The following is a 56,905-nucleotide window of genomic DNA, read 5'->3' as shown; positions in this document are numbered from 1 at the left end:
TGTTCGTGGTGGGCTACGGCGTTGCCATCATCCATGGCAGGATGGCGCTGGAGCGCGGCTACGTGGTCGCGGCGACGCGGATCTTTCGCCGCGTCTGGCGGCTCTACGCTGCCTATGTCGTGCTGTTCGTGATCTATATCGACACCATCGCCTATGTCGCCTCGCAATCGATGGCGCCGGAGATCATCCACGAGTACAACATCTCGGGGATTCTCGAGCACCCGCTGCGCATCCTGATCCGTGGTCTCGTGCTCCAGGAAGAGCCGCTGAACCTCGACCTGCTGCAGTTGATGATCCCGCTGATGACGTTCTTTCCGCTCGTGCTGTGGGGCCTGCTGCGATGGCCGAACCTGACGCTGGCGGCATCAATCGCGCTGTACGTCGCCGCTCGCTGGTTCGACTGGAACTTTCGGGTCTATCCGGACCAGGAATGGACCTTCAATCCGCTGTGCTGGCAGATGCTGATGGTGCTGGGCGGCTGGTTTGCCGTCACAGGCGCATCGGGGCGCATGCTGCGCGGCATGATCTGGCTGCGGATCCTCGCAGGCGCGTACCTCGTCCTCGCGATGGCGGTTACCCTGATGCGCCATTCGCCGGCGCTGTCAGCCTACCTGCCCGATTTGCTGCTCAACAACATCGCGCCGACCGACAAGGAAAATCTCGCACCCTATCGCGTGCTCCACTTCCTCGCCCTCGCGCTCGTCGCCACCCATCTCATTCCGGCCGATCATCCTGGCCTGCAACTGAAGCCGCTTCAGGCGGTCATCAGATGCGGTGAGGAATGGCTTGCCGTGTTCTGCGTCGGCGTGTTCCTGTCCTTCGCCGGCCATCTGATCCTGATCACCGGCCCCAATCTGATCGTGATGCAGATCGTCGTGAGCCTTGCGGGCTTCGCCGCGATGACCGCACTCGCCTATTACATCACCTGGTCGAAGCGGCAGGACCTGCCCGCGGCCCTGCGGCAACAGGCCTAAAGCATGATCCGGAAAAGTGCGAAGCGGTTTTCCGGAAAGATCATGCGTAAACAACAAGCTAAAGCGCGATGACGATTCATCCAAATCTCATCGCGCTTTAGAAGAAGAATCGTGCGATTCTGCTAGGCCGAAGGCGGCGGCTGCGCTATGCCGGAACTCTGCGTGAGGAGACCGGGCGTGGCGATGGGGAAAGGCGGGGGTGACGAGGCTGACAGCGCGCCCCGGCGCGGCCGGCCAAGGTCGATCGAGACCAGCAACGCCATTCTCGAAAGTGCCTATGCGCTGATGGCCTCCACCGGCCTTGCCGCCACCACCATCGACGCGGTCGCGCGGCACTCCGGGGTCTCCAAGATGACGATCTACAAATGGTGGCCGTCCCGCGAGGCGCTTTTGATCGACGCCTTTCTTCACCACGCCGCGCAGATGCTGCCCCTGCCCCCGGCAAGCTCCGGCAGCCCCGCGGCGCGCGCGCGCCGCCATGCGGCCGCTTATGCCGAGGCACTCCAGGGCGAGTTCGGCAGGGTCCAGCTCGCTGTCATCTCCGAATGCATCTCCAAGACCGGCTCGGCGGAGCTGTTCTACGCGCGCTATCTGCAATTCCGCCGCGACCTGCTGGTCGAGATGATCGCCGCGGGCCAGAAGGATGGCAGCATTCTGGCCGAAGGGCTTCCTGAGGATCTCTACGACGCGATCTATGGCAGCCTGTTCTATCGCTACGTCTTCGGCATCGCGCCGGTCACGCCGGCTTACGCACGTAACCTCGTCAACCTCGTGTTGCGGCCGAAGGGTTAGCTGCGCACAGGCCTGACCGGCGCCGAGATCTTGTCGGTGCGGTCGCGCTCGGTCATGTCGACCACCGTCTCCATCGGCGCGGTCAATTCGTAGACGTAGGAGACGTCTGTGAAGAAGCGCTTGGCGGTGCCCCCTAACGCCTCGGGTGCGACGCGGTCGAGCAGGATCAGGCCGAAATCGGAATCGGGCCGGCGCGTCGCCTCGCTGGTGTTGAACTCCTCCCAGCGGAAACGGAACACCTCGTCGCCCTCCTCGCCTGTCACCGTCCAGGTGGCGGTGATGTGAGGATGCTTTCCAACCAGCGACAGACCCTCGTCGGAATGCGAGGCAAGCTCGAAGAACAGCAGCGAGAGGCTTTGCGCCGCGCGTGCGCTGACCGCGATATCAGGACCGGTGACGGCGATGCGGTCGGCATGCGGGATGGCGCGCGCCTCGAACAGGCCCTTCAGCTTGACACCCTGCCACTGGCTCTCGCTGAGCAGCGAGACCACGTTGGACATGGCGTGGATGCGTCCGATCAAGAGCTCGCGCGCGATGTCGATGTCCGAGCCATGGCGCAAGGTGCGCGTCACGATCGACTGGATCACCGCGAGGATGTTCTTGACGCGATGGTTGAGCTCGTCGATGACGGCGGTCAGCCGGCGCTCGAAGCCGATTCTGACCTGGATCTCCCGGCTGAGCCGCAGATTGTTGTAGGCGACATAACCGAACAGGCCGCACACCATTGCCGTGATCGCAAAGCCGATCGCCGCCACGATGATCGCGGTCTGCTCGGCGCGGCGCATCGAGTTGGTCTTCGCGTAATAGCCGAGCTGCCAATCACGGCCGCCGAAGCTCACCGTGCGCGTCGCCGAGGGCGCCGGTCCGTCCGCCACCATGCGTGTCGAGACCACACCCTGATCGTTGGCGATCAGTTCGCCGCCTTCCTTGCGCGGATCCCTAAGCGCGACCGCGAACAACGACATGTCATCATTGGTCAGCATCAGCGAGGCGAGCTCGTAGGAAAACGTGACGAACCCGGCCGGCTCCATCGCTCCCTCGGGAATGACGGGCGCAGCCACGATGATGCCGATCGCGCCGTTCCCGCCGACCAACGGCACCGGATCGGAGGCAACCGACTTCTTCTCGGCGCGCGCGCGCGTCAGCATCGCGCTGCGAACCGGATCCTGATCGTAGCTGCGGCCGGGCAGCGTCTTGGTCTCGTTGCTGCGTGGCTCGAGGTCCATCAGCACGTCGATCGGCTGAGTGATTTCGGCCGTATTGATCGGCTTGTCGTCATAGGAGCGAAGCTGCGGATTTGGGAAGCCGGCGCCGGCAATGGCGGTCTGCGCGGCCGCAAGCTCGTTCGGCTTCAGCCGGGCGATCCAGCCGGCCACCACGAAATCGGTCTTGAAGGCGTAGATCGCCGAGCGCAGCGGCTCCAGCATGTTCGGCTTGATCACGGATGGCGCGCGGAACAGGCCTGAGGCGACACGCGCGAGCAGCTCCCGCTCGGTGAGGCGGTCCTGAACCAGACTCGCATGAACGTCGATCGCGCGCGCGAGCGCGATCCGATCCAGCGCCAGCTCCTGGTCGTGGACGCGGTAGGCCGCAAGCCCGGAGAGCAAGGCTCCCAGCAGAGCGATGAAGCCGATGATGAAGCCCAGCCTGACCACGCGACTACTCAGGCGAAAGCAGGAGGTCGGCAATAAACATGGAGCATATGAACGCCGCCCGAACGGCCATCTGCCGAAACAGGGTGAACCCCAGTGCCGGAGATAATGGAGGAGGAGGCATCGGTACGCAACTTGGGTCGCCTGAGAAGCTTAATCCGCCCGGCCGATGGTCTGGACGGGATAAATTCGCCCCCGCGCGCCGGAGGTAGTTAATCGCCGTGTCCGAAATTTGTTCCGCGGTTACGGCGTTGCCCCGGGCGTTAACGGCGAAAAACGCCTGCGCCAAGTGGTCGCGTCCGGTCAGCCCTGTCGTTTCAGGCCGCCTTTGGTCTCGATGAAGCCGACGATCCGGTCGAGGCCCTCGCTTTTCTTGAGGTTGGTCATCACGAAAGGACGCTCGCCGCGCATGCGCCTGGCGTCCGTCTCCATCTTCTCCAGGGAGGCGCCGACATGGGGCGCGAGGTCGGTCTTGTTGATGACCAGGAGGTCGGACCGGGTGATGCCGGGGCCGCCCTTGGACGGGATCTTGTCGCCGGCGGCGACGTCGATGACGTAGATCGTGAGGTCGGCCAGCTCCGGAGAAAAAGTGGCAGCGAGGTTGTCGCCGCCGGACTCGATCAGAACGAGATCGAGCCCCGGAAATTTCGCGCGCATGTCCGCGACCGCAGCGAGATTCATCGAGGCATCCTCGCGGATCGCAGTGTGGGGACAGCCGCCGGTCTCGACGCCGGCGATACGGTCCGGCGTCAGCGATCCCGAACGCACCAGGAACTCCGCATCCCATTTGGTGTAGATGTCGTTGGTGATCGCGGCAATGTCATAGCGCTCGCGCATGGTCTTGCAGAGCAGGTCCATCAGCGCGGTCTTGCCCGATCCGACCGGGCCGCCGACGCCGACACGCAAGGGGCCGTGAGATTTCGACATGTAACTCGCTCTCTCTTAATGGGTTAAAGGCCGCACAGGTCACGACCGAAACAGCCGCGTATATTGCGTCTCGTGCCGCAAGCTGGCGAGATCGGCGCGGAAGGTGGCACTGCCGAGATCGTCCAATGTCGCATTCAGCGCACGATTGGCGGTCGCGGCGACGGCGGCTTCCAGCCTCACCAGAACGCGCTGGCTATCGGTCTGGCCGAGCGGAATGAGCCGGCTGGCCGCGGAAATCCAGTTCGAGACCAGCGCATGCAGGAAGGCGTGCAGCGTCGGTGCCAGCGGAACGGCGTGCCTCGCCGCAACAACACCGACGGCGACCGGATAGACCAGCGGCGTGCTGCATGCCGCGATCGTGGCATCCAGCCCGTCGGCATCCCACGCGGCACGGGCGATATCGATGAAGGCGCGGCCCTGCGAGGTCGTCTCCAGCTGCCGCTCGCGCGACGGCACGAAGGCGGCGGCGAGCTCGGCGATCTCGTTCAAAGCCGTCGTCTCGTCCGCTTCCGTGCTGCGATAGGCGTGGACCAGAAACGTCGCGTCACAAAAGCCGGAGCCGTCGCCGAGCATCGCATCGAGCCAATCCGCCAGCGTCGTCACGTCGGTGATGTCGCCCGCCTCGATCGCCCATTCGAGGCCGCTGGAATAGGAAAAACCACCGACCGGGAAGGCCGGCGACAGCCAGGTCATCAGCCGGTACAGCGCCGCCGCCTCACCCTCGGCGAGGTCACCGACGCCGACCGGCTCATTTGTGGTCATGAGCATGGGTGTGGCCGTGGTGATGGTCGGGATGGTCGCAATGCTCGTCGTGGTGATGGTGGTGCTCGTGGCTATGGTCATGCGCGGCACGATCATGATGGTGGTGACCATGGCCGTGATGATCATGGTGATCGTGATGGCCGTGACCGTGGTGCGCATGATCGTCGTGCCCATGGCCGGCATCGGCGTAGGCGCCGCCTTCGGGATCGAACGGCGCCTCGATCTCGATCACGCGCGCACCGAGGCCCTTCACCATGGCCTCGATGACATGGTCGCGACGAACGCGCAGGGCCTTGGCCATGATCTGCGTCGGCAAATGACGGTTGCCGAGATGCCAGCCGACGCGGATGAGGTGATGCGGATCGCGGCCGCGGATCTCCAGCAGCGGCTCCGGCGCCGCCACCACCTCGATCAGTCTTCCGTCCTCCAGCACCAGCGCATCTCCGCCGCGCAGCGCGACGGCGTGCTCCAGATCGAGCAGGAATTCGAGCCCCCGCGTGCCCGTCATCGCCATGCGGCGGCGGTGCCGATCGTCGAAATCGAGCACGACCGTGTCCGCCGGCGCTTCCGTGAAGCGGTGCTGTCCCTTGACCTGCGTCGCCCGGATCATGCGTCTTACCTCGTTACCGTGTCTCGACCTTCTCGGGCGTGATCACCTCGATCTTCGGCGGCGCCGTGAAGCACTTCACCGCGACGCGACCGAAGGTCTTCATGTGCTCCATGGTCCGATGCGGCACGAGCGCCTCGGCATTCTCCCACTGCTCGACGAATACCATCTTGCTGGGATCGGTGACGCTCTCATGCAGATCATAGGCGATGTTGCCGGGCTCTTTCCGCGTTTCCTTGATGCAGGCGGTGGCGGCTGCAATGAATTCGGCGCGCGTCTCGGGCTTGATGGTCAGGGTGGCGACGACGTAGATCACGAGAAATCCTCCCGGCTTTTCTTCTAGAGGTTACGATACCGGGCGGGACATTAGACCAGGCGGGACCGAACGCAAAACGGCAAAAGCCGTCCCCGGACACGCACTCCGAATATACTCGCGGGACATGCGTCGAGGCGCTATTTCAGTACATGAAATATCGCTGCGCCATCGGCAGCACCTCGGCGGGCGCGCAGGTCAACAGCTCGCCATCGGCACGGACCTCGTAGGTCTCCGGATCGACCTCGATATCGGGCGTGGCGTCGTTGTGGATCATGCTCTTCTTGGAGATCTTGCCGCGGGTGTTCTGGACCGCATAGAGCTTCTTCTCGATCCCGAGCTTTCGCGCCAGGCCGCCGGTGACAGCCGCCTTCGAGGTGAAGACGACGGAGGACGCGGTCCTCGCCTTACCGAAGGCGCCGAACATCGGCTGATAGTGCACCGGTTGCGGCGTCGGGATCGAGGCGTTGGGATCCCCCATGGGCGCAGCCACGATGGTGCCGCCCTTGACGATGCAGTCCGGCTTGACGCCGAAGAAGGCCGGCGACCACAGCACGAGATCGGCGAGCTTGCCCTTCTCGACCGAGCCGATCAGCTTCGACACGCCATGCGCGATCGCGGGGTTGATCGTGTACTTGGCGATGTAGCGCTTGACGCGGAAATTGTCGTTGTCCTTGCCCTTGTCCTGCGGCAGCGAGCCACGCTGCTTCTTCATCTTGTCCGCGGTCTGCCAGGTCCGGATGATGACCTCGCCGAGGCGGCCCATGGCCTGGGAATCCGAGGACATCATCGAGAGCGCGCCGAGGTCGTGCAGGATGTCTTCGGCGGCGATGGTCTCCTTGCGGATACGGCTTTCGGCGAAGGCCAGATCTTCCGCGATCGAGGGATCGAGATGGTGGCACACCATCAGCATGTCCAGATGCTCGTCGATGGTGTTGCGCGTGAACGGCCGCGTCGGGTTGGTCGAGGACGGCAGCACGTTCTTCAAGCCGGCCACCTTGATGATATCGGGGGCGTGGCCGCCGCCGGCGCCCTCGGTATGGAAGGCGTGGATGGTGCGGCCCTTGAACGCCTTGATCGTGTCCTCGACGAAGCCGGATTCGTTCAGCGTGTCGGTGTGGATCATCACCTGGATATCGTGATCGTCGGCCACCGACAGGCAATTGTCGATCGCGGCCGGCGTCGTACCCCAATCCTCGTGCAGCTTCAGCGCGCAGGCACCGGCCTTGATCATCTCGACCAGCGCCGCGGGCCGCGAGGCATTGCCCTTGCCGGAGATGCCGAGATTGACCGGGAAGGCATCGAACGACTGGATCATCCGCGCGATGTGCCAGGGGCCGGGCGTGCAGGTGGTGGCGAAGGTGCCGTGCGACGGGCCGGTGCCGCCGCCCAGCATCGAGGTGACGCCACTCATCAGCGCGTGCTCGATCTGCTGCGGGCAGATGAAATGGATGTGGCTGTCGAAGCCGCCGGCCGTGAGGATCTTTCCTTCGCCCGCGATCACATCCGTGCCCGGACCAATGATGATGGTGACGCCGGGCTGGATGTCGGGATTGCCGGCCTTGCCGATTGCCGAGATCATGCCGTCCTTGATGGCGACGTCGGCTTTCACGATGCCCCAGTGATCGACGATCAGCGTATTGGTGATGACGGTGTCGGCCGCGCCCTGCTTGTTGGTGACCTGCGACTGCCCCATGCCGTCGCGGATCACCTTGCCGCCGCCGAACTTCACCTCCTCGCCGTAGGTGGTGAAATCCTTCTCGACCTCGATGATGAGGTCGGTGTCGGCGAGGCGCACCTTGTCGCCGGTGGTCGGGCCGAACATGTCGGCATAGACGGATCTCTTCATCTTGACGGACATCACAAGCCCCGTTTGCGTTTGAATGTCTGGTGGGTCACAGCAGCGCCCTCGCTGCTTTCACGGCATCGTCGAACTTCGTGTCGAGCCACGCATTGCCGCCACGGCAGCCGGCGACGACCTGCGTGGCCCACGCGACGTAATCGGCGAGATCGTCGCGTTCCTCGGCACTCGGGTCGGTTTGAATGCGCGCCTCTGTGTTGCTGATCTTGTCCGCGATCTTGATCAGCTTGGCGCCAGGGGACTTGTTCGGCGCTTCGAGCACCTGAAGGCGCCGCCGCTCGGCCTTCGGCAAACTCATGTCGTCGGTGCATTCAACGACGAGTGAAGCGACACGCTCCGAAAATATCTGCGCGAGCTCCTCGCGCGTGGTGTCGGTGTCCTCGATCGTATCATGCAGCCAGCCGGCTGCGACCAACTCGGCGTCGGCGCCCTCGGTCGCGGTGGCGAGCAGGTTCGCGACCTCGGCGAGATGGTTGATGTAAGGATCGTTGCCGCGCCCTTTTCGCGCCATGCCGTTATGGCGGCGTGCGGCAAGCTCGGCAGCTTCCGAGACGAGACAAACGGGTGACAGCATGGCAAGGACCTCCATTTCGGTCTCAACCGTGCCGCGCCGCGCTCGTTCCTGTGGAGGTCACAGCTTCCCCATGACGTCGCCGCGGAAGCCGTAGATCGTCTTCTTCCCCGCCATGGCGACGAGTTGCACTTCGCGGGTCTGGCCGGGCTCGAAGCGGACGGCGGTGCCGGCGGCGATGTCGAGGCGCATGCCGCGGGACTTCTTGCGATCGAATTTCAGGGCCGGGTTGGTCTCGAAGAAGTGGTAGTGCGAGCCGACCTGGATCGGCCGGTCGCCAGTGTTGGCGACCGTCAGCGTCACGGTCTTGCGGCCGGCATTGAGCTCGATCTCGCCGTCCTGGATGAAGAGTTCGCCCGGAATCATTCTATCCTCCTCGTCATTCCGGGGCTCGCGAAGCGAGAACACGGATTCTCGAAACCAAAACCTCTGGATTCCGGTTAGCCCTGCGGGGGCCCCGGAATGGTGAATTCTAGTTACCTGATCGGCTCGTGCACGGTGACGAGCTTGGTGCCGTCCGGAAAGGTCGCCTCGACCTGGATGTCATGGATCATCTCGGGGATGCCCGGCATCACCTGGTCGCGGGTCAGGACCTGCGCGCCGGATTGCATCAGTTCGGCGACGGTGCGGCCGTCGCGGGCGCCTTCGAGGATGAAATCGGAGATGATCGCAACCGCTTCGGGATGGTTGAGCTTGACGCCGCGGTCCAGCCTGCGGCGCGCCACGATCGCCGCCATCGAGATCAGAAGCTTGTCCTTTTCGCGGGGAGACAGGTTCATGCGAAATCTCTTCCGTTCAACACGTCAATTCAGCCAATCATCAGTTCAGCCAGAGCCGTGGCAGGGCCGCGCCGGTGCGCGCCAGCGCGGCCATCATGTCGGCGCGCAAGCGCGCCGCATCTTGGGCACAGAAGCGCGCCATTGCAAAGCCATTCCATGCCGAGATTCCGACCTCGCCGGAGCAAGACCCCGACGCTTCCCGAATGCGTTCGACCAAGGCCTCGTCACCGGGCACGATCAGGGCCGTGCCAATCGCCGCGCCGCCTCTGGCGACCGCGGATCGCGCGAGCTTTGCGCCGATATCGCCATCGAGCCGGACGGTTTCTGCGAGCACCAGCTTGCCGGCGCGGCGCATCCGCCAGCGGTCCACAAATTCGCCCTGCTCCATCCGCTCGCCCATGGCGGTACGGCCGAATACGACAATCTCGCAAAGCAGAAGCGAGGCAGTCTCGTCGAGCGCGATGTCGAAGCGGCGTTGCACGCGGGCGCGGTCGAACAGAATCGTCTCCTGCGGTAGCCAGGACAAATGCGCGCCTGCGCCGGCCTTGAGCGAGATATTGAGCTGCGCCGCGGGCCCCGGCGCGCGATAGACCTTCTCCGCCGCCGCCGTCGTCAGCGTCAATCGCGCGCGATCCGCCGCCGATATCTCGATGTCGAAGCGATCACCGCCGGCGACTCCGCCGGCGGTGTTGACGAACACGCCGGACAGGCCCTGATCTTCCGGGGAGGGAAAGCGGACACGGAGCGAACCGGATTCATGCAAGGTGCCGCGTCGCGTCACGCCGTCACGTGCGTGCACGTCGAACCGCACCGCGCCGCGGGCGCGATTCGCCTCGAAAACCCCTGACGTGGTTGAAACGTCGCTGCGCATCTGCCTCCCCAGCCGGTCGCGACAGATTGGCTTACAGCGCCATCTGGCGGCTGATCTCGCTCGCGTCGAGATTGGAGCGGTCGCAGGTGAACTTCACCGCGCCGCGATCCATCACGGCAAAACTGTCGCCGAGTTCGCAGGCAAAGTCGAGATATTGTTCGACCAGCACAATGGCGATGTTGCCGAGGTTGCGCAGGTACGAGATGGCGCGGCCGATGTCCTTGATGATCGAGGGTTGGATGCCTTCGGTCGGCTCGTCGAGCAAAAGCAGCTTCGGCCGCATCACCAGCGCGCGGCCGATCGCGAGCTGCTGCTGCTGGCCGCCGGAAAGGTCGCCGCCGCGCCGGCCGAGCATGGATTGCAGCACCGGAAACAGCGAAAACACGTCGTCCGGGATGTGCTTGTCCTCGCGCTTGAGCGGGCCGAAGCCGGTCTTGAGGTTCTCCTCGACCGTCAGCAGCGGAAAGATCTCGCGGCCCTGCGGCACGAAGCCGATACCCTTGCGCGCCCGCTCGTAGGGCTTCAGGCCCGTGATATCATTGCCGTCGAGCACGATCGCGCCCGAGGAGATCGGATATTGCCCGACCATGGCGCGGAGCAGCGAAGTCTTGCCGACGCCGTTGCGCCCGAGCACGCAAGTCACCTTGCCCGGCTCGGCCGAAATCGAGACACCGCGCAGCGCCTGCGCCGCGCCGTAGAACAGGTTGATGTCCTTGACCTCAAGCATGGCTCAGCGTCCCAGATAGACTTCGATGACCCGCTCGTTGGCCGAGACCTGGTCGATGGTACCTTCCGCGAGCACCGTGCCTTCGTGCAGGCAGGTGACCTTGACCCCGAGCTCGCGCACGAAGGTCATGTCGTGCTCGACGACCATCACGGTGTGGGTCTTGTTGATCTCCTTCAGCAGCTCGGCGGTGAGATGCGTCTCGACGTCGGTCATCCCCGCGACGGGTTCATCGACCAGCAGGAGTTTTGGGTCCTGCGCCAGCAGCATGCCGATCTCGAGCCACTGCTTCTGGCCGTGGCTGAGGCTGCCGGCCAGGCGGTTGCGGGCGTCGGTGAGGCGGATCGTCTCCAGCACCTTGTCGATCCGCTCGGATTCCGCCTTGCTGCCGCGCCAGAACAGCGTGCCGCGGACGGAGTGATCGACATTGAGCGCCAGCAGCAGATTGTCCTGCACTGTCTGACTCTCGAACACGGTCGGCTTCTGGAATTTGCGGCCGATGCCGAGCTCGGCGATGCGGGTCTCGTCGAGGCGCGTCAGGTCGGTGACGCCGTCGAACAGCACGGTGCCCTCGTCGGGTTTGGTCTTGCCGGTGATGATGTCCATCATCGTGGTCTTGCCGGCGCCGTTCGGGCCGATGATGGCGCGCATCTCGCCGGGCTCGAGCGTCAGCGACAGATTGTTGATGGCATGGAAGCCGTCGAAGGAGACGTGCACGCCGTCCAGGTAAAGCATTGCGGAGGTCGCGCGGGTATCCATGACGTTCATTGCGCCTACTCCGCCATCTTGGGTTCGACGCCATTTTCGGCCGCGGCGCTCGCAATGGCTGCAGCGGTGCTTTTTTCCCTGGTCGAGGCCCACCAGGCGTTGAAGGTGCCGACGATGCCTTTCGGCAGCAGCAGCGTCACCAGGATGAACAGCGCGCCCAGCATGAACAGCCAGTATGGCGCGAGCACGCCCGAGGTGAAGAATGTCTTGGCGTAGTTGACGACGACGGCGCCGAGCGCGGCGCCGACCAGCGTGCCGCGGCCGCCGACCGCGACCCAGATCACCGCCTCGATCGAATTCCCCGGCGCGAACTCCGAGGGGTTGATGATGCCGACCTGCGGCACGTAGAGCGCACCGGCGACGCCGGCCATGCAGGCCGATACCGTGAACACGAACAGCTTGTAGGATTCGACGCGGTAGCCGAGGAAGCGCGTGCGCGATTCCGCGTCGCGCACCGCGATCAGCACCTTGCCGAGCTTGGACGAGACGATGGCGCGGCAGATCAGGAAGCCGATGATCAGCGCCAGGCAGCTCAGCGCAAACAGCGCGGCACGCGTGCCCTCCGCCTGCACGTTGAAGCCCAAAATGTCCTTGAAGTCGGTCAGGCCGTTGTTGCCGCCGAAGCCGAAATCGTTGCGGAAGAAGGCGAGCAGCAGCGCATAGGTCATCGCCTGCGTGATGATCGAGAGATACACCCCGGTGACGCGGGAGCGGAAGGCGAGCCAGCCGAAGCAGAAGGCGAGCAGGCCGGGCACGACCAGCACCATCAGCGCTGCGAACCAGAACATGTCGAAGCCATACCAGTACCAGGGCAGCTTCTGCCAGTTCAGGAACACCATGAAGTCGGGTAAGATCGGGTTGCCGTAAACGCCGCGGGTGCCGATCTGCCGCATCAGGTACATGCCCATGGCGTAACCACCGAGCGCGAAAAAGGCGCCGTGGCCGAGCGAGAGGATGCCGCAATAGCCCCAGATCAAGTCGATCGCGAGCGCCAGGATCGCGTAGCAGACATATTTGCCCCAGAGCGCGACGAGATAGGTCGGCACCTGCAGGAACGAGCCCGCGGGCAGCAGCAGGTTGGAGAGCGGGATGAGGATGCCGCAGGCCGCGACGATCGCGAGGAAGATCGTCGCGCCGCGGTCCAGCGATCGCGTCAGCATGTGAGGGGTCATGCTTCCACCGCACGGCCCTTGAGCGCGAACAGGCCGCGCGGCCGCTTTTGAATGAACAGGATGATGAGAACCAGGATCGCGATCTTGCCGAGCACCGCGCCGGCGACCGGCTCAAGGAATTTGTTGGCGATGCCGAGCGTGAAGGCGCCCACGAGGGTTCCCCATAGATTACCGACGCCGCCGAACACCACGACCATAAAGCTGTCGATGATGTAGCTCTGGCCGAGATTGGGGCTGACATTGTCGATCTGCGACAGCGCCACGCCGGCGATGCCGGCAATGCCCGAGCCGAGGCCGAAGGTGAGCGCGTCGACGCGCGAGGTGGCGATGCCCATCGAAGCCGCCATGCGGCGGTTCTGCGTCACCGCGCGCATTTCGAGGCCGAGCGCGGTGTAGCGCAGCATCGCGAGCAGGATCGCGAACACGGCGAGCGTGAAGAGAAGGATCCAGAGCCGGTTATAGGTAATGGTGATCTGGCCGAGCTCGAACGCACCGCTCATCCAGGAGGGATTGCCGACCTCGCGGTTGGTCGGACCGAACATGGTGCGCACCGCCTGCTGCAGCACCAGCGACAGGCCCCAGGTCGCGAGCAGCGTCTCCAGCGGCCGGCCGTAGAGGAAGCGGATGATGCTGCGCTCGATCAGCACGCCGATCGCGCCCGCGACGAGGAAGGCGAGCGGCACGGCGATCAGCAGCGAATAGTCGAACAGGCCTGGATAACGGCTGCGGATCACCTCCTGCACCACGAAGGTGGTGTAGGCCCCTAGCATCACCATTTCGCCGTGGGCCATGTTGATGACGCCCATCACGCCGAAGGTGATGGCGAGCCCGATCGCGGCGAGCAGCAGCACCGAGCCGAGCGAGAGCCCGTACCAGGCATTCTGCACCATGGACCAGACCGCGAGCGAGTTCTGGATCGAACCGATCGCGCTCGTGGCGGCCTTGGTGACCGACGCCGGCTGGTCGCCCATGCCGGTAAGCAGCGCCAGCGCCTCCTGGTCGCCGCGCGCCTTGAGGGTTGCCACCGCCTCGAGCTTCTCGACCTCGGTCGCATCGGACTTGAACAGCAGGATCGCCGCGCGGGCCTCACCGAGCGCGGCCTTGACGGATCGGTTGGTTTCCTTGGCGAGCGCGGCATCGACCGCCTCGAGCGCGGTCTCTTCATGCGACTTGAAGACGGATTGCGCAGCCTGCAGGCGCGTCCCGACGTCCGGCGACTGCAGCGTCAGGCTACCGAGCGCGGCATCGACGCTGCGGCGCAGGCGGTTGTTGAGGCGAACCGCGCTCGCGCTGTCGGGAACGCTGGCAACGGTCTCGCCGGTCGCGGCATCGATCGACTTGCCGTCGGTGCCGGTGACGTAAACCTTCTTGCTGTCAGGATCCGCCATGAGGCGGCCGTCCTGGAGCGCGCTGATGATCGGAAAGGCCAGCTTGTTGCCGCTGCCCGCGACCACACCGATCGCCTCTTCCGTGTCGGAAAAATCGTCATTGGCGAATTTGGCGACTGCATCCTCGAACGGACCGGCGAAGGCCGGCAGCGCGAACGCGATCAGCAACAACGAGAGTGCAAGCGAGCAGAGACGGGCAGACAGATGGGCTGGCACTGTGAATGACCCCGGCAGAAATGAGTGGAGAAGGCGGCCGGATCGCCGCCCTCTCCGGTCGTGCAATGGGCGTCAGGTCGGGATCAGGAACCCGAGCCGAGGCACTTGTTGGTCTTGGTGTTGAAGTTGCCGCACTTCTTGCCGACCCAGTCGCCGATCAGGTCCTTGGAGCCCTCGAGCTCCTTCGACCAGGCGTCGCCCGCGACGAGGCCGGGGGTCTTCCAGACCACGTCGAACTGGCCGTTGGCCTTGATCTCACCGATGAACACCGGCTTGGTGATGTGGTGGTTCGGCAGCATCTTCGACACGCCACCGGTCAGGTTCGGCGCCTCGATGCCGGGAAGCGCATCGATCACCTTGTCCGGATCGGTCGACTTCACCTTCTCGACCGCCTTCACCCACATGTTGAAGCCGATCACGTGCGCTTCCATCGGATCGTTGGTCACGCGCTTCGGATTCTTGGTGTAGGCCTGCCAGTCCTTGATGAACTTCTCGTTCGATCCGTCCTTGGTCTTGATCGACTCGAAGTAGTTCCAGGCAGCGAGGTGGCCGACCAGCGGCTTGGTGTCGATGCCGGCGAGCTCTTCCTCACCCACCGAGAACGCGACGACCGGGATATCCTTCGCCTTGATACCCTGGTTGCCGAGCTCCTTGTAGAAGGGAACGTTGGCGTCGCCGTTGATGGTCGAGACCACCGCGGTCTTCTTGCCGGCCGAGCCGAACTTCTTGATGTCGGCCACGATCGTCTGCCAATCGGAATGACCGAACGGCGTGTAGTTGATCATGATGTCTTCCTGGGCGACACCCTTGGACTTCAGATAGGCTTCCAGGATCTTGTTGGTGGTGCGCGGATAGACGTAGTCGGTGCCCGCGAGCACCCAGCGCTTCACCTTCTCTTCCTTCATCAGGTAGTCGACGGCGGGGATCGCCTGCTGGTTCGGCGCGGCACCCGTGTAGAACACGTTGCGCTCGCTCTCCTCGCCCTCGTACTGCACGGGGTAGAACAGGATGTTGTTGAGCTCCTTGAACACCGGCAGCACCGACTTGCGCGACACCGAGGTCCAGCAGCCGAATACGACCGAGACCTTGTCCTTGGTGATCAGCTCGCGCGCCTTTTCGGCGAACAGCGGCCAGTTCGACGCGGGGTCGACGACGACGGCCTCCAGCTTCTTGCCGAGCACGCCGCCCTTCTTGTTCTGCTCGTCGATCAGGAAGAGGATGGTGTCCTTCAGCGTGGTTTCGCTGATCGCCATGGTGCCGGACAGGGAGTGGAGTACACCGACCTTGATGGTGCCGTCCGCGGCCTTCGCGCCAGTCAATGAAGCCAGACCAAGCACCAGTCCGGCCGTCGCGGCGAGCACGCCGCGGCGGCAAAATGACGCCGCGATATCGTGGGTGGATTTGCTAAACATGAGTGTCTCATCTCCCTGACGCAGACGTGAAAACGCTGCGAAACGGCCCCATGGCCGCCTGCGATTAACGGAATCGCAAGAACCATGCCATGGACTGAGCACCCATCAACTCATTGACTCTACTTATAAAATCGCCAGAAATCCAAGTTTCGCCGCAGTCATTCCGCCTAAACTACAGGCAATTTAAATGTATGCGAAAGCGGCATGCAGGCTATTTTCTGAGCAAATTACCAAATCTGGCTAAATTTCCGGCATCACTATTTCTGCGCCGCAACCGCTGTTTGAGACCGAGTTGCCTTGAAAGCGCCTCCTCGATGTTCCATATAAGCGGCGGAGACCTCTTGCGAATCAAGGGGTCGTAGCGAGCCGCGTGTTCTTAAGCCCCTCCGGGCCTCTGGCTTGCCCCATATCACCCAAGCCATCCGACACCCCAAACACGCAGGTGTCTTCTCGACACCCTTTTGCGCGCGCCGCGCTGAATGCGCCGGGCGTCCGCTTTTGACATGGAAAGAACCCCTCTTTTGACTTCCTTTCAGGACTTCGGCCTGGCCGATCCCATTTCCCGTGCCCTCCAAGAAGAAAACTACGTCACCCCGACCCCGATCCAGGCCCAGACCATCCCGCTGGCGCTGACCGGCCGCGACGTCGTGGGTATCGCCCAGACCGGCACCGGCAAGACCGCGTCTTTCGCGCTGCCGATCCTGCATCGCCTGCTCGAGAACCGCATCAAGCCGCAGCCCAAGACAGCACGCGTCCTGGTGCTGTCGCCGACCCGCGAGCTGTCTGGCCAGATCCTTGACAGCTTCAATGCCTATGGCCGCCATATCCGCCTGTCTTCGACGCTCGCCATCGGCGGCGTGCCGATGGGCCGCCAGGTCCGCGCCCTGATGCCGGGCGTAGAGGTACTGGTCGCCACCCCCGGCCGCCTGCTCGACCTCGTGCATAGCAACGGCTTGAGGCTTTCGAGCGTTGAATTCCTCGTACTCGACGAGGCCGACCGCATGCTCGACATGGGTTTCATCAACGACATCCGCAAAATCGTCGCCAAGCTGCCGATCAAGCGGCAGACGCTGTTCTTCTCGGCCACCATGCCCAAGGATATCGCCGAGCTCGCGGACTCCATGCTGCGGGACCCCGCCCGTGTCGCGGTGACCCCAGTGTCTTCGACCGCCGAGCGGATCAACCAGCGTATCCTGCAGGTGGACTTCTCGGCCAAGCCCGCCTTCCTGACCAAGCTGCTGCAAGACGAAACGATCAACCGCGCTCTGGTCTTCACCCGCACCAAGCACGGTGCCGACAAGGTGGTGAAGACGCTGGCCAAGGCCGGCATCGCTGCCAACGCCATCCATGGCAACAAATCGCAGAATCACCGCGAGCGCACGCTCGCCCAGTTCCGCTCGGGCGAGATCCGCACCCTGGTTGCCACCGACATCGCCGCCCGCGGCATCGACGTCGACGGCATCAGCCACGTCATCAATTTCGACCTGCCCAACGTGCCGGAAACTTACGTCCACCGCATCGGCCGCACCGCGCGTGCCGGCGCCGACGGCACCGCGATCTCCCTGGTCGCCGGCGGCGAGGAACTCAGCTATCTCCGCGACATCGAGCGGCTGATCCGCGTGGCCCTGCCGCAGGAGGACCATCGCACCGACGCCGGCCGCCGCGATGCCGGCCCCGCCCCGTCGCAGCAACGACAGGGCCGGCCAGGCGGCCGTCCCGGCCAGCGCCCAAAAGGCGCACGGCATGGCGACGGGCGGCGTGGCGACGAACGGCATGCCGATGGGCGCCACCATAGTGCCGGCAAGCAAGGCGACGGCAGGCACGGTGAAGGCCGGCACGCCGAGGCAAGGCATGCTGACGGACGGCCCGGCAGCGGCCCGAATGCGTCCAAGGGTTCTCGCCGCCGCCGGTCCGGTGGTAAGATGCACTCATCGCCTGTCGACCGTCCGGAACAGCGTTCCGCGCATAGCGCCGGGACGCCTGATGGGATACAAGGCGTTGCCTTTTTGCGCCGCGAGAGTCGGCCAAACAGCCAACCGAACCGCAAACCCTATTCGCACTAGCCGTCCACGACCTGGAGAAATTCATGGCTAAGGAAGAGCTGATCCAGTTCGAAGGACTGGTCACCGAAATCCTCCCCGACGCCCGCTACCGCGTGCAGCTCGACGCCGGACACGAGATCGTTGCCTATACCGCCGGCAAGATGAAGAAGAACCGCATCAAGACGCTCGCGGGCGACCGCGTGACAGTGGAGATGTCGCCGTATGACCTCGAGAAGGGCCGGCTGATTTTCCGCCACAAGGACGAACGCCCCAGCACGGCGGGCGGACCGCCCCGTCCCGGACAGCGTGGCGGCCAGTTCCGCCGCCGCTAGTCGGCTACGGCGCGGGGGCGCGAGATAAAACTCCGACCTGTTTGATGATCTGCCGTTGACATCACGGTGGATCAAAAAATCGTGCACGTCCGGATTGTTTCGGGCCCCTGTTTCCGATAAAATGAATTAATCGATTTTCGGCCGGACGACATTAGCATCCACCGGTACAGCCGGTTCAGACACGCTGACGACCCTTCCAGAAATTCGATCTAACCTGCCCGTGCGAGCGGGCTTCGACATTGTGTTATCTGAGAAGGGACTACCCCCGTGAGCATGGGAACCGTGAAGTGGTTTAACGCAACCAAGGGCTATGGCTTCATTCAGCCCGACGACGGCGGCCAAGACGTGTTCGTCCACATCAGCGCCGTGGAGCGCGCCGGTCTCGGCTCGCTGCGCGAAGGCCAGAAGATCTCCTATGAGATCGTGTCCGACCGCCGCTCCGGCAAGTCGGCGGCGGACAATCTCCGCGCTGCGAGCTGAGCCCGCCGGCCCTGAGCCCCGACCGGCTCGAGCGAGGCAGAGCAAACAAGGCAACTAAAAAAGGCCGTGCGTGACGCACGGCCTTTTTCATTCCAGGGTCGGCTCGCAAATTCAACACGTCGACGGTACGCCGTTGTAAGGCACGCAGGCGACCTGGCGCGGCCGCGTGTAGGAGAGATCGCCCAGCGTTATGCTCGACTTCAACACGTAGCCGACTGCCGGCGTGTAAGTGTAGTTGGCCTCGCTCAGGATGAGATAGCTCGACGGAATCAAGAGCGTCGGGGGAATCATCGTGGTGACCTTGTCCCCGGCCTTCCGAGCCGAGGTCACCAGCGTGGCTTGTGTCGCGCCGCTCGCAATGGTGCCGGCCTTGCTCCACTGGACCGTGGCGATGCTGTTGGCATCGATGTAGATCTGGGAGATCGTGCCCTTCACGAGGGTAGCGTCGTAAGGCATGACGATCGAGATGCTTGCCGTAAACGTGTTCTGCATGTCGGCATCGGCGAGCGTCGTCGACTGCGACGTCAAATCGGACAGTGTCCGTGCAATCAACGTGACTTTGCGGTCGATCGCCACGGCAGACGAAAACTCGACGGTGCCGAAGAACATCACCAGCATCAGCGGTACGATGACCGCGAATTCGGTCGCCGCAAGCGCGCGCTTGTCGGCGACGAAGTCGCGCACGAAGCAACGTGCATTCCTCCAGATATTCGCAATCGCCTGCATCGGTCCGCTCAGATCCATCTGCCTCAGAAGGGTTCGTTCTTGAACGCCACGGTCGCCACCATCAGCCGCTTGTTGCTGCATCCCATGTTGTAGCCGAGGCCGGTGACGAAGAGCGGCCATTGATAGAACAGCCGCACCACGACCACCTGACCGGAAGTTCCGGCATTGTACTGCATGCCGGAGGTGGGATTGAAGTTGCAGGAATTGCCATAGTTGGTGAGGCTTAGCGCGCCGAAGGAACTGGTGCTGACAACGTCGACGTAAAGCTTGCTGCAATCGAACAGCGCCGGAATCTGGCTGCAGACATAGGTCTTGAACGTCGTCTGATCGCAAGCAGAGACCGTGTTGGGGGTGGTCTGACAGGCCGCCACCGAGCCGCCCTGTGCCTGCGCCTGGCCGGTCAGAATCGCGCGCGCCGAGTCCTGCGCGACGGTCTCGAGCACCTGGCTCGAGAAGAACATCAGCGCCGTCTCGATGACGGCGAACAACAGCGCGAAGAACATCGGTGCGACCAGCGCAAACTCGACGGCTGCGGAGCCGCGGCGGTTGCCACGAAACCGGGCCAGCGCTTTCCGGAGCGTGAACCTCGTAGGTGCGGGCGATGGCATAAGGTCAAATTCCCCAGCAACGGGCGATCATCTGCCCGTTCAATAGCGGAAACTGATTGTCTAAATGTTTCAAGCGATCCGCGTCCGGCGGACCGCGCCGTTAGGAATGCGTTAACCTGACGCCAACCGAAGCGCGGAAACGCGCCGCGCGCGAATCCGCAAGCAGCCTGGCGGGGATCCCCCCGGCAGACCCGCCGGTCGGCTAGTTGGGTTTGGCGGCCGCACCGGCACCACCGCCGCTGCTGGCACTGCTGCTGAGCGAGCCGGCCTGGCTCATCGTGTTGTTGAAATAGGTGTCACTGTCGCCGAGCGTCACGCGACGCTGGCAAAGCGGTACGCAGCTGTAGGACTCGCGCTCAATCCCGCGATAGACGGTGACGAGCCGGTCGCTCGGGCCTTCAACCTGGATCTGGCGGTCGACCAGAATCTCGCCGCCCCGGTCGAGCGCGATGAAGTTGGTGGCCCCATAGCCCTTCCCGGTCACGACGATCATGCCGCCCGGCTGGAGCGTGACATCGGCGATCAGGGGATTGCCGACCACGATGGTCGCCACCTTGCCGGGCAGCCGCACCAGCTTGGCCTGATCGACATTGACGGCGATGATGTCGGCGGTAGGCTCGGCAAGGCCAGCGGCCGGCCATGCCAGCACCGCGGCGGCAACCAGAAGACAGACGCGCGCATGACGGCGCAGTAATTCTTTACGCATACTCTTACCCCGGGACGTCACAAACCGGCAGAAGCGATGAGATAACAGCGGAGCCGGTGCCCGACCCGGCCAACCTGCCTCCAATTCGTGAACGTTCCGCAAACTCGCCGACGATTGTTTGAACGGACTGGCGTTTGCGGGCCCCACTGGTCTCTCCTAATGGCGGAACGGATAGGCGAGCTGGCCTCCGATCTCCTTCGGCATGGTCGCTTCGTCCTTGCCGTAATCCTGCGGCAGCCTCCCCTCCGGCATGCGGAAGGTACCGAACAGCACGTCCCAGATCGGAAACGTCCCGGCGAAATTGGTGTCGCCACCCTCTTCGAGCGAAGTGTGGTGCCAACGGTGGAATACCGGCGTCGCCAGCACGTATTTGAACGGTCCGAAGGTCCAGTTCAGGTTGGCGTGCACGAAGGCCGAATGAAAGGTGGTGAACGGGCCGACCCAGATCATGATGTTCGGGGAGATACCGGCCATCAGCAGCACGACGTCGACGCTGATCGTCCCGAGCAAGAGATTGACGGGATGGAAACGGGCCGCGGAGATCCACCCGATCTCCTCCGACGAATGATGGACGGCGTGGTACTTCCAGAAGCCGCCGTCGTGGAAAAGCCGGTGCAGCCAGTACAGCATGAAATCGGATAGCACCAGGAACAGCAGGCCCTGCATCCATAGAGGCAGCTGCGACAGCGGACCGTGGCCATCGTCGTAGAAGGCGATGAGTTCGTCCGCGTCGTGGATGTTGAAGACGACGCCGGCACCGACGATCAGAAGCCCGATCCGCATGGTGCGGGCGAACACCGGAACGAAGAACCAGTAGCAGATGTCGGTGAGAATCTCCCGCTTGCGCCACCACGGCACGCCGGGATTGCAGGCCCAGAAATGCTCCAGCACTGTGAAGATCGCAGCAAGTACGAAGGTGACGGGGATCACCTTCACGATGGTCTCGCCGAGCATCAGGGCAACTTGCATGGGCAGGCTCGACATCGTCGCCTCTCTTGCGAATTCCGGTCCTGCTTAGGCCTACTCCGCGAAATTTAAGGGAGGGTGAAGCCGGCGCCGCGCTGCCGATGCATCCGGAACCGGAACGAATTGCAGCTACCGTCTTAAGGCGAAATTCACTCTGGGCAAAAGCATCGCGCCTGGCGTGGGTTTACCCGATCGAATTAACTCTACCGAAAGAGCTCGGCTCTCATGGTCATCGCGTCAAAGACAGCGCCGAGCGAGGCGATCCCACTAGACGGAGTGTTATTCATGAAGAACGTGATTGCGCGTTTCGCGAAGGATGAATCCGGCGCCACCGCCATCGAGTACGGCCTGATCGCCGCCGGCATCGCGCTGGCCATCATCACCGTCGTCAACCAGCTCGGCGGCACGCTGAACACCAAGTTCACCTCGATCCAGTCCAGCCTGAAGTAAGCAGCCGACGAACGACGGCAAAAGCCCCGGATCTCCGGGGCCTTTGTTTTTTGAAGACGGCGAGTTCCAGTGGCGTTGCGTAAGTACAGAACCGATGCTGCGGTGACGGCGAACGATGCGGGCGCGTCGCAGGCCGGCTCGCCCACTTATTGGGTCTGCCTTGCGCTGCTGCTCGCGACGATTGTACTCGGCGCGCGCATTGCCAGCCTGTTGTGAACTCGCTATCGGCGGGTTCTGCTGTTCAGACCATTGCTGCCGTTGTCGGTTTGTTTAGCACTGCCGGCTAGCATGCGGCGACGCCCGATCCGCGACTAAACCAGGCCTCAAGACGCAGCTCATGATCCTCGACCTTGCGCGCCTTCTGCTCTTCCCGGCCCTGATGGCATTCGCCGCCGCGAGTGATCTATTCACGATGACGATCTCGAACCGCGTCTCGCTGGCGCTGGTGGCGGGCTTCTTCGTGCTCGCCCTCGCCGGTGGCATGGCACCTTACGAGATGCTGAGCCATATCGGCGCCGGTGCGGTTCTGCTGGTCGTGGCCTTCACCTGCTTTGCGATGGGCTGGGTGGGCGGCGGCGATGCCAAAGTCGCGGCGTCCGTCGCGCTCTGGTTCGGCTTTGCACATCTTATGAACTTTCTGCTCTACGCTTCGCTGTTCGGCGGCGCGCTGACGCTGCTCCTGCTCCAGGTCCGGCAATGGCCGCTGCCCTACGGGCTCGCGGCTCAGGCCTGGCTCGCACGGCTGCACGACAAGGAGAGCGGCATTCCTTACGGTATCGCGCTCGCGCTGAGCGCGTTGATGGTCTACCCGGAGACCGAATGGGTGAAGGCGATCGACCTCACTCACCTCGCACTGCGCTGAACGCACCGGGTAAACCCGGCGTTAAGGCGATTTAGATACGCCTCATTAACCATGCTTTGACGAATAGCTGGTCAACTGCCGATCACGGCGGCGGTAGCGTCGCGGCGTATTGTTGGAAAGTTGAAGCGTATGAATAGGGCACGCATTGTCGTCCTGACGGTCGCCATCTGCGCCGGCGGCATCGCCGCGTACCTGGCGAGCGGCACCGACAATTCTGCGCCGCCTCCGCTTCCGGTCGCGCAGCTGCCGACCGTCGACGTCCTCGTCGCCAAGAACGACATCGGCCTCGGCCAGACCGTGAAGCCCGAAGACGTGCAATGGCAGACCTGGCCGGCCGCGACCGCCAGCACCACCTTCATCCGCCGCAACGAGCGCCCCGATGGTGCGACCCAGGTGGCCGGTTCGATCGCGCGGGCTCCGTTCATTCAGGGTGAGCCGATCCGCGACCAGAAACTGGTCAAGGCCGAAGGCTCCGGCTTCATGGCGGCAATCCTGCCCACCGGCATGCGGGCGATCTCGACCGAGATCTCGCCGGAGACCGGCGCAGGCGGGTTCATCCTGCCCAACGACCGTGTCGACGTCCTGCTCACGCGCCGGTCGAAGAACCCGGACCAGGGCAGCGGCGCCCCCGACGTCGTCACCTCCGAGATCATCCTGGCCAATATCCGCGTCCTCGCCATCGACCAGGCGCCCAAGGAGAAGGACGGCCAGAACGCGGTGATCGGCAAGACCGTCACCCTCGAGCTCACTCCCGCGCAGACCGCAACGCTGTCCGCGGCGCGGCAGAGCGGCACGCTGTCACTGGCGCTGCGCAGTATCGTCGACGTCAAGATGAGCGAAATCACGCTCGATGACTCCGCGCAGAAGCGAGAGGGTGTTTCGATCATTCGCTACGGCATTCCAAGTCAGACGGCTAAGGCACGATGAAGACAGTCGATATGAAATGCAGGGCAAATTCGGCGACGATGCGAACCTCGCTGGTCCGCGCCCTGTCGTTTTCGGCCGCCCTCGCGCTGGCGCTCAACCCGGCGGTCGCTGCCGACTACCGCCCCGTGGCTCCGGCCGCGATGGACGGCCAGATCAACGCGCGTTTCCTCTCGCTCGGCGTCGGCAAGTCCATCGTGATCGACCTGCCGCGCGACATCAAGGACGTGCTGGTCGCCGATCCCAAGATCGCCAATGCGGTGGTCCGCTCGGCGCAGCGCGCCTATATCATCGGCGCCGCGGTCGGTCAGACCAACATCGTCTTCTTCGATTCCGCCGGTCAGCAGATTGCGGCCTATGACATCGCGGTCAAGCGCGACCTCAACGGCGTACGGGCCGCGCTGAAGCAGGTCCTGCCCAATGCCGACATCCAGATCGATGGCCTCGGCGATGGTATCGTCCTGACCGGCACGGCTGCCAACCCGATGGAGGCGCAGCAGGCCAACGATCTCGCCGCGCGCCTGGCCGGCGGCCCCGAGAAGGTGGTGAACTCGATCGTGGTGCGCGGCCGCGACCAGATCATGCTCAAGGTGACGGTGGCGGAAGTCCAGCGCAGCATCATCAAGCAGCTCGGCATCGACCTGACCGCCAACCTCAACTACGGCACGTCGGTGGTGAGCTTTTCCAACTCCAATCCGTTCACGGCTCTCGGCAAGAACCTCGTGGACAGCAATAACCTGACCACGAAGTTCGGCGCCGCGCCGTCGGTGCAGGCCACCCTGCGCGCGATGGAAACCGCGGGCGTGATCCGCACGCTGGCCGAGCCGAACCTGACCGCGATCTCCGGCGAGTCGGCGACGTTCATCGCCGGCGGTGAATTCCCGGTCCCGGCAGGCTATGCCTGCGACCCCACCACGCATGTCTGTACCACCCAGATCAGCTTCAAGAAGTTCGGCATCTCCCTGAACTTCACTCCCGTGGTGCTGAGCGAAGGCAAGATCAGCCTGCGGGTGATGACCGAGGTCTCGGAACTGTCGAACGAGAATGCGATCACGCTGTCGCAGGCGGTGACCTCGAATTCGGTGAACTCGCTGACGGTGCCCTCGATCAGGACCCGCCGCGCCGAGACCTCGCTGGAAATTCCCTCCGGCGGCGCGATGGCGATGGCCGGCCTGATCCAGCAGCAGACCAAGCAGGCGATCAGCGGATTGCCGGGACTGATGCAGCTCCCGATCCTGGGCACGCTGTTCCGCAGCCGCGACTTCGTCAACAACGCGACCGAGCTGGTCGTGATCGTGACCCCTTATGTCGTTCGCGCGGTGGCACCAAAGGATCTGTCGCGGCCGGACGACGGCTTCGCACCGCCTGCGGATCCGCAGGCCCAGCTGATCGGCAATATCAACCGGCTCTACGGCGTGCCCGGACGGACCGAACCGGCCAAAAGCTACCGCGGCACCTACGGCTTCATCACCGACTGAGGCGGAACGGGGACTTCACGATGATCACAAGACCACCCCAGCTTCGCAAACGCGCCATCCGCCTCGGTGGCGCGCTCGTCGGCATGGCGCTCGTGCTCGGCGGCTGCCAGCACGACGAGGTCCTCACGGCCTCGATTCCCGACGATTACAAGCAGCGCCACCCGATCGCGGTCGAGGAGCAGAACCGCTCGATCGTCGTCTTCGTCGGCCATGCCCGCGGTGGATTGACCGCCGCCCAGCGCGCCGACGTAATGGGCGTCGCATCGGCATGGTTGCACGAAGGCACCGGCGCCATTCGCATCGACGTGCCCTCCAATACGCCCAATGCTCGTCCGGTTGCCGATACGATGCGTGAGATCCAGGCGATGCTGGCGGCGGCGGGCGTTCCGGCACGCGGCGTCAGCGTCCACCCGTATCAACCGGAAGACAAGCGTTTCCTGCCGCCGATCCGGCTGACCTATTCCAAGATCGCGGCGGTCGCCGGCCCCTGCGGCCTGTGGCCGGAGGACATCGGCCCCTCGATGAAGAACAAGCGCTGGTTCGAGAACAAGGATTACTACAATTACGGCTGCGCCTATCAGCGCAACCTCGCGGCCATGGTCGACAATCCGTCGGACCTCGAGCAGCCGCGGCCCGAAACTCCGTCGTATACGGCGCGGCGCATCACCAGCCTGGAGAAGTATCGCAAGGGAACCACGACGGCGACCACCTATCCCGACGCCGACAAGGCCAAACTGAGCGACACCGGCAAATGATCAGCTACGCGCGCCAGACACAAGAAGAGCAGCCGGCAGCAGCTCCTCCGCCGGTCGAGGAGCATATCGCGCCCGCGCCGCGCGTCTCGGTCCAGGCCTTTTGCGAGACCGTGGAGACTGCCGCCGCGGTCCAGTCGGCCGGCGAGGATCGCCGTCTCGGCAAGGCCCATCTGAAAATCCAGATGGGCGGCATGGCGGCCGCGATCGAGGCCTACCGCTCGGCCCCGACGCCGAACGTGATCGTGCTCGAGAGCGACGGCCGCAGCGATCTGTTGGGCGGCCTCGACCAGCTCGCCACCGTCTGCGACGCCGGCACCCGCGTGGTCGTGATCGGCCGCATCAACGACGTCACGCTCTATCGCGAGCTGGTGCGCCGCGGCGTCAGCGATTACGTGCTCGCGCCGGTCGGCGCGATCGATGTCGTGCGCTCGATCTGCAACCTGTTCTCGGCGCCGGAAGCCAAGGCGGTCGGTCGCATCATCGCCGTGGTCGGCGCCAAGGGCGGCGTCGGAGCCTCCACCATCTCCCACAATGTCGCCTGGGCAATCGCACGCGACCTCGCGATGGACGCCGTCGTCGCCGACCTCGACCTCGCCTTCGGCACCGCCGGGCTCGACTACAATCAGGATCCGCCGCAGGGCATTGCCGATGCCGTGTTCTCGCCCGACCGCGTCGATACGGCTTTCATCGACCGCCTGCTGTCGAAATGCACCGACCATCTCAGCCTGCTGGCGGCGCCTGCGACGCTCGACCGGGTCTACGATTTCGGCACCGACGCTTTCGACGCCGTGTTCGACACGCTGCGCTCCACCATGCCCTGCATCGTGCTCGACGTTCCGCATCAATGGTCGGGCTGGACCAAGCGCGCTCTGATCGGAGCGGACGATATCCTGATCGTGGCCGCGCCCGACCTCGCCAATTTGCGCAATACCAAGAACCTGTTCGATCTGTTGAAGGCCGCGCGCCCCAACGACCGGCCGCCGCTCTACTGCCTGAACCAGGTCGGCGTGCCGAAACGGCCCGAAATCGCCGCCGCGGAGTTCGCCAAGGCGATCGAGAGCCAGCCGGTCGTCTCGATTCCCTTCGAGCCGCAGATCTTCGGCTCGGCGGCCAACAACGGCCAGATGATCGCGGAGATATCCGCGAACCACAAGTCGATCGAGATGTTCCTGCAGATCGCCCAGCGTCTGACCGGCCGCAGCGAGACCAAGAAACAAAAGTCGTCCCTGCTTTCACCTCTGATTGAGAAGTTGCGGGGAAGATAAGCCGCCGCATGGAGTTGTTAAGTGTTCGGTAAGCGTAGCGGAACAGACACCGACTTTCGGGCGCCCAAGCCCGGCGCCGTGTCGCTCGAGCCTGCCCAGGCTCAGGCGCCGACGGTGTCGCGCGCTCCGCCTCCGCCGGCCGTCGCCTCGCCGCCGCTTGCCCCTGCCAAGGCCCCGCCGCCTCCGGCCATGGAGAGCCGGCGCTCGGACAATTATTACGAGGTCAAGGCGACCATCTTCGGCGCACTGATCGAGGCCATCGACCTCGCCCAGCTCGCCAAACTCGATTCGGAGTCCGCGCGCGAGGAAATCCGCGACATCGTCAACGAGATCATCGCGATCAAGAACATCGTGATGTCGATCGCCGAGCAGGAGGAGCTGCTCGACGACATCTGCAACGACGTTCTCGGCTACGGCCCGCTCGAACCGCTGTTGTCGCGCGACGACATCGCCGACATCATGGTCAATGGCGCCAACACCGTCTACATCGAGGTCGGCGGCAAGATCCAACGCACTGGCATCCGCTTCCGCGACAACCAACAGCTTCTCAACATCTGCCAGCGCATCGTCAGCCAGGTGGGCCGGCGCGTCGACGAATCCTCGCCGATCTGCGACGCGCGCCTCGCCGACGGCTCTCGCGTCAACGCCATCGTGCCGCCGCTGTCGATCGACGGCCCCGCGCTCACCATCCGCAAATTCAAGAAGGACAAGCTGACGCTGGATCAGCTCGTCAAGTTCGGCGCGATCACGCCCGAAGGCGCCGAGATCCTTCAGATCATCGGCCGCGTTCGCTGCAACGTGCTGATTTCCGGTGGTACCGGCTCGGGCAAGACCACCCTGCTCAACTGCCTCACCAATTACATCGAGCACGACGAGCGCGTCATCACCTGCGAGGACGCCGCCGAGCTCCAGCTTCAACAGCCCCATGTGGTGCGGCTGGAAACCCGCCCGCCCAATATCGAAGGCGAGGGCCAGGTCACAATGCGCGAGTTGGTGCGCAACTGCCTGCGTATGCGGCCCGAACGCATCATCGTCGGCGAGGTTCGCGGACCCGAAGCCTTCGACCTGCTCCAGGCCATGAACACCGGCCATGACGGTTCGATGGGCACGCTGCACGCCAACAACCCGCGCGAGGCGCTGTCGCGCTGCGAATCCATGATCACGATGGGCGGCTTCTCGTTGCCCTCGCGCACCATCCGCGAGATGATCTGCGCCTCGATCGACGTCATCATCCAGGCCGCGCGCCTGCGCGACGGTTCCCGACGCATCACCCACATCACCGAGGTGATGGGCATGGAAGGTGACACCATCATCACCCAAGACATCTTCCTCTACGACATGGTCGGCGAGGACGCCAACGGCAAGATCATCGGCCGCCACCGCTCGACCGGCATCGGCCGTCCGAAGTTCTGGGAACGCGCCCGCTATTACGGCGAGGAGAAGCGCCTTGCCGCGGCGCTCGACGCGGCGGAAGTCGCGCCGAAGACGTGAGCAGGTCAGCACCGCCATGAATATGCAGGTCCTCGCCCTCGCCTTCCTCGCCACCGCAGCGGTCGGTGGCATCGCCTGGGTATTCCTCTATCCGCTGCTGTCCGGAGAACGAAAGGCGGAAAGCCGGCGCGCCTCGGTCGCGCGCGCCGAAGCTCCCACGGCCCGCCAGGCCGAGAAGACCCAACGCTCGCGCCGTGAGCAGGTCGAGACCACGCTCAAGGACCTCGAGGCGCGGCGCGCGCAGGAGAAGAGCGCTCCGCTCAGCGTCCGCCTGTCGCAGGCGGGGCTTGACTGGACCCCGCAGAAATTCTGGACCGTATCCGCCGTCGTGGCGGGTGTATTTTTCGCGGTCGCTCTGTTCGCCGGCGGTGGCCTGATCGGCGCTGCCGGTCTCGCCTTTGCCGGTGGTTTCGGCCTGCCGCGCTGGGCTCTGGGCTTCCTGAAGAAGCGTCGTGAAACCAAGTTCCTGGCTGCACTGCCCGACGCGGTCGACGTGATCGTCCGCGGCATCAAGGCGGGCCTGCCCCTGTTCGAGTCGATCAAGGTCGTGGCCGCGGACTCGCCCGAGCCGCTCCGCAGCGAATTCCTGGCCATCATCGAGACGCAGGCGATCGGGATGCCGCTCGGCGAGGCCTGCGCGCGGCTCTATGAGCGCATGCCGCTTCCGGAGGCCAACTTCTTCGGCATTGTGGTGTCGATCCAGCAGAAGTCGGGCGGCAACCTCTCCGAAGCGCTCGGCAATCTTTCCAAGGTGCTTCGCGACCGCAAGAAGATGAAGGAAAAGATCCAGGCGATGTCGATGGAGGCCAAGGCCTCGGCCGGCATCATCGGCTCGCTGCCGCCGATCGTGATGTTCCTCGTCTACCTCACGACGCCGCAATACATCTCGCTGCTTTGGACTCATCCCACCGGACAGCTGATGCTGGTCGGCTGCGTCGTCTGGATGTCGATCGGCATCATGGTGATGAAGAAGATGATCAATTTCGATTTCTGACGGTGCCGTATGGTCGAATTCCTCGTCTCGAAACTGCACGACGTCCGCTTCATGACCATGCTGCTCGCGGCCATCGCCGCGAGCGCCACCGTCTATACCCTGGTGATGCCGTTGTTCGCCGGCGAGGGCCTCTCCAAGCGGATGAAAGCGGTGGCGAGCGAACGCGAACGCATCCGGCAGCGCGAGCGTGAGCGTCTTCACAAGAACGAAAAGGTCTCGCTTCGCCAGACGCCGAAGCAACTCGTCTCCAAGGTGGTCGAGGACTTCAATCTGACCAAATGGCTCGCGCAGGAGGCTGCGCGAGACAAGCTCATCATGGCAGGTTACCGCGGCCAGGCGCCTTACATCACCTTCCTGTTCGCCCGCATGGTCGCCCCGATCGTGCTCTTGATCGGCTCGGCCCTCTACGTCTTCGTGATCGCGCATATGGAGCAGGCGATGCCGATCAAGATCGGCATCTGCGTCGGCGCGGCCTATCTCGGCCTCCAGTCGCCGATGCTGTTCCTCAGGAATGCAATCTCCAAGCGCCAGCTCTCGATCAAGCGTGCGTTTCCCGACGCGCTCGACCTGCTCCTGATCTGCATCGAATCCGGCATGTCGGTCGAAATGGCGTTCCGCAAGGTTGCGAACGAAATCGTGGGCCAGTCGATCGCGCTGTCGGAGGAGTTCACCCTGACCACGGCCGAATTGTCCTATTTGCAGGATCGCAAGGTCGCTTATGAGAACCTGGCACGTCGCACCGGGCTCGAGGGCGTCAAGTCGGTGTGTCTGGCGCTTCAGCAGGCGGAGCGTTACGGCACCCCGCTCGGCCAGTCGCTGCGCGTCATGGCGCAGGAGAACCGCGACATGCGCATGAACGAGGCAGAGAAGAAGGCCGCCGCTCTGCCGCCGAAGCTGACGGTGCCGATGATCCTGTTCTTCCTGCCGGTGCTGTTCGTGGTCATTCTCGGACCGACCGGCATCAAGATCACAGAGATGCACTGAGCCCGAGCGAACCGCGCCGTTCACCAATCAAGCCGAGATCAGACGGTCGGATCCGATCAGTCGGGCTGGCTCAGCGAGGCAACCGGCGTCCGCTTCGGTGCGCCGCGCGGGGCGTCGCTGCGGCTCAGCATGTCCTTGAGATAGGCGACATTGGCCGCGGCCTGGTCCGGTGGCAGGTCCGCTTTCACGATGGTCTCCGCTTCCGCGAAGCGGCCCTGGAGACCGACGACCAAAGCGAGGTTCTGCCGCACCCGGGCGCTCGCACGCGGCGAGGCGTAGGCCTGCCGCAGCGCCTCTTCGGCCTTCGGCAGGTCTCTCGACAACATGTAGGACAGGCCGAGATTGGAGAGCACGCCGGGATCACCCGGTGCGATCTTCAGCGCGCTCGCGTAATAGGATCGCGCCTCTTCGTGACGGCCCATCTGGTCCAGCGCAGTGCCCTGTACCGAAAGCAGGCGCCAGTCGGGATTGTCGGGCGAATGCGCCTTCGACAGAACGTCGTAAGCCTGCTGGAAATTGCCGTTGTCGGCGAGTGCGCGGCCGTACAGGGCAAGCAGCGCCTTGTTGCCGGGATTGGCGATGGTCGCCTGCTCAAGCACGGCGGCGGCCTGGGCGCGCTGACCGTTGGCACGCAGGGCCTGTCCGTAGGCGAGCGCGGCGTCGGCATCCTTGGGATTGGCGCGGTAGCGCTCGCCATAGACTTCGACCGCACGCGCTGGATCGGTGGGCGCACGATCGGTGGGAACCGCCTCCGCCCGAGGCCCGACCGAGCCGGTCACCTCGGAGAGTTTCGACATGGCCGTGCAGCCGCCGAGTCCCATCGTCACCATCGCGACCAGCGACGTGGAGGCAAGTAGCCGGGTAAGACTGATCCGTTGACGCATGACGCCTTGACTCTCGAGCCGCTTGATCGAGCCGAACGCGTCAGCAATAGAATGTTAACCCTAACGGCCGGTTAACGCCGTCTCGGGCCTACTCCTCTCACGGCGGCGATTGTTACGACGGCACCTCACCGCCGAGATCCAGATCGAGGCCGAGCGTCTTCACCTGTTCGTCCAAGTCCCGCAGCAGTTGCAGTCTCTGCCGCGCCTGCCACTGAACGTCGACGCCCTCGCAGGGCAACCGCGGCACTTGGCGCAGGAAGTCGTCACAGTTGATCAGACCCCTCCCGCAGAGTTCACCGAGCTGAGCGCTATCGATGCCGAGCACCTCGGCGGATTGCTCGACCAATCGGCCGAGCAGCATTCTCACCGCCGCAAGCGTGTCGATGTCAGATCTGGGCGCGGACCTCGCGATCTTGCCTTCGAGCTCAGTCCAGGCATGCGACGAGACGACGTAGGCGTAGAGCGCATCCGCCCAGTTCGGGTCGGCTTCATCATAAAAGCTGCGGCGCATGAACAGCCGGCGGGTGATCGCCCCGCTTCACTGAGGCGGATGAGGCGACCTCGATCGCCGCCTGGACGGCCGGATCACGGGAAAAGTTCCGCGCTGCCGGCAGTCTGATGACGCCGTCAGGCAGGTTCGAATCGAGCAGCGTGAAGGCGGCATCGTTGCGCAGCCTTGAATAGCGGGTGATCGCGAAACGATGTTCCGTGCGCCAGCCACGGGACGCGGGGCCGAAATGGATGAGGTTGAAGCCGGCGGCGTCGCCGGCTTGGCCGGTCGAGGATGGACATGAGAGCACGTAGATCGTGCGCCAGAACGCCTCCCTGCTCTCGCTCGATGTCGCGCGCGGATCGGGGACGGAATAGCGGGTCAGTCCCTCGACGTGGCGATGACCGTGCAGAACCAGATCGACATCGAGCGAGATGGCAGCCTCGAGGAAGGTCGCGGGCGCGGCGAGATACATCAGCGGTTCGTCGGGCACGCCGAGAAAGCGCTTTCCTTCGCCGGTCGCCTGCGGCAGCGGATGATGGTGCAGGGCCAGCACACGGACCAGGTTTTCCGCCGGCTCGGCATAATCGGCGCGCCCCGCAGAACCCATGCTGGCCGCGAGTTCGGCGCTGAGCCGGGCGGACTCTGCGACCATCGCCTTGTAAGTGCTCTCGTCGATCTTGCCGCTCGCGAGCGCCATCAGGCTTGCGCGATTGGAATCGAGCAGCGCCAGCTCGAGGCCTGCCTGCCGGTAATAGACACTCTTCGAGGTTCGTGGCAGATGCAGGTAATCATAGGCGTCGTGACGGCCGGCACGCTGGCTCGGCCGCTTGACATCGTGATTTCCGGCAACGGCCTGGATGTCGGTGAACAGCCCGGTCTGCCGGAAAGTCGCGATCACGGCGAGCGCCTCGTCGAGCGCGCGCGGATTCGGATCGTCCACCAGATCCCCCGTGATCAGCAGGATGCGATCGGGGACATCCGTGACGCCCGTCATCTTTTCGCGAATCGCGGCCCTGAGTGTCTCGACGATCGATAGCAGCCGGCCCGACCCGTCCAGATGCAGGTCGGAAATCTGCACAATGACGAACGATCTATCCATTTTGCGCCGCTCATCTGCAAATGCTGCGCCGCCCAAACGATGAGAGAAATGCTTCGACGAACAGATTCAGGCCGTATCAGCCAAGAACGAACCTGGACAGGTATCAACCGCGTGCCGCCGCGTGTCCGCGTTCGGTGTATGCGGAGCGGACGGCACAATTTTAAATATTCGTCAATAATGCCACAACCACAACGCTAGTAAAGCCCTGCGGCGGTGCTTTTGCGAACGGCAGTCGTCGACGTGAGATACGAGATCCGCCGAGGACGGTTTCGTCTCGCCAGGTCAATATTCGACGGCGAGCCGCTTGCGGATTTCGTCTACGCGCTTGTCGAGCGCGTCGAACCGCGCGTGCACGGAGCGGTCGTGGAGATAGAAGACGTAGCCGCCGGCAAGGAACGCGAAGATCCAATGGTGATGCTCGACATAGCCAAAAATCGCCTCGATGGCCTGGCCGATGAACGTGACCACGCTCCACACGAATTCCATCGCATTTCCTCCCGGCGCTTCCTCATCGGTCGCCGGCGATCTCCACTTCAGGCGGCCGCTCTCCGGAACCTAGCATGGCCTCCCTGCGGCGAGTAGCGGCTCGCTGAACGGTGACGGCAAAGCCGATTGCAGCGGCGGCGAAACTCTGCGAAGTCTGGTCCGTTCGCATGACCCGCTTGATCCGACGATCCGGACCCGCCAATGCCTTCTGTCTTCGAGACCTCACCCACCGCCACCCCGATCACCTTCGTCACCAAGTCGAGCTGGGATCAGGTCGCCGAGACGCTGCCACCGGCGCACCGCCAGTTCGCAAGGGCGAGCGCCTTTGCCGCCAAGCCACGCAGCTATCTGGCGCTGCCCGCGCCGGATGGCGCGATCGCGCAGGTGCTGTTCGGCCTCGAGGACGAGGGCGCCAGATCGCGCGACCTGTTCCGGCCGGGCGCCCTGCCCGGCCTGCTGCCGCCGGGCACCTATCGCTTTGCCAATGCACCGCACGATGCGCGACTGGCGGCGCTCGCCTTCGCACTGGGCTGCTACCGCTTTGCCCGCTACCGCAAGGCTGATCGCCCCGAGGTCCGGCTGGTCCCACCTGATGGTGTCGACCCGGCCGAGATCGAGCGTATTGCCGATGCCGCGATGCTCGCGCGCGACCTCATCAACACGCCGTCCAACGACATGGGCCCGTCGGAGCTCGCGGCGGCCGCGCAGGCGCTCGCGGCCGAGTTCGGGGCAAGCTTCGCCTGCACAATCGGCGAGGATCTGAAGACGAATTTCCCGCTGATCCACGCCGTCGGCATGGCCTCGAGCCGCGCGCCACGGCTGATCGACATCGGCTGGGGCGATCCCGATCATCCCAAGGTGACGCTGGTCGGCAAGGGCGTGTGTTTCGACACCGGCGGCCTCGACCTGAAGCCGTCGAGCGGCATGCTGATCATGAAGAAGGACATGGGCGGCGCCGCCAACGTGCTGGCGCTGGCGCGCATGGTGATGGATGCGAAGCTGAAGGTGCGGCTGCGCGTGCTGATCCCGGCGGTGGAGAATGCGGTCGCCGGAAATGCGTTCCGCCCGCTCGACATTTTTACCTCGCGCAAGGGCATCACGGTCGAGATCGGCAACACGGATGCGGAAGGACGCCTGGTGCTCGCCGATGCGCTGGCGCTGGCCGACGAGGAGAAGCCGGACCTGCTGATCGACCTGGGCACGCTGACCGGCGCGGCGCGCGTCGCGCTGGGGCCGGACCTGCCGCCCTTCTACACCAATGATGAGACGCTGGCCGTCGACGTCGCGCGCTGCGCGGCGAAGGAGAACGATCCGTTGTGGCGCATGCCGCTGTGGCCGCCTTACGATTCCTGGCTGGACTCCAAGACGGCGACCATCACCAATGCGCCGTCGGGCGGCTTTGCCGGCTCGATCACCTGCGCCCTGTTCCTGCAGCGCTTCGTCGAGCACGCCAAGAGCTGGTTGCATGTCGACATCTACGGCTGGACGCCGTCGGCGAAGCCGGCGCGGCCCGAAGGCGGCGAGTGCCAGGCCGCGCGCGCCATCTACGCATTGCTGAGCGAGCGCTATGCGTGATCCAGGACACGATCCAAGGCTGACGCCGGCGCGGGGCGACATCGCCGCGAAATATCTCGAAGGCAAGGTTGCGGCGGAGCGCTTCGTCACCGGCGAAGAATTCGAGGTCATCGACGCGCTCGCGCCGTTACGCGAGCAGCCATCCTCGAATGCGATGCTGATGACGGAGGCGCTGCGGGGCGAGCGCGTCGCGGTCTACGACCGCAACGGCGAAGGCTGGGCCTGGGGCCAGCTCAATGGCGACGGCTATGTCGGCTGGCTGCCCGACGCGGCGCTGTTGAAACCGACGGCCGCGCCGACGCACAAGGTCAGCGCACTCCGGACGTTTGCGTTTCCCGGCCCGTCGATCAAGCTGCCGCCGGCTGCCACGCTGGTCCTGGGATCAAGGCTCACGATCGCGCGCGAGGACGGGGCCTTCGCGGTGACGCGGGACGGAACGTTCTTGCCACGGACTCATCTCGCGCCGCTCGATCATTACGAGCCGGATTTCGTCGCAGTGGCCGAGCGCTTCGTTGGCACACCTTACCTCTGGGGCGGCAAGAGCAGTTTTGGCATCGATTGCTCGGGGCTGGTCCAGGTCTCGCTGGCATCAGCCGGGATCGGCTGCCCGCGCGACAGCGACATGCAGCTCGCCGGTCTCGGCCGTGCGCTGGAGCCGCATGAGCGGAGCAGCCTGCTGCGTGGCGATCTGATCTTCTGGAAGGGCCATGTCGCCATCGTCCGCGACGGCAGCACCATGGTTCACGCCAATGCCCATCACATGGCGACCGTGATCGAACCGATCGAGCCCGCGATTGCGCGGATCAAGCAGGCCGGCAGCGAGGTCGTCGCGATCAAGCGGCTCTGATTGTTCTTGTGATTCCGGGGCACGCGCATCGCGCCTGAACTATGGTGCGCAATTGCGCACCTGAGCACCTCGCACCATAATCTCTGGGTTCCGGGTTCGCGCTGCGCGCGCCCCGGAATCACGAACGCTACGTCGCGACCGCCCCGTTCCCCGCGGTCTCCAGCCGGAACGCGGCCGCGAACAGCGCGCGCGTGTAATCCGTCTTCGGATTCCGAAACAGCTCGGCCGCCTGCCCCTCCTCGACCACCTTGCCGCCGCGCATCACGATGAGATGGCTGGCGAGCGAGGCGACGACGCGTAAGTCGTGCGAGATGAACATGTAGGTGAGGTCGCGCTTGCGCTGGAGCTCGCGCAGCAGATCGACCATCTGCGCCTGGAACAGCATGTCGAGCGCGCTGGTCGGCTCGTCCAGCACGACGAAATCCGGCTCCAGCACCACCGCCCGCGCGATGCTGATGCGCTGGCGCTGGCCACCCGAGAATTCATGCGGATAGCGGAAGCGCGTCTCCGGATCGAGCCCGACATCCTCCAGCGCCTTGACGACGCGTGCCTCGCGCTCCTCACGCGACAGCTTCGGCTGATGCACCGACAGGCCCTCGGCGACGATGTCGGCGACCGACATGCGCGGTGAGAGCGAGCCGAACGGATCCTGGAACACGATCTGCATGTCGCGCCGGAAGGGGCGCATCTCCTTGAAGCGCAGGCCCTGGATGTCCTTGCCTAAGAACACGATACGGCCATTCGAGGAGATCAGCCGCAGCAGTGCGAGCCCCAGCGTGGTCTTGCCCGAGCCGGATTCGCCGACCACCCCGAGCGTCTCGCCCTTACGCACGGCGACGCTGACGCCATCGACTGCCTTGATGTGGCCGACCGTCTTGCGCATCAGGCCGCGCCTGATCGGGAACCAGACTTTGAGATCATCGGCCGACATCACCACCGGCGCACTCGGCTGCGGCGGCGCGGGATCCGGCTTCGGCTCCGCGGCGAGCAGGTCGCGCGTATAGGGATGTTTCGGGGTCTTGAAGACCTGCTCGACCGGCCCCTGTTCGACGATCACGCCGCCCTTCATGACGCACACGGTATCGGCGATGCGGCGGACGATGCCGAGATCGTGGGTGATGAACAAGAGGCTCATGCCGAGCCGCGAACGGATCTCGGCGAGCAGCGCCAGGATCTGCGCCTGCACGGTGACGTCGAGCGCCGTGGTCGGCTCGTCCGCGATCAACAGATCCGGCTCGTTGGCGAGCGCCATCGCGATCATCACGCGCTGGCGCTGACCGCCGGAGAGCTGGTGCGGATAGCTCTTCAGCCGCGTCTCGGGCTCGGGGATGCCGACCTGCGTGAGCAGCTCCAGCGTCCGTCTGCGCGCCTCGGCATTGCTGGTCGGATTATGCAGCTGGATGATCTCGCCAATCTGCGCCTCGATCGTGTGCAACGGATTGAGCGAGGTCATCGGCTCCTGGAAGATGATGGAGATGTCGCTGCCTCTGATCTCCCGCATCTGCCGCTCGGATTGCTCGATCAGCTCCTGCCCCTTGAAACGGATGCTGCCCGAAGGATGGGAGGCGTTCGGGTACGGCAGCAGCTTGAGGATCGAGAGCGCGCTGACCGACTTGCCGGAGCCGGACTCGCCGACCAGCGCGACGCATTCGCCGCGCTTGATCTGGAACGAGACCTTGTCGACCGCGAGCGTGGTGGCGCCGGCCTGATGGAAGGCCACCGAGAGATCGCGCACGCTGAGCAGGGGCTGGTTGATGGCGTCCATGACCTTACCTGAACGTCTTGCGCGGATCGAAGGCGTCGCGCACGGCTTCGCCGATGAAGATCAACAGCGACAGCATGATCGCAACCGAGAAGAAACCTGAGAAGCCGAGCCACGGTGCCTGCACGTTGGCCTTGGCCTGCGACAGCAGCTCGCCGAGCGAAGGTGAGCCCGGTGGCAGGCCGAAGCCGAGGAAATCGAGGGCCGTCAGTGTCATCACCGAGCTCGACACGATGAAGGGCAGGAAGGTCATGGTCGCGACCATCGCGTTCGGCAGCAAGTGACGGAACATGATGACCGGGTTGGACACGCCGAGCGCCCGCGCCGCCTGGATGTATTCGAAATTGCGCCCGCGCAGGAATTCGGCCCGCACCAGACCGACCAACGAGACCCAGGAGAACAGCAGGAGGATTCCGAGCAGCACGAAGAAGCCGGGCACGAGGACCGAGGACAGGATCAGGAGAAGATAGAGCGAGGGAATCGCCGTCCAGATCTCGATGAAGCGCTGGAAGATGAGATCGACCCGGCCGCCGAAATAGCCTTGCACCGCTCCCGCCGCGATGCCGATAACGGACGAAACGATGGTGAGACAAAGGCCGAACAGCACCGAGATGCGGAAGCCATAGATCAATCGCGCCACCACGTCGCGGCCCTGATCGTCGGTGCCGAGCCAGTTGTATTCGAGGTCGCGGCAGCTCTTCAGCCCCTTCTTCTCCACCACCGGCTTGCACTGCTTCTCCGTCAGCATCCAGGTTGGCGGCGACGGTGCCGGTGTCGGCAGGTCGAGATTATGCGTGTCGTAGGAATAGCGGATCAGCGGCCAGACGATGGTGCCGCCCTTGTCCTTGATCAGCTTCTGCAAATAGGGATCGCGGTAGTCCGCCGCCGTCTCGAAATCGCCGCCGAAGGTCGTCTCAGAATAGGTCACGAAGGCCGGCCAATAGAGACGGCCGTCGAATTTGATCAGGAAGGGCCGATCATTGGCGATCAGTTCCGCAAACAGCGAGACCACGAACAAGCCGATGAAAATCCAGAACGACCAATAGCCGCGCCGGTTGGCCTTGAAGTTCTGCCAACGCCGCCTGTTGAGTGGCGAAGGCGCGTAGGGCTTGCGCGTGATCGGTACGACCCCTCCCAGCGGAGACTTGGCCGTGGTCTCGATCGGTGTCGGCGCGGTAATCGTCATCAGACCTCCCGCGCCTCGAAGTCGATCCGAGGGTCGATCCACATATAGGTCAGGTCGGAGATCAAATTGATCACGAGACCGACCAGCGAAAAGATGTAGAGCGTGCCGAACACCACCGGGTAGTCGCGGTTGAGCACGCTCTCGAAGCTGAGCAGCCCGAGCCCATCCAGCGAGAAGATGGTCTCGATCAGCAGCGAGCCGGAAAAAAAGGCGTGGATGAAGGTTCCGGGGAAGCCGGCGATCACGATCAGCATGGCGTTGCGGAAGACGTGGCCATAGAGCACCCGGCTCTCGGTGCAGCCCTTGGCCCGCGCAGTCATGACGTATTGCTTGCGGATCTCGTCCAGGAACGAGTTCTTGGTCAGGAACGTCATGGTGGTGAACGCGCCAAGCCCCATGGCGATCAGCGGCAGCGTCAGGTGCCAGAAGTAATCGAGGATCTTCCAGTACCAGGGAAACTGCGACCAACCGTCCGAGGTCAGTCCGCGTAGCGGGAACCAGTTGAAGAAGGAGCCGCCGGCAAACAGGATGATCAGGAGGATCGCAAACAGGAAACCGGGAATCGCATAGCCGAGCACGAGCACTGTCGATGTCCAGGTGTCGAATCGCGTGCCGTCCTTCACCGCCTTGCGGATGCCGAGTGGAATCGAGATCAGATAGGTCAGAAGCGTCAGCCACAGTCCGAGCGAGATCGAGACGGGCAGCTTCTCCTTAATGAGCTGGAGCACGCTGACGTCGCGGAAATAGCTCTTGCCGAAATCGAAGCGAGCGAAATTCCACACCATCAGCAGGAAGCGTTCCGGTGCCGGCTTGTCGAAGCCGAACTGCACCTCCAGCTTCTTGATGAAATCAGGGTCGAGCCCCTGCGCCCCCCGATATTTCGAATTGATGGCATCGCCGCCGGCACCGACCTGCCCAGGTGCGCGCTGCGCAAAATCGCCGCCGCCCGAAATGCGCGACGTGCCGCCGGTATCGGCGCCTGAGAGTTGCGCGATCACGCGCTCGACCGGGCCGCCCGGCGCGAACTGCACGACGACGAAGGACACGAAGAGGATTCCGAGCAGCGTCGGGATCATCAGGAGGATGCGGCGGGCGATATAGGCGCTCATGGCTATTTTGCCTGCTCGAGCTTGGCCGCCTTGGCGGGTTCATGCCACCAGATGTCGGGCGCGCCGACGCCGTTGGCATAGCGCGGCAATTTCTGCGGATGGCCGAACTGATCCCAATAAGCCAGCCGGTGCGTCTTGTTGTACCATTGCGGCACCCAATAGCGGCCGGCGCGGAACAGACGATCGAACGCGCGGCAGGCGATCGTCAACTCCTCGCGGCTGTCAGCCGCCATGATCTTCTCGATCATTGCATCGATCGCCGGGCTGGCGACGCCCGCGAGATTGTACGAGCCCTTGGTGTTCGCCACCTGCGAGGAGAAGAACGCGCGCATGGCATCGCCTGGCGTCGCCGACATGCTGAAGCGCTGGATGGTCATGTCGAAATCGAAATCTTCCTGGCGCGCCTTGTGTTGCACGGCATCGACGAGACGCACGCTCGCCTCGATGCCGAGCGTCGCCAGATTCTTGATGTAGGGCGCATGGTGCGGCTGGAACGAGGGCTCATCCAGCAGGAACTCGATCCTGAACACCTCGCCATTCGGCAGCACCCGCTTGCCGTCCTTGATCGGCACGCCGGCTTCGTTCAGCAGTTGCTGCGCCTTGCGCAACAGGCTGCGGTCTTGCCCGGAGCCGTCTGACACCGGAGGCGTAAACGGCGCAGCGAACACTTCGTCGGGAACCTGACCGCGGAAGGATTCGAGCAGCTTGAGCTCCTCCTGCGAAGGAGGCCCATCGCCCGCCATGAGGTCCGAGTTCTGGAACGGCGACACGGTACGGGCATAAGCCCCGTACATGATGGTCTTGTTGGTCCATTCGAAATCGAAGGCGTTGATCAGGGCCTCGCGCACGCGCGCGTCCTTGAACTTGTCGCGCCGCGTGTTGATGAACCAGCCTTGCGCGCCGGACGGCGTGTCGTCGGGCACGACCTCCAGCTTGACGCGGCCATCCTTCGCGGCCGGGAAGTCATAGCGTGTCGCCCAGATGCGCGAGGTGAACTCCTCGCGGTAGAGATAGCTCTTGCCGGTGAAACCCTCGAAGGCGACATCGCGGTCGCGATAGAACTCATAGCGCACGACATCGAAATTGTAGGTGCCGCGGCAGGGCGGCAGATCGGCAGCCCACCAGTCCTTCACCCGCTCAAACTCGATATAGCGATTGACCTCGAACTTGCCGACCTTGTACGGACCCGAGCCCAGCGGAGTCTCCAGAGACGATTCATCGAACGGGCGAGACGCGTAGTACGCCTTCGAAAAGATCGGAAGCCCGGCGACATAGAGCGGCACGTCGCGGGCGCGTCCCTTGGCAAACGTGACGACGAGCGTCGCATCGTCGAGCGCTTCGGCGCTGACCATGTCGCGCATCTGCACGATGATGAGCGGATGGCCCTTGGTCTTCAGCGCCGTCAGCGAGAACGCCGCATCATGCGCAGTGAGCTTCGTGCCGTCGTGGAATTTCGCCTCGGGCCGCATGGTGAAGCGATAGACCAGCTTGTCCGGCGATATCCGCACGGATTGGGCGGCCAGCCCGTACATCGCATCGGGCTCGTCGTTTGCGCGGACCATCAGCGGTGCAAACGTCATGTCCATGCCCTGCGCGCCGTCGCCCTTCAGGATGAAAGCGTTGAGCGAGTTGAAGGTCTGGTAGGACTGGTTGTACGAGCGCACCGACGGGATCAGCGAGAACGTGCCTCCCTTCGGCGCGTCGACATTGACGTAATCGAAATGATGGAAGTCGGCCGGATATTTGAGATCGCCGAACGCCGAGATGCCGTGCGCCTCGGTCGCCGCTTCCGACGCTCGCGCACTGCGTAGCGGCTGCGCACCCAGCGACGCCCCGAGGGCGCCGCCAACGCCCAAGACCAACACATGGCGGCGTGACATCTGCGTCATGCGGGGGTTGTCCTTCACGACTTCTTTGCGATCCGCGCTGCCTTCTCTGCGTCATACCACCAGATGAACGGGAAGCCGGACAGACCATATCTGGGCAATTCCCCCGGCCGGCCGAAGCGATCCCAGCGCGCGGTGCGCAGCTTTGGATAATTCCACTGCGGCACGACGTAGTGATTCCACAGCAGCACGCGGTCGAGCGCCTTGGTCGCGGCGACGAGATCGTCGCGATCGGTGGCGTAGATGACCCGCTCGATCAGCTTGTCAACCGCCGGATTCTTGATGCCGGCAAGATTGCGCGAGCCGGCGATGTCGGCCGTCTTGGAGGACCAGAATTCGCGCTGCTCATTGCCCGGCGACTGCGATTCGGGCCAGGAGTTGGTGACCATGTCGAAATCCCACTCGCGGGTCCTGTTCTCGTATTGAGTTGGATCGACGGTACGCACGCTGACGGCAATCCCGAGCCGCTCCAGCGAGGGCTTGTAAAACAGCGCGATCCGCTCGAAGCTCGGATCCGAATTCAGCAGTTCCAGAGAGAACTGGGCACCGGTCTTGACGTCGATCAGCCTGCGGTCGCGCACCTCGTAGCCCGCCTCCTTGAAGAGGCGCAGCGCCTCGCGAAGATTGTCGCGCACGGCCTCGGGGCTGCCGCCGACCGGATTGGTGTAGGCGGTGGTGAAGACTTCGGGCGGGACCTGGGCGCGGACGGTCTCGAGGATCTCGAGCTCCTTCCCCTGTGGCAGGCCGGTCGCCATCAGATCTTCGATCCCGTCGAAATAGCTGCTGATGCGCTTGTACTGACCGTAGAAGATCTGCTTGTTCATCTCCTCGAAGTCGAACGCGTAGTTGAGCGCGCGACGCACGCGGGGATCGCTGAACTTGGCGCGGCGCAGGTTCGGCACGAAGGCCTGCATCACGCCCGAGCTGCGATTGGGGAATTCCTCGAGGATCACGCGCTTTTCGGTCACCGCCGGGAAATCGTAGGCTGTCGCCCAGTTCTTCGCGCTGTTCTCGGTGCGCCAATCGACCTGGTCGGCCTTGAAGGCCTCGATCGCGACAGTGGCGTCGCGGAAGTATTCGTAGCGCAGCTCGTCGAAATTGTTGCGGCCGACATTGGCAGGCAGATCGCCGCCCCAATAGTCCTTGACGCGCTCCAGCGCGATCGATCGTCCTGCAACGAATTCCTTGACCCGGTAAGGGCCGGAACCGAGCGGCACTTCGAGCGTCGTGGCGGAAACGTCGCGCTTGCGGCCCTGCGCGTCCGTCCCCTCCCACCAATGCTTCGGCAAGACAATAAGCTGTCCCACGATCTGCGGCAGTTCACGGTTGCCGGGTGCGTCGAAGACGAACCGCACCTCGCGCTCGCCGACCTTCTCGGCCTTTACCACATGGCTGTAGTACGCCGAGTACATCGGATGGTGCTTCTTGAAGGAATCGAGCGAGAAGATCACGTCATCCGGCGTCACGGGCTTGCCGTCATGCCATTTGGCTTGCGGCCGCAAGCGATAGGTGACGAAGGAGAAGTCATCGGGGTGGCTGACCGCTTCCGCCAGCGCGCCGTATTCGGTCGAGACCTCGTCAAGCGAGGGCGTCGTGAGGGATTCGTAGATGAAGGCGATCGCACCGGCCACCTGCCCCTTCACACCCGATACGACGATGTTGAAATTGTCGAATGTGCCGACGGCGATCTGGCGCGCCACGCCACCCTTGGGCGCGTCCGGATTGACGTAGTCGAAGCGCTTGAAATCGGCGGGGTACTTTACCTTTCCGAACAGCGACAGCGCATGGCGCCAGGGCAGCTCAGCTGCTGATTGCGCATGCGCCGAGCCGACGGCAACGCCCGCGACGGAACCAAGGGCGGGAAGCGCTGCGGCAGCAGTGCCGGTGAGCAGGAGATCGCGTCGGGTAATGGCCAAATCAACATCCCTGTCTTGAAGGAGGCTACTCCTTTAAGTTCCCAATATAGGCGAGGTTTCGACGGAATATGTTGCTTTTTCCTCATCTTGGAAGCCCCGACGACCCATCGCATGCGGCCAAACGCCCCGATAACGTCGTCGCGAGGTCCGGATAAGGAAACGGCCAGGCTTTTCAGCCCGGCCGCACATTCCGAATGAGTTCTGGAGGCCTTACTTCGACGCGGTCGGCAGCGACTGAGGATGGTCCGACAGCGAGTTCAGATAGGCAATGACGTCGGCGCGCTCGGAGTCCTTCGGAATGCCGGCGAAGCCCATCGCGGTGCCCGGAATGAAGCCCTTCGGGTTGGCAATGAACTTGTTGAGATCGTCGAAGGTCCAGGTGCCACCCTTGGCCTTCATGGCGGCCGAGAAGTTGAAGCCGCGGCCTTCGCCCTTCGGCTCGCCGACAACGCCATAGAGGTTCGGACCGACCCGATTCGGGCCACCCTTCTCGAATGTGTGGCAGGCGCCGCATTTCTTGGCGGCGGCAGCGCCCTTCTCGACGGAGGCAGTCTGGAGCAGCTTTTCGATCGGCTCGGAGGACGCTGCGGCGGCGGCACCACCTTCCTTGCCGTGGCCGGCATCTTCCTTCACCGCGATCTCAAAGCCCGGCTTTTCCGGCATCTTGGGGGAGAATAGCGCCTGGGCGGTGAAGCTCGTCACCAGCAGAACGAGACAGGTGCCGAGCACGGCACCGAGAATCTTATTGAGTTCAAAAGAGTCCATTTCCGGCCAGGCCCCACCGCAAGAAGGAAACAGCGGCCCGGATGGCCGCCAGGACGAGCCTCGGGAGAATCAAAACGTTCCTTATTGTTTCCCCGAGTTTTGTCATTGAGATATCGGTTTGCCCGGGGTCTGGCAACCCGTATAAGCGACCCGGCTTTCAGCCCGTCCCCACTCCATTTCTCGGCGCGGAAAACGCCCGGTTTCCAGGCTCTCGACCCCGGACCTTTGAACCCAAATGACCGATCCTCGCATCCTGGTGCTGATCCCGGCCCGCATGGCCGCCACCCGCCTGCCCGGCAAGCCGCTCGCCGATATCGCGGGTCTGCCGATGATCGTGCACGTGCTGCGCCGTGCCGAGGCCGCGGCAATCGGCCGGGTCGCGGTCGCCACCGACACCGACGAGATCGCCTCGGTAGTGACCGCCCATGGCGGCGAGGCCGTGATGACCCGCGCCGACCACCCCTCCGGCTCGGACCGCATTCACGAGGCCATGCAAAAGCTCGATCCTGAGGGCAAGGCCGAGATCGTGATCAATCTCCAGGGTGATTTCCCGACCATCACGCCGGCAACGATCCGCGAGGTGCTGCCGCCCTTCGACGACCCCGCGGTCGACATCGTCACATTGGCCTCGCAGATCCACACCGAGGAGGAGGACCTCGCCCCGAGCGTGGTGAAGGCTATCGGTTCGCCGATCGGGCCGAAGCGGTTGCGGGCACTTTATTTCACCCGCGCCACAGCTCCTTACGGCAACGGACCGCGATACCACCATATCGGCCTTTACGCCTATCGCCGCGCCGCGCTGGAGCGGTTCGTGTCGCTGCCGCCTTCGCCCCTGGAACGCCAGGAGAGCCTGGAACAGCTGCGGGCGGTGGAGGCCGGCATTCGCATCGACATCATGATCGTCGACAGCGTCCCCCGGGGCGTCGATACGCCGCCCGATCTCGAAACCGCGCGCAGCATCCTTTCCAAATCCTGAGCCGCTGCTACAAGGCCGACCATGAGCAAGATGAAGATCGCATTCCAGGGCGAGCCCGGAGCCAATTCCCACATCGCCATCGTCGAGGCCTATCCCGACGCCGAGCCGATGCCCTGCGCCACCTTCGAGGACGCGCTGTCGGCGATCTCCTCGGGCGAGGCCGATCTCGGCATGATTCCGATCGAGAATTCGGTCGCGGGCCGCGTTGCCGACATCCATCATCTCTTGCCGGCCTCCGGACTTTTCATCATCGGCGAATGGTTTCTGCCGGTCCGGCATCAGCTGATGGCGGTGAAGGGCACCAAGCTCGAAGACATCAAGAGCGTCGAGAGCCACGTGCATGCGCTCGGCCAGTGCCGGCGCATCATCCGCAAACTCGGCATCAAGCCGATCGTGCACGCCGACACCGCCGGCAGTGCCCGCGATATCTCCGAGCGCAAGGACAAGACCGTCGCTGCGATCGCCTCGCGCCTGGCCGCCAAGATCTACGGCCTCGACATCCTTGCCGACGACATCGAGGACGAGGCCCACAACACCACGCGCTTCGTGGTGCTGGCGCGCGAGCCGAAATGGGCGCCCCAAGGCACCGGCCCGCTCGTCACCACTTTTGTGTTCCGCGTGCGCAATTTGCCGGCGGCGCTCTACAAGGCGCTCGGCGGGTTCGCCACCAACGGCGTCAACATGACCAAGCTCGAGAGCTACATGGTCGACGGCAATTTCTTCGCCACGCAGTTTTATGCCGACGTCGACGGCCACCCCGATGACAAGGGCCTCGCCTTCGCGATCGAGGAGCTGAAATTCTTCTCGCGCGAATTCCGCATCGTCGGCGTGTATCCGGGACATCCGTTCCGGGCGACATTCAGCGAGACGCAGGATTGAAGCTGTCGTTCCGGGGCACGCCAAGCGTGAACTATGGTGCGCACTTGCGCACCTGGGAACCTCGAGATTCCGGGCTCGATGCTTCGCATCGCCCGGAATGACGATCAATCGCTTAAGCCACTTGTCCTACCAAGCCCGAACGCCTCCGCCAGCAGCGAATACGATTTCTTTCGCGCCTCGTGGTCGTACACTGCGGTGATCACCATCAGTTCGTCCGGCTTGCTCGCGTAGATCAGCGGCTGCAGCTTCTTCTGCACCGTCGCGGGGCTGCCGACGAACAGGCGCGAGCGGTTGCGCAGGATCGAGGTGCGCTCGGCGTCCGTATACGGATAGGCCATCGCCTCCTCGACGCTCGGCAGCGGCAGATATTGACCACGGTCACGGCGAAGGCGGTTGAGGTCGAAGGAAGAGGCGAGCCTTTCGGCCTCCTCGTCCGTATCGGCCGCGATGACAGCAACCGCGAGGATCGCATGCGGCGCCGCGCGCCAGGCTGAGGGCTGGAAACGGTTGCGGTAATGTACCATCGCATCGATTGCGTCGTGGGAGGCGAAATGATGGGCAAAGGCGAAGCCCATGCCGACCTGGGCGGCCAATTCCGAGGAATAATCGCTGGAGCCAAGCAGCCAGATCGGCGGCAGCCTGGTATCGTCGGGCATCGCAACGACGCTGTTGTAGGGGTGCCCAGCGGGGAATTCGCGGGTCTCCCACAGGATCAGCTCGTGCAGCCGCTCCAGGAAATCGTCGCCCTCGCGACGGTCGAGCCGGCTCCTGAGCGCGTAGGCTGTGGCGCCATCGGTGCCCGGCGCACGGCCGAGACCGAGATCGATCCGGCCGGGAAACAGCGCCTCCAGCATCTTGAAGCGCTCGGCCACGACCAGCGGCGCGTGGTTGGGCAGCATCACGCCGCCGGAGCCAACCCGGATGTGCTTCGTCACCGCCGCGATCTGCCCGATCATCACATCGGGCGCGGGGCTCGCGACGGACGCGAGGTTGTGATGCTCGGCGAGCCAGTAGCGGACATAGCCGAGCCCATCGACGTGGCGCGCCAGGTCGATGCTGTTGCGCAGCGCCGCGGCAGGCTTGGTGCCGGTGGTGACCACGGAGAGGTCGAGGACTGAGAGCGGGATCATGGCGGCTTAAGGTAATGGACGTCCGCGCAGCGGCAATGGGCCAGCTCCGCAGGTCAGATGCGTGCCAGCGGAGCGCTCGTCACGCCCGACCGAGCGGAAGGGTGGGATTGAGACAGCTACAATGACGCAATGCTGGCGCCGCCCACGTAGGAGAGAGGCGCTTAACGTCGATCAGACCCCAGCCAATGCACTGATTTGTAATAGAAATATTTTTTGCGCCGACTTCCCACTCAGATCGATCAACGTTCAATAATTCGTCAATTCCTGGCCCAAGTGGGCCACTTCCCATCCCTGATGGGCTGTCGATCCAACGGACTTTGCCCTATCTTAGGCCTCCCCGAGCTGGATGCCGCTGCTGGCCGCTGTGGCTGAGCGAGACCCTGGAGTGAGTGGTGCCATGACTGACGCGACGACGCCTGGCCAAGCCAATGGGCAAGACGGGCACCTGAAGCGGCCTGCGATTTCCTTCGAGTTCTTTCCGCCCAAGACCGAGGAGATGGAGCGCAATCTCTGGGAGACCATCAAGCGGCTCGCCCCGCTCGAGCCGAAATTCGTCTCGGTGACCTACGGCGCCGGCGGCTCGACCCGCGAGCGGACCCATTCGACCATTGCGCGCATCCTCAAAGAAACCGCGCTGCTGCCGGCGGCGCACCTGACCTGCGTCGGCGCCTCGCGCGGCGAGATCGACGCGATCGTCGACCGCTATCACGAGGTCGGCGTGCGTCACATCGTGGCCTTGCGCGGTGACCCCGTCGGCGGCATCGGAACACCCTATTCCAGCCATCCCGACGGCTATCAGAGCTCGGCCGACCTCGTCGCGGGAATCAAGAAGCGGCACGGCGATATCGAGGTGTCGGTATCCGCCTATCCCGAGAAGCACCCCGAGGCGCGCGACTTCGATGCCGATATCGACACGCTGAAGGCCAAGGTCGACGCCGGCGCGACGCGCGCGATCACCCAGGTGTTCTTCGATAACGACTTTTACTTCCGCTATCTCGACCGCGTTCGCGCGCGCGGGATCAACATTCCGATCGTGCCGGGCATCATGCCCATGCACAATTTCAAGCAGGCGCGCAATTTCGTCACCCGGAACGGCACCACCGTGCCCGACTGGCTCGCCGCGAAGTTCGAGGGCCTCGATGACGACGCCGAGACCCGCAAGCTGGTGGCGGCGACCGTCGTCGCCGGCCAGGTGCAGAAGCTCGCCAAGCACGGTGTCGATACCTTCCACTTCTACACCATGAACCGCGCCGATCTCGTGTTCGCGATCAGCCATTTGCTCGGCATCCGTGCCAAGACCGCCCAGAAGGCAGCGTAAGAGAAAATGACCTTACCCGTTTCCGCCAAGCGAACTGCCCTGCTGAACGCCGCACGCGAGCGCATCCTCGTGCTCGACGGCGCCATGGGCACGATGATCCAGAATCTGCAGCTCGACGAGGCCGCCTTCCGCGGCGAGCGCTTCAAGAATTTCCATCGCGACCTTCGCGGCAACAACGATCTGTTGATCCTGACCCAGCCGCAGGCGATCGAGGACATCCACGCCGCCTATTTGCGTGCCGGCGCCGACATCGTCGCGACCAACACCTTCTCGACGACCTCGATCGCGCAGGCCGATTATGACCTCACCGACATTGTCTATGAGATGGCGCGCGAAGGCGCCCGCCTCGCCGGCAATGCCGCCCGCCGCGTCGAGGCCGAGGACGGCAAGCCGCGCTTCGTTGCAGGTGCCATCGGCCCCACCAACCGCACCGCCTCGATCTCGCCCGACGTGTCCAATCCGGGCTACCGCGCCGTCACCTTCGACGATTTGCGCAAATCCTACGGCGAGCAGATCCGCGGCCTGATCGACGGCGGCGTCGACCTCCTGCTGGTCGAGACCATCTTCGACACGCTCAACGCCAAGGCGGCGCTCTATGCGATCGCCGAGATCACCGAAGGGCTCGGCATCGACATGCCCGTGATGGTGTCGGGCACCATCACCGACAAGTCCGGCCGGCTGCTGTCGGGACAGATGCCGGAAGCGTTCTGGAATTCGGTGCGGCACGCCAAGCCCATCACCATCGGCTTCAACTGCGCGCTGGGCGCCGAAGACCTGCGCGCGCACATCGCCGATATCGGCCGCGTCGCCGATACGCTCGTGTGCGCCTATCCCAATGCCGGCCTGCCCAACGAGTTCGGCCAGTATGACGAGACGCCCGAATACATGGCGCGGCTGATCGGCGAGTTCGCGCGCGATGGCCTCGTCAACATCGTCGGCGGCTGCTGCGGCACCACGCCAGACCATATCGCCGCGATCGCCGCCGCGGTGGCCCCGCACAAGCCTCGCATCGTGCCCGAGATCGCGCCGCGCCTGCGGCTCTCCGGCCTCGAGCCGTTCGTGCTGACGGACGCGATCCCCTTCGTCAATGTCGGCGAGCGCACCAACGTCACGGGGTCGGCGCGCTTCCGCAAGCTGATCACCGCCGGGGACTACGCCGCCGCGCTCCAGGTCGCGCGCGATCAGGTCGAGAACGGCGCGGTAGTCATCGACGTCAACATGGACGAAGGCCTGCTCGACTCCGAAGCCGCCATGGTGACCTTCCTCAATCTCGTCGCGGCCGAGCCGGACATCGCGCGCGTGCCGATCATGATCGATTCCTCGAAATTCTCCGTGATCGAGGCCGGCCTGAAATGCGTGCAGGGCAAGCCGGTCGTCAACTCGATCTCGATGAAGGAAGGCGAGGAGAAGTTCATCCACGAGGCGAGGATCGCCCGCCGCCACGGCGCGGCCGTCGTGGTGATGGCATTCGACGAGGTCGGCCAGGCCGACACGTTCGCGCGCAAGACCGAGATCTGCAAGCGCGCCTACGACATCCTGGTGAACAAGGTCGGCTTCCCGCCTGAGGACATCATCTTCGATCCGAACATTTTTGCGATCGCGACCGGCATCGAGGAGCACAACAATTACGGCGTCGACTTCATCGAGGCGACGCGCTGGATCCGCCAGAACCTGCCGGGCGCGCATGTCTCGGGCGGCGTCTCCAATTTGTCCTTCTCGTTCCGCGGCAACGAGCCGGTGCGCGAGGCCATGCACTCGGTGTTCCTGTATCACGCCATCAAGGCCGGCATGGACATGGGCATCGTCAATGCCGGGCAGATGATCGTCTATGACGATATCGATCCGGAGCTGCGGCAGACTTGCGAGGACGTCGTCCTCAACCGCGATCCCGGCGCCTCCGAGCGTCTGCTGGCGCTCGCGGAGAAATTCCGCGGCAAGAAGTCGGAAACCAAGGAAGCCGATCTCGCCTGGCGCGAATGGCCGGTGGAGAAGCGCCTGTCGCATTCACTGGTGCACGGCATCACCGAATTCATCGAGCAGGACACCGAGGAGGCCCGCAAGAATTCCTCGCGCCCGCTCGATGTCATCGAGGGACCGCTGATGGCCGGCATGAACGTGGTCGGCGACCTCTTCGGCGACGGCAAGATGTTCCTGCCGCAGGTGGTGAAGTCCGCGCGCGTGATGAAGCAGGCCGTCGCTTATCTCATGCCGTTCATGGAGGAAGAAAAGGCGCGCAACCTCGCCAGCGGCATCGGCACCGAAGGCTCCTCGTCGGCCGGCAAGATCGTGCTCGCGACCGTCAAGGGCGACGTCCACGACATCGGCAAGAACATCGTCGGCATCGTGCTCCAGTGCAACAATTTCGAGGTCATCGATCTCGGCGTGATGGTGCCGGCGGCGAAGATCGTCGAGACCGTGAAGGCGGAGAAGGCCGACATCGTCGGGCTGTCAGGCCTGATCACGCCCTCGCTCGACGAGATGGCGTTCTTCGCCGGCGAGTTGCAGCGCGAAGGCTTGAAGCTGCCGCTGTTGATCGGCGGCGCCACGACGAGCCGCGTGCATACGGCTGTCAAGATCGATCCGAGCTATCGCGCCGGTCCCGTCGTCCACGTCAACGACGCCAGCCGCGCGGTCGGCGTCGCCTCTGCGCTGCTCTCGCCGGAGAAGCGCGAGACCTATGCCGCCGAAGTGCGGGCCGAATACGCCAAGATCTCGGAGGCGCATCTGCGCGCGCAGGCCGACAAGAAGCGCCTGAAGCTCAGCGACGCCCGTGCCAACCGCGTGCCGGTCGACTTCGTCGCGAACAAGCCGGTGAAGCCGACCTTCCTCGGCACCCGCAGCTTCGACGAATACGACCTCGCCGAGCTCGTGCCCTACATCGACTGGACGCCGTTCTTCCAGACCTGGGAGCTCGCGGGACGCTTCCCCGCCATCCTCGATGACGCCAAGGTCGGCGAGGTCGCGCGCTCGCTCTACGACGATGCGCGCAAGATGCTCGACACCATCGTCAAGGAGAAATGGTTCCGGGCCCGCGCCACGATCGGCTTCTGGCCGGCGAATGCGCAAGGCGACGACATCGTGCTTTATGCCGATGAAAGCCGGACCAAGAGCATCGCGACGCTGCACACGCTGCGCCAGCAGCTCGAGAAGCGCGAGGGCCGCTTCAATGCGGCGCTCGCCGACTTCATCGCGCCCGCCGGCGTTCCCGACTATATCGGCGGCTTCGTCGTCACCGCCGGGATCGGCGAGGATGCGGTCGCCGACCGCTTCAGAAGCGCGAATGACGATTATTCCTCGATCCTGTGCAAGGCGCTGGCCGACCGCCTCGCCGAAGCCTTTGCCGAGCGCATGCATGCCCGCGTGCGCCGCGAGTTCTGGGCCTATGCGCCGAACGAGGCGCTCACCAACGAGGAACTGATCCTCGAAAAGTATCAGGGCATCCGCCCCGCGCCCGGCTATCCCGCCCAGCCCGATCACACCGAGAAGTCAACGCTGTTCGCGCTGCTCGATGCGGAAGCCACCGCCGGCGTGAAGCTGACCGAGAGCTTTGCGATGTGGCCGGGCTCGTCCGTGTCCGGGCTCTATTTCGCCAGCCCTGCGAGCTATTATTTCGGCGTCGGCAAGATCGAGCGCGATCAGGTCGAGGACTACGCGGCACGCAAGGGCATGAGCGTCGCGGAAGCCGAGCGCTGGCTCGCGCCGGTGCTGAACTACATCCCGTCGCAGGAGGGAACAGACAAGGCCTTCCCGGCCAAGCCGGCGAACGACGAGATGCCGAAAGACCTCGCCTCGCATCCGCCGGGCTGCACCTGCGCGGTGCACCTCGTCTGGCAGAAGAAGCGCGCGGGGGCCGGATAAGCGCGCCTAAAAACAAAAAATGAGAAAACAACCCCATGCACAGTAGCGATGGGGTTGAAAAGGTTGCGCAATTTCGGTCTTGCCGAAAACGGGTTGCGACGTCGGGCAAAACAGGGGTAATATTCCATCATCAGCTGCAGTGCCGGCCTTCGCACTCCGGCGGATGGGAGCGCCCCTCACCCTGCTCTCGGTCTCGTGCCCCGGACGCTGCGCAGCGCGAAGCGATGCGCTGCAGAGCCGCGGTCCCACGTCTCCAGCGACGCGTGCCGCCTGGGTCCCGGCGCAGCGTTGCACGCTGCGCCGCAGAGCGGGACACGAGCCCGCCTCATCCCTTCGGCGGCGCCAATGGCTGCACGATCTCCTTGAACGGGGCCAGTGCCTCGCAACGCTCGCTATGTGCCGCGAGCGCCGGGTACCGCGCAGGCTCGAACAGCTGCGGGTGTGCCTCGCGGGTGAAGCGGACGACGCAGGCGACCGCGATGTCGGCATGGCCGATGCGCATCCCCAGCCAGTACGGCGTCGTCACCTTGGCGCGCTCGGCTTCGAGCACGGCAAGCACGTCCGCGATCTGCGCCTGGCAACGCTCGACCCACAGCGCGAGCTGCTCCTTCCGCAGCACGCGCTCGTAGAGCAGGCTGACCGCCTTGTCGCCGAGACCGGAGGCGAGCGCGCAGATGCGCAAATGCTTGCGGCGATCGGTGCTGCCGCGCGGCAGCATCGCCTTCTCGGGTCCGACGAGATCGTCGAGATAATCGAGGATGATCATGCTTTCGATCAGCGCCTCGCCGTCGTCGAGCACCAGGGTCGGCACGCGGCGCAGCGGATTGTAGGGCGCGATCCTGTCGGCATCGCCGAAGGTCGACCACGGTCTGTGCTCGAAGGCGAGCCCGTAAAGCCGCAGCGCGATCGCGACGCGGCGGACGAAGGGGGAATCATATTGGCCGATCAGGAACATGGTTCTCGCTCTTCTCGATCATTGGACAAGGCAGGGCCGGCCAGTCTCCACGACCAGGTCGATGCGGCGCAACAAATATATCGGAAATGGAGCATTGCGCCGGCCGCAATGACGCGGCGACGGCCTCATGCGCTCCACGCTCATAGGCCGTCCTGGATCGCGCGCTTGATCGGAGCGATCGCGGTCTCGTTGCGCCTATACATCGTCCACTGCTTGATCCATTTGGCTCGCACCAGCTTCGCAGCGGTCAGCACCCGCATGTGCTCGCCGCTACCAAGACCACCGCGATCCAATCAGCGAATTATTGAACATCGACAGCAATGACGGAGGAGGAGGCGGCCGGGGCTCTACTCGATGATCGGCACATGCTTCGCCGCCGTCCGCGGCGCGGTGCCGTCGAGGCGTGGGTCGTCGGCGATCTCGATCTGGCGGCGGAAGGGGCGAAAGCCGGACCGTTGGTAGAACGCGAGCGCGGAGGGATGATCGAGCGTGCAGGTGTGGACCCAGACGCGGCGGAGGTCGCGTGACCAGGCAAGCTCCAGCGCGCGGTTCATCAGGAAGCGGGCGGCGCCAGTGCCGATCAAGGGGGCGGTGACGCCGAAATAGACCAGCTCGCATTGGCCGGGCTCGCGGAAGTCCAGTTCGAGCAGGCCTTCATCGCGGCCGTCGACGGCCAAGGCATAGACCTCGATGCCCGGCGCGTGGATGATTGCGGCGAGCTCCATGTCGGTCATGCGTGCGCGCGAGAACCACAGCCAGTCCTCGCCGACGCGGCGGTGGAGATCGCGGTACCAGGGAAGCGGCGGAGCTTCGACCTTGCGCAAGCTCCATGCGCCGGGCGGATCGTCGCGGCGCGCGGGAGGTGCGGTCATCTCCAGATGGGTCACGACGGCGGCGATCTTGCCGGCGGGCACGTCGGAATATCCGTCGGGGAGGATCATGGTTCGTTGCTTCCCTTCGTAATGGGCTAGCGGGCGGTATCTTTTGAGGAAAGACAGCAGCGCCGCACTCCGTCATTGCGAGCCAACGGGTCCGCGCATAGCGCGGCCCGACGACAGGCTCCGCGAAGCAACCCAGAATCTTTTGCGAGGAGGCAGTCTGGATTGCTTCGTCGCAAGAGCTCCTCGCAATGACGACGTGAAGGCAGTTGCGCGCGCCTCGCGGCATCGAGCTGCGAGGCTGTGTCTACGCCTACCCCTCCCCCTCATCGCTCGCCAGCACGCCCTTCACCGCCCTCGCCCATCCCGCGAGCTTCCGCTGCCGCGTCGCCTCGCTCATGTTCGGCTTGAAGCGGTGTTCGAGGCGCCAGTTGTCGGCGAATTTGGTCGGCTCGGGATAGACGTCCGCATTGAGGCCGGCGAGGTAGGCGGCGCCCAGCGCCGTGGTCTCCTGGATCACGGGGCGATCGACCGGCGCGTCCAGGAGATCGGCGAGGCGCTGCATGGTCCAGTCGGAGGCGGTCATGCCGCCGTCGACGCGCAGCACGACGCTGGCGGTTTCCGAGCTCGGCCAGTCCGCGCGCATCGCGGCCCAGAGGTCGAAGGTCTGGTAACAAACACTCTCCAGCGCGGCGTGGGCGAGCTCGGCAGGGCCGGTGTTGCGGGTGAGGCCGAACAGCGCGCCGCGCACGCGCGGATTCCAATAGGGCGCGCCCATGCCGACGAATGCGGGGACGAGATAGACGCTCTGCATGGAGTCCGACTGATCGGCGAGAGGTCCGGTCTCGGCGGCGTGCTTGATGATGCCGAGGCCGTCGCGCAGCCATTGCACGGCGGAGCCGGCGACGAAGATCGAGCCTTCGAGCGCGTAGGTGCGTTTTCCCTCGAGCTGATAGGCGACGGTGGTGAGCAGCTTGTTCTTGGAGGCGACCGGCGTGGTGCCGGTGTTGAGCAAGGCAAAACAGCCCGTGCCGTAAGTGGATTTCATCATGCCCGGGCGGAAACAGGCCTGGCCGATAGTTGCGGCCTGCTGGTCGCCGGCAATGCCGGCAATTGCGATCGGTCCGCCGAACAAATCCGGGGTGCTCTCGCCGAAGCGGGCGGAGGAATCCTTCACCTCGGGCAGCATCGAGCGCGGCACGCCGATGATCTCGAGGAGCTCGTCGTCCCACTGGCCGGTATGGATGTTGAACAGCAGCGTGCGCGAAGCATTGGTGGCGTCGGTGGCGTGCACCTTGCCGCCGGTGAGGCGCCAGAGCAGGTAGCAATCGACGGTGCCGAACATCAGCTCACCGCGCGCGGCGCGTGCCCGTGCGCCGGGGACGTGGTCGAGGATCCAGGCGACCTTGGTGCCGGAGAAGTAGGGATCGATGATCAGGCCAGTCTTCTCAGAGATCACGGGCTCATGGCCGTCGGCCTTGAGCTTGGCGCAGATGTCGGCGGTGCGGCGGTCTTGCCAGACGATGGCTCGGTGCACGGCTTGGCCCGTGGCACGATCCCACACCACGGTGGTCTCGCGCTGGTTGGTGATGCCGATCGCGGCGATGTCTTTCGCGCTGATGCCGGCGTGCTCGATGGCCTCGCGGCAGACCATCACGGTCGAGGTCCAGATGTCCTCCGGCTCGTGCTCGACCCAGCCCGAGGCCGGGAAATGCTGCGGAAACTCGGCTTGCGCCTTCGCCGCAATGGAAATATCGCCGCGAAACACGATCGCGCGCGAAGAGGTGGTGCCCTGGTCGATGGCGAGGACGAAAGACATGGAAGTTAACCTTGGCGTTTTCCCAGAGAGGAGTCGTTGTGTCGCGCCAAAGGGAGCGGATTAGGACGGCAAGGTCAAGGTAGGTCTCGCTTACCCTCCCCTGGAGGGTAGGGCTATCGCATATGGGCGAGGGCGGAGAGAAGGAAGTCATTATTCCATCTGGCTTGGAGCATTTTGTGGCTGATGCGGGCAGGACCGGGCGTTGCCTGCAGGGTATTGATGGCCAGCTTGC

At 64.2% G+C, this 56,905-nt stretch carries 54 protein-coding genes (1 of these 54 cut by a window edge); 21 read left to right on the top strand and 33 right to left on the bottom strand.

Annotated elements, in window-relative coordinates:
* Nucleotides 1-974 carry the 3' portion of an OpgC domain-containing protein gene (locus tag EAV90_RS25225; RefSeq protein ID WP_122405736.1) on the top strand. It extends 169 nt beyond the left edge of the window, so the window shows 974 of its 1,143 coding nt (coding positions 170-1,143); its start codon lies off the left edge, out of view; its stop codon occupies nt 972-974.
* Between the two features lie 183 nt (nt 975-1,157).
* The gene (locus EAV90_RS25220; protein ID WP_162500651.1) at nt 1,158-1,766 is read left to right on the top strand and encodes a TetR/AcrR family transcriptional regulator; all 609 of its coding nucleotides are present in this window, start codon (nt 1,158-1,160) and stop codon (nt 1,764-1,766) included.
* Here EAV90_RS25220 and EAV90_RS25215 read toward each other — a convergent pair.
* The 15 genes from EAV90_RS25215 to urtA all read right to left on the bottom strand — a co-directional run bounded on the left by EAV90_RS25215 (nt 1,763) and on the right by urtA (nt 15,789).
* Nucleotides 1,763-3,421: a CHASE domain-containing protein gene (locus EAV90_RS25215; RefSeq protein WP_129145011.1), complete on the bottom strand. Its 1,659-nt coding sequence runs from the start codon at nt 3,419-3,421 to the stop codon at nt 1,763-1,765. The two genes, EAV90_RS25220 and EAV90_RS25215, sit on opposite strands and share 4 nt — an antisense overlap.
* Nucleotides 3,422-3,721: 300 nt before the next feature.
* Nucleotides 3,722-4,345 carry an urease accessory protein UreG gene (ureG, locus tag EAV90_RS25210; RefSeq protein ID WP_122405738.1) on the bottom strand — a complete coding sequence of 208 codons (624 nt, stop codon included), beginning with the start codon at nt 4,343-4,345 and terminating at the stop codon, nt 3,722-3,724.
* A gap of 39 nt (nt 4,346-4,384) precedes the next feature.
* On the bottom strand, nt 4,385-5,113 hold the full coding sequence (locus tag EAV90_RS25205) for an urease accessory protein UreF (RefSeq protein WP_129145023.1): 729 nt from the start codon (nt 5,111-5,113) through the stop codon (nt 4,385-4,387).
* Nucleotides 5,094-5,717: an urease accessory protein UreE gene (locus EAV90_RS25200; RefSeq protein ID WP_122405740.1), complete on the bottom strand. Its 624-nt coding sequence runs from the start codon at nt 5,715-5,717 to the stop codon at nt 5,094-5,096. The genes EAV90_RS25205 and EAV90_RS25200 overlap by 20 nt, the downstream gene beginning before the upstream one ends.
* Nucleotides 5,718-5,730: 13 nt before the next feature.
* A complete protein-coding gene (locus tag EAV90_RS25195; protein ID WP_122405741.1) occupies nt 5,731-6,030 on the bottom strand; it encodes a putative quinol monooxygenase in 300 nt (99 codons plus the stop codon).
* Between the two features lie 142 nt (nt 6,031-6,172).
* Nucleotides 6,173-7,888 (bottom strand): urease subunit alpha, encoded by a 1,716-nt coding sequence (ureC, locus tag EAV90_RS25190; RefSeq protein ID WP_129145010.1) that lies wholly within the window; start codon nt 7,886-7,888, stop codon nt 6,173-6,175.
* Between the two features lie 34 nt (nt 7,889-7,922).
* Entirely contained in the window at nt 7,923-8,462 is a 540-nt protein-coding gene (locus EAV90_RS25185) for an HD domain-containing protein (RefSeq protein ID WP_122406939.1), read from the bottom strand.
* Between the two features lie 57 nt (nt 8,463-8,519).
* Entirely contained in the window at nt 8,520-8,825 is a 306-nt protein-coding gene (locus tag EAV90_RS25180) for an urease subunit beta (protein ID WP_129145009.1), read from the bottom strand.
* 110 nt (nt 8,826-8,935) lie between these two features.
* Nucleotides 8,936-9,238: an urease subunit gamma gene (locus EAV90_RS25175; RefSeq protein WP_027553946.1), complete on the bottom strand. Its 303-nt coding sequence runs from the start codon at nt 9,236-9,238 to the stop codon at nt 8,936-8,938.
* A 40-nt stretch (nt 9,239-9,278) separates the two neighbouring features.
* Nucleotides 9,279-10,109 carry an urease accessory protein UreD gene (locus EAV90_RS25170; protein ID WP_129145008.1) on the bottom strand — a complete coding sequence of 277 codons (831 nt, stop codon included), beginning with the start codon at nt 10,107-10,109 and terminating at the stop codon, nt 9,279-9,281.
* 31 nt (nt 10,110-10,140) lie between these two features.
* Nucleotides 10,141-10,836, bottom strand: a complete 696-nt coding sequence (gene urtE / locus EAV90_RS25165; RefSeq protein ID WP_091881260.1) for an urea ABC transporter ATP-binding subunit UrtE — start codon at nt 10,834-10,836, stop codon at nt 10,141-10,143.
* A 3-nt stretch (nt 10,837-10,839) separates the two neighbouring features.
* The gene (gene urtD / locus EAV90_RS25160; RefSeq protein ID WP_129145007.1) at nt 10,840-11,601 is read right to left on the bottom strand and encodes an urea ABC transporter ATP-binding protein UrtD; all 762 of its coding nucleotides are present in this window, start codon (nt 11,599-11,601) and stop codon (nt 10,840-10,842) included.
* A 5-nt stretch (nt 11,602-11,606) separates the two neighbouring features.
* A complete protein-coding gene (gene urtC / locus EAV90_RS25155; RefSeq protein WP_122405747.1) occupies nt 11,607-12,773 on the bottom strand; it encodes an urea ABC transporter permease subunit UrtC in 1,167 nt (388 codons plus the stop codon).
* Entirely contained in the window at nt 12,770-14,377 is a 1,608-nt protein-coding gene (gene urtB / locus EAV90_RS25150; protein ID WP_122405748.1) for an urea ABC transporter permease subunit UrtB, read from the bottom strand. Before urtB ends, urtC begins: the two co-directional genes overlap by 4 nt.
* A gap of 83 nt (nt 14,378-14,460) precedes the next feature.
* Nucleotides 14,461-15,789, bottom strand: a complete 1,329-nt coding sequence (gene urtA, locus EAV90_RS25145) for an urea ABC transporter substrate-binding protein (protein ID WP_122405749.1) — start codon at nt 15,787-15,789, stop codon at nt 14,461-14,463.
* A 479-nt stretch (nt 15,790-16,268) separates the two neighbouring features.
* Here urtA and EAV90_RS25140 point away from each other — a divergent pair, with 479 nt between their 5' ends.
* The 3 genes from EAV90_RS25140 to EAV90_RS25130 all read left to right on the top strand — a co-directional run bounded on the left by EAV90_RS25140 (nt 16,269) and on the right by EAV90_RS25130 (nt 18,643).
* Nucleotides 16,269-17,852 carry a DEAD/DEAH box helicase gene (locus tag EAV90_RS25140; RefSeq protein WP_129145006.1) on the top strand — a complete coding sequence of 528 codons (1,584 nt, stop codon included), beginning with the start codon at nt 16,269-16,271 and terminating at the stop codon, nt 17,850-17,852.
* Nucleotides 17,853-17,875: 23 nt separating this feature from the next.
* On the top strand, nt 17,876-18,163 hold the full coding sequence (gene infA, locus EAV90_RS25135; RefSeq protein WP_024340539.1) for a translation initiation factor IF-1: 288 nt from the start codon (nt 17,876-17,878) through the stop codon (nt 18,161-18,163).
* Between the two features lie 267 nt (nt 18,164-18,430).
* Nucleotides 18,431-18,643, top strand: coding sequence for a cold-shock protein (locus EAV90_RS25130; RefSeq protein WP_122405751.1), 213 nt, complete (start codon nt 18,431-18,433; stop codon nt 18,641-18,643).
* A 111-nt stretch (nt 18,644-18,754) separates the two neighbouring features.
* On the opposite strand, the gene EAV90_RS25125 is transcribed toward EAV90_RS25130, so the two are convergent.
* The 4 genes from EAV90_RS25125 to EAV90_RS25110 form a co-directional block, all read right to left on the bottom strand.
* Nucleotides 18,755-19,369: a TadE/TadG family type IV pilus assembly protein gene (locus EAV90_RS25125; protein ID WP_164937100.1), complete on the bottom strand. Its 615-nt coding sequence runs from the start codon at nt 19,367-19,369 to the stop codon at nt 18,755-18,757.
* A 23-nt stretch (nt 19,370-19,392) separates the two neighbouring features.
* Nucleotides 19,393-19,977: a TadE/TadG family type IV pilus assembly protein gene (locus EAV90_RS25120; RefSeq protein WP_122405753.1), complete on the bottom strand. Its 585-nt coding sequence runs from the start codon at nt 19,975-19,977 to the stop codon at nt 19,393-19,395.
* A 202-nt stretch (nt 19,978-20,179) separates the two neighbouring features.
* A complete protein-coding gene (locus tag EAV90_RS25115; protein ID WP_122405754.1) occupies nt 20,180-20,683 on the bottom strand; it encodes a pilus assembly protein N-terminal domain-containing protein in 504 nt (167 codons plus the stop codon).
* Between the two features lie 156 nt (nt 20,684-20,839).
* Entirely contained in the window at nt 20,840-21,667 is an 828-nt protein-coding gene (locus tag EAV90_RS25110) for a sterol desaturase family protein (protein ID WP_122405755.1), read from the bottom strand.
* A gap of 267 nt (nt 21,668-21,934) precedes the next feature.
* Between EAV90_RS25110 and EAV90_RS25105 the strand changes: the two genes are divergently transcribed.
* From EAV90_RS25105 to EAV90_RS25065, 10 genes are all read left to right on the top strand, one after another.
* On the top strand, nt 21,935-22,099 hold the full coding sequence (locus EAV90_RS25105; RefSeq protein ID WP_122405756.1) for a Flp family type IVb pilin: 165 nt from the start codon (nt 21,935-21,937) through the stop codon (nt 22,097-22,099).
* Nucleotides 22,100-22,168: 69 nt separating this feature from the next.
* Complete coding sequence (locus EAV90_RS39675) at nt 22,169-22,315, top strand: hypothetical protein (protein WP_164937099.1); 147 nt, start codon at nt 22,169-22,171, stop codon at nt 22,313-22,315.
* A 121-nt stretch (nt 22,316-22,436) separates the two neighbouring features.
* A complete protein-coding gene (locus EAV90_RS25100; RefSeq protein ID WP_122405757.1) occupies nt 22,437-22,961 on the top strand; it encodes an A24 family peptidase in 525 nt (174 codons plus the stop codon).
* Nucleotides 22,962-23,090: 129 nt separating this feature from the next.
* Complete coding sequence (cpaB, locus tag EAV90_RS25095) at nt 23,091-23,888, top strand: Flp pilus assembly protein CpaB (protein ID WP_162500459.1); 798 nt, start codon at nt 23,091-23,093, stop codon at nt 23,886-23,888.
* Between the two features lie 11 nt (nt 23,889-23,899).
* Nucleotides 23,900-25,363 carry a type II and III secretion system protein family protein gene (locus EAV90_RS25090; RefSeq protein ID WP_162500652.1) on the top strand — a complete coding sequence of 488 codons (1,464 nt, stop codon included), beginning with the start codon at nt 23,900-23,902 and terminating at the stop codon, nt 25,361-25,363.
* A gap of 20 nt (nt 25,364-25,383) precedes the next feature.
* Entirely contained in the window at nt 25,384-26,118 is a 735-nt protein-coding gene (locus EAV90_RS25085; RefSeq protein ID WP_129145005.1) for a CpaD family pilus assembly protein, read from the top strand.
* Nucleotides 26,115-27,383, top strand: coding sequence for a CpaE/TadZ family protein (locus EAV90_RS25080; protein ID WP_122405761.1), 1,269 nt, complete (start codon nt 26,115-26,117; stop codon nt 27,381-27,383). Before EAV90_RS25085 ends, EAV90_RS25080 begins: the two co-directional genes overlap by 4 nt.
* A gap of 21 nt (nt 27,384-27,404) precedes the next feature.
* Nucleotides 27,405-28,874: a TadA family conjugal transfer-associated ATPase gene (locus tag EAV90_RS25075; RefSeq protein ID WP_122405762.1), complete on the top strand. Its 1,470-nt coding sequence runs from the start codon at nt 27,405-27,407 to the stop codon at nt 28,872-28,874.
* A 16-nt stretch (nt 28,875-28,890) separates the two neighbouring features.
* Entirely contained in the window at nt 28,891-29,868 is a 978-nt protein-coding gene (locus EAV90_RS25070; protein ID WP_122406940.1) for a type II secretion system F family protein, read from the top strand.
* Nucleotides 29,869-29,877: 9 nt separating this feature from the next.
* Complete coding sequence (locus EAV90_RS25065; RefSeq protein WP_129145004.1) at nt 29,878-30,852, top strand: type II secretion system F family protein; 975 nt, start codon at nt 29,878-29,880, stop codon at nt 30,850-30,852.
* 56 nt (nt 30,853-30,908) lie between these two features.
* On the opposite strand, the gene EAV90_RS25060 is transcribed toward EAV90_RS25065, so the two are convergent.
* The 4 genes from EAV90_RS25060 to EAV90_RS25050 form a co-directional block, all read right to left on the bottom strand.
* Nucleotides 30,909-31,736, bottom strand: a complete 828-nt coding sequence (locus EAV90_RS25060) for a tetratricopeptide repeat protein (protein ID WP_129145003.1) — start codon at nt 31,734-31,736, stop codon at nt 30,909-30,911.
* A gap of 112 nt (nt 31,737-31,848) precedes the next feature.
* A complete protein-coding gene (locus tag EAV90_RS40760) occupies nt 31,849-32,247 on the bottom strand; it encodes a hypothetical protein (protein WP_245509615.1) in 399 nt (132 codons plus the stop codon).
* Nucleotides 32,228-33,328, bottom strand: coding sequence for a metallophosphoesterase family protein (locus tag EAV90_RS25055; RefSeq protein ID WP_245509614.1), 1,101 nt, complete (start codon nt 33,326-33,328; stop codon nt 32,228-32,230). Before EAV90_RS25055 ends, EAV90_RS40760 begins: the two co-directional genes overlap by 20 nt.
* Nucleotides 33,329-33,610: 282 nt before the next feature.
* Nucleotides 33,611-33,814 (bottom strand): hypothetical protein, encoded by a 204-nt coding sequence (locus EAV90_RS25050; protein WP_122405766.1) that lies wholly within the window; start codon nt 33,812-33,814, stop codon nt 33,611-33,613.
* Nucleotides 33,815-34,015: 201 nt separating this feature from the next.
* Between EAV90_RS25050 and EAV90_RS25045 the strand changes: the two genes are divergently transcribed.
* Together EAV90_RS25045 and EAV90_RS25040 are read left to right on the top strand one after the other, a co-directional pair.
* Entirely contained in the window at nt 34,016-35,389 is a 1,374-nt protein-coding gene (locus EAV90_RS25045; protein WP_129145002.1) for a leucyl aminopeptidase family protein, read from the top strand.
* Nucleotides 35,382-36,236, top strand: a complete 855-nt coding sequence (locus tag EAV90_RS25040) for a C40 family peptidase (protein ID WP_129145001.1) — start codon at nt 35,382-35,384, stop codon at nt 36,234-36,236. The genes EAV90_RS25045 and EAV90_RS25040 overlap by 8 nt, the downstream gene beginning before the upstream one ends.
* A gap of 127 nt (nt 36,237-36,363) precedes the next feature.
* Here EAV90_RS25040 and EAV90_RS25035 read toward each other — a convergent pair whose 3' ends face one another.
* The 6 genes from EAV90_RS25035 to EAV90_RS25010 all read right to left on the bottom strand — a co-directional run bounded on the left by EAV90_RS25035 (nt 36,364) and on the right by EAV90_RS25010 (nt 44,860).
* Nucleotides 36,364-38,001 (bottom strand): ABC transporter ATP-binding protein, encoded by a 1,638-nt coding sequence (locus EAV90_RS25035; protein WP_162500460.1) that lies wholly within the window; start codon nt 37,999-38,001, stop codon nt 36,364-36,366.
* A 4-nt stretch (nt 38,002-38,005) separates the two neighbouring features.
* A complete protein-coding gene (locus EAV90_RS25030) occupies nt 38,006-39,184 on the bottom strand; it encodes an ABC transporter permease (RefSeq protein ID WP_122405769.1) in 1,179 nt (392 codons plus the stop codon).
* Nucleotides 39,184-40,293, bottom strand: a complete 1,110-nt coding sequence (locus EAV90_RS25025; protein ID WP_122405770.1) for a microcin C ABC transporter permease YejB — start codon at nt 40,291-40,293, stop codon at nt 39,184-39,186. Before EAV90_RS25025 ends, EAV90_RS25030 begins: the two co-directional genes overlap by 1 nt.
* A gap of 2 nt (nt 40,294-40,295) precedes the next feature.
* Complete coding sequence (locus EAV90_RS25020; RefSeq protein ID WP_129145000.1) at nt 40,296-42,182, bottom strand: extracellular solute-binding protein; 1,887 nt, start codon at nt 42,180-42,182, stop codon at nt 40,296-40,298.
* A 14-nt stretch (nt 42,183-42,196) separates the two neighbouring features.
* Nucleotides 42,197-44,095: an extracellular solute-binding protein gene (locus EAV90_RS25015; RefSeq protein ID WP_129144999.1), complete on the bottom strand. Its 1,899-nt coding sequence runs from the start codon at nt 44,093-44,095 to the stop codon at nt 42,197-42,199.
* 210 nt (nt 44,096-44,305) lie between these two features.
* Complete coding sequence (locus EAV90_RS25010) at nt 44,306-44,860, bottom strand: c-type cytochrome (protein ID WP_122405773.1); 555 nt, start codon at nt 44,858-44,860, stop codon at nt 44,306-44,308.
* A gap of 235 nt (nt 44,861-45,095) precedes the next feature.
* Here EAV90_RS25010 and EAV90_RS25005 point away from each other — a divergent pair, with 235 nt between their 5' ends.
* A complete protein-coding gene (locus EAV90_RS25005; protein WP_129144998.1) occupies nt 45,096-45,836 on the top strand; it encodes a 3-deoxy-manno-octulosonate cytidylyltransferase in 741 nt (246 codons plus the stop codon).
* Nucleotides 45,837-45,857: 21 nt separating this feature from the next.
* Entirely contained in the window at nt 45,858-46,715 is an 858-nt protein-coding gene (locus EAV90_RS25000; RefSeq protein WP_122405775.1) for a prephenate dehydratase, read from the top strand.
* Nucleotides 46,716-46,819: 104 nt separating this feature from the next.
* Here EAV90_RS25000 and EAV90_RS24995 read toward each other — a convergent pair whose 3' ends face one another.
* Nucleotides 46,820-47,845 (bottom strand): LLM class flavin-dependent oxidoreductase, encoded by a 1,026-nt coding sequence (locus EAV90_RS24995; protein ID WP_129144997.1) that lies wholly within the window; start codon nt 47,843-47,845, stop codon nt 46,820-46,822.
* Between the two features lie 397 nt (nt 47,846-48,242).
* On the opposite strand from EAV90_RS24995, the gene metF reads away from it, so the two are divergent.
* Both metF and metH read left to right on the top strand, forming a co-directional pair.
* Nucleotides 48,243-49,163, top strand: a complete 921-nt coding sequence (metF, locus tag EAV90_RS24990) for a methylenetetrahydrofolate reductase [NAD(P)H] (RefSeq protein WP_164937098.1) — start codon at nt 48,243-48,245, stop codon at nt 49,161-49,163.
* Nucleotides 49,164-49,169: 6 nt separating this feature from the next.
* Nucleotides 49,170-53,021 (top strand): methionine synthase, encoded by a 3,852-nt coding sequence (gene metH / locus EAV90_RS24985; protein ID WP_129144995.1) that lies wholly within the window; start codon nt 49,170-49,172, stop codon nt 53,019-53,021.
* Nucleotides 53,022-53,346: 325 nt separating this feature from the next.
* Here the strand turns inward: metH and EAV90_RS24980 are convergent, their stop codons facing one another.
* From EAV90_RS24980 to glpK, 3 genes are all read right to left on the bottom strand, one after another.
* Nucleotides 53,347-53,976 (bottom strand): glutathione S-transferase family protein, encoded by a 630-nt coding sequence (locus EAV90_RS24980; protein ID WP_122405778.1) that lies wholly within the window; start codon nt 53,974-53,976, stop codon nt 53,347-53,349.
* Between the two features lie 347 nt (nt 53,977-54,323).
* A complete protein-coding gene (locus EAV90_RS24970; protein WP_122405779.1) occupies nt 54,324-54,917 on the bottom strand; it encodes a GNAT family N-acetyltransferase in 594 nt (197 codons plus the stop codon).
* 250 nt (nt 54,918-55,167) lie between these two features.
* Nucleotides 55,168-56,673 carry a glycerol kinase GlpK gene (gene glpK / locus EAV90_RS24965; protein ID WP_122405780.1) on the bottom strand — a complete coding sequence of 502 codons (1,506 nt, stop codon included), beginning with the start codon at nt 56,671-56,673 and terminating at the stop codon, nt 55,168-55,170.
* Nucleotides 56,674-56,905 lie beyond the last annotated feature (232 nt).

Source organism: Bradyrhizobium vignae (genome assembly GCF_004114425.1).
GTDB lineage: Bacteria > Pseudomonadota > Alphaproteobacteria > Rhizobiales > Xanthobacteraceae > Bradyrhizobium > Bradyrhizobium vignae.
The sequence above is the reverse complement of the archived record's forward strand: the minus strand, read 5'-3'. Positions and strand labels throughout refer to the sequence as shown.

Excerpts from the sequence above, each read along its gene's own strand:
- EAV90_RS25100 (WP_122405757.1), top strand. The coding sequence starts at position 22,437 with ATGATCCTCGACCTTGCGCGCCTTCTGCTCTTCCCGGCCCTGATGGCA.
- urtC (WP_122405747.1), bottom strand. The coding sequence starts at position 12,773 with ATGACCCCTCACATGCTGACGCGATCGCTGGACCGCGGCGCGACGATC.
- EAV90_RS25125 (WP_164937100.1), bottom strand. The coding sequence starts at position 19,369 with ATGCAGGCGATTGCGAATATCTGGAGGAATGCACGTTGCTTCGTGCGC.
- EAV90_RS25200 (WP_122405740.1), bottom strand. The coding sequence starts at position 5,717 with ATGATCCGGGCGACGCAGGTCAAGGGACAGCACCGCTTCACGGAAGCG.
- EAV90_RS25005 (WP_129144998.1), top strand. The coding sequence starts at position 45,096 with ATGACCGATCCTCGCATCCTGGTGCTGATCCCGGCCCGCATGGCCGCC.
- EAV90_RS25220 (WP_162500651.1), top strand. The coding sequence starts at position 1,158 with ATGGGGAAAGGCGGGGGTGACGAGGCTGACAGCGCGCCCCGGCGCGGC.
- EAV90_RS25080 (WP_122405761.1), top strand. The coding sequence starts at position 26,115 with ATGATCAGCTACGCGCGCCAGACACAAGAAGAGCAGCCGGCAGCAGCT.
- EAV90_RS25180 (WP_129145009.1), bottom strand. The coding sequence starts at position 8,825 with ATGATTCCGGGCGAACTCTTCATCCAGGACGGCGAGATCGAGCTCAAT.
- EAV90_RS25010 (WP_122405773.1), bottom strand. The coding sequence starts at position 44,860 with ATGGACTCTTTTGAACTCAATAAGATTCTCGGTGCCGTGCTCGGCACC.
- EAV90_RS25085 (WP_129145005.1), top strand. The coding sequence starts at position 25,384 with ATGATCACAAGACCACCCCAGCTTCGCAAACGCGCCATCCGCCTCGGT.
- EAV90_RS24980 (WP_122405778.1), bottom strand. The coding sequence starts at position 53,976 with ATGTTCCTGATCGGCCAATATGATTCCCCCTTCGTCCGCCGCGTCGCG.
- ureG (WP_122405738.1), bottom strand. The coding sequence starts at position 4,345 with ATGTCGAAATCTCACGGCCCCTTGCGTGTCGGCGTCGGCGGCCCGGTC.
- cpaB (WP_162500459.1), top strand. The coding sequence starts at position 23,091 with ATGAATAGGGCACGCATTGTCGTCCTGACGGTCGCCATCTGCGCCGGC.
- urtE (WP_091881260.1), bottom strand. The coding sequence starts at position 10,836 with ATGCTTGAGGTCAAGGACATCAACCTGTTCTACGGCGCGGCGCAGGCG.
- EAV90_RS25025 (WP_122405770.1), bottom strand. The coding sequence starts at position 40,293 with ATGAGCGCCTATATCGCCCGCCGCATCCTCCTGATGATCCCGACGCTG.
- infA (WP_024340539.1), top strand. The coding sequence starts at position 17,876 with ATGGCTAAGGAAGAGCTGATCCAGTTCGAAGGACTGGTCACCGAAATC.
- EAV90_RS25060 (WP_129145003.1), bottom strand. The coding sequence starts at position 31,736 with ATGCGTCAACGGATCAGTCTTACCCGGCTACTTGCCTCCACGTCGCTG.
- EAV90_RS25030 (WP_122405769.1), bottom strand. The coding sequence starts at position 39,184 with ATGACGATTACCGCGCCGACACCGATCGAGACCACGGCCAAGTCTCCG.
- EAV90_RS25090 (WP_162500652.1), top strand. The coding sequence starts at position 23,900 with ATGAAATGCAGGGCAAATTCGGCGACGATGCGAACCTCGCTGGTCCGC.
- EAV90_RS25170 (WP_129145008.1), bottom strand. The coding sequence starts at position 10,109 with ATGCGCAGCGACGTTTCAACCACGTCAGGGGTTTTCGAGGCGAATCGC.
- metF (WP_164937098.1), top strand. The coding sequence starts at position 48,243 with ATGACTGACGCGACGACGCCTGGCCAAGCCAATGGGCAAGACGGGCAC.
- urtA (WP_122405749.1), bottom strand. The coding sequence starts at position 15,789 with ATGTTTAGCAAATCCACCCACGATATCGCGGCGTCATTTTGCCGCCGC.
- EAV90_RS24995 (WP_129144997.1), bottom strand. The coding sequence starts at position 47,845 with ATGATCCCGCTCTCAGTCCTCGACCTCTCCGTGGTCACCACCGGCACC.
- EAV90_RS25115 (WP_122405754.1), bottom strand. The coding sequence starts at position 20,683 with ATGCGTAAAGAATTACTGCGCCGTCATGCGCGCGTCTGTCTTCTGGTT.
- EAV90_RS25185 (WP_122406939.1), bottom strand. The coding sequence starts at position 8,462 with ATGCTGTCACCCGTTTGTCTCGTCTCGGAAGCTGCCGAGCTTGCCGCA.
- EAV90_RS25040 (WP_129145001.1), top strand. The coding sequence starts at position 35,382 with ATGCGTGATCCAGGACACGATCCAAGGCTGACGCCGGCGCGGGGCGAC.
- EAV90_RS25140 (WP_129145006.1), top strand. The coding sequence starts at position 16,269 with ATGCGCCGGGCGTCCGCTTTTGACATGGAAAGAACCCCTCTTTTGACT.
- metH (WP_129144995.1), top strand. The coding sequence starts at position 49,170 with ATGACCTTACCCGTTTCCGCCAAGCGAACTGCCCTGCTGAACGCCGCA.
- EAV90_RS25105 (WP_122405756.1), top strand. The coding sequence starts at position 21,935 with ATGAAGAACGTGATTGCGCGTTTCGCGAAGGATGAATCCGGCGCCACC.
- EAV90_RS25020 (WP_129145000.1), bottom strand. The coding sequence starts at position 42,182 with ATGACGCAGATGTCACGCCGCCATGTGTTGGTCTTGGGCGTTGGCGGC.
- EAV90_RS25065 (WP_129145004.1), top strand. The coding sequence starts at position 29,878 with ATGGTCGAATTCCTCGTCTCGAAACTGCACGACGTCCGCTTCATGACC.
- EAV90_RS25070 (WP_122406940.1), top strand. The coding sequence starts at position 28,891 with ATGAATATGCAGGTCCTCGCCCTCGCCTTCCTCGCCACCGCAGCGGTC.
- EAV90_RS40760 (WP_245509615.1), bottom strand. The coding sequence starts at position 32,247 with ATGCGCCGCAGCTTTTATGATGAAGCCGACCCGAACTGGGCGGATGCG.
- EAV90_RS25000 (WP_122405775.1), top strand. The coding sequence starts at position 45,858 with ATGAGCAAGATGAAGATCGCATTCCAGGGCGAGCCCGGAGCCAATTCC.
- EAV90_RS25205 (WP_129145023.1), bottom strand. The coding sequence starts at position 5,113 with ATGCTCATGACCACAAATGAGCCGGTCGGCGTCGGTGACCTCGCCGAG.
- EAV90_RS25035 (WP_162500460.1), bottom strand. The coding sequence starts at position 38,001 with ATGGACGCCATCAACCAGCCCCTGCTCAGCGTGCGCGATCTCTCGGTG.
- EAV90_RS25110 (WP_122405755.1), bottom strand. The coding sequence starts at position 21,667 with ATGTCGAGCCTGCCCATGCAAGTTGCCCTGATGCTCGGCGAGACCATC.
- EAV90_RS25055 (WP_245509614.1), bottom strand. The coding sequence starts at position 33,328 with ATGGATAGATCGTTCGTCATTGTGCAGATTTCCGACCTGCATCTGGAC.
- glpK (WP_122405780.1), bottom strand. The coding sequence starts at position 56,673 with ATGTCTTTCGTCCTCGCCATCGACCAGGGCACCACCTCTTCGCGCGCG.
- EAV90_RS25045 (WP_129145002.1), top strand. The coding sequence starts at position 34,016 with ATGCCTTCTGTCTTCGAGACCTCACCCACCGCCACCCCGATCACCTTC.
- EAV90_RS25175 (WP_027553946.1), bottom strand. The coding sequence starts at position 9,238 with ATGAACCTGTCTCCCCGCGAAAAGGACAAGCTTCTGATCTCGATGGCG.
- EAV90_RS25120 (WP_122405753.1), bottom strand. The coding sequence starts at position 19,977 with ATGCCATCGCCCGCACCTACGAGGTTCACGCTCCGGAAAGCGCTGGCC.
- ureC (WP_129145010.1), bottom strand. The coding sequence starts at position 7,888 with ATGTCCGTCAAGATGAAGAGATCCGTCTATGCCGACATGTTCGGCCCG.
- urtD (WP_129145007.1), bottom strand. The coding sequence starts at position 11,601 with ATGAACGTCATGGATACCCGCGCGACCTCCGCAATGCTTTACCTGGAC.
- EAV90_RS25050 (WP_122405766.1), bottom strand. The coding sequence starts at position 33,814 with ATGGAATTCGTGTGGAGCGTGGTCACGTTCATCGGCCAGGCCATCGAG.
- EAV90_RS24970 (WP_122405779.1), bottom strand. The coding sequence starts at position 54,917 with ATGATCCTCCCCGACGGATATTCCGACGTGCCCGCCGGCAAGATCGCC.